The sequence below is a fragment of the Pseudoalteromonas sp. OF7H-1 genome (genome assembly GCF_022347825.1).
Taxonomy (GTDB): Bacteria; Pseudomonadota; Gammaproteobacteria; order Enterobacterales; family Alteromonadaceae; genus Pseudoalteromonas; species Pseudoalteromonas maricaloris.
In genome coordinates, this window is record NZ_JAKRFX010000023.1 from 1 (window position 1) to 57,671 (window position 57,671).

Annotated in this window: 50 protein-coding genes (1 of these 50 running past the window's edge); 25 read left to right on the plus strand and 25 right to left on the minus strand. The window is 41.9% G+C overall.

Annotated elements, in window-relative coordinates; genetic code table 11:
* The 3 genes from MHN30_RS21285 to MHN30_RS21295 all read left to right on the plus strand — a co-directional run.
* Window positions 1-2,822 (plus strand): amino acid adenylation domain-containing protein (locus tag MHN30_RS21285; RefSeq protein ID WP_239361055.1); only part of this gene is annotated, 2,822 nt, incomplete at its 5' end.
* Entirely contained in the window at window positions 2,806-4,344 is a 1,539-nt protein-coding gene (gene hpaB, locus MHN30_RS21290) for a 4-hydroxyphenylacetate 3-monooxygenase, oxygenase component (protein WP_239361056.1), read from the plus strand. The genes MHN30_RS21285 and hpaB, both read left to right, overlap by 17 nt.
* A gap of 774 nt (window positions 4,345-5,118) precedes the next feature.
* Window positions 5,119-5,301: a hypothetical protein gene (locus tag MHN30_RS21295; RefSeq protein ID WP_130165927.1), complete on the plus strand. Its 183-nt coding sequence runs from the start codon at window positions 5,119-5,121 to the stop codon at window positions 5,299-5,301.
* 191 nt (window positions 5,302-5,492) lie between these two features.
* On the opposite strand, the gene MHN30_RS21300 is transcribed toward MHN30_RS21295, so the two are convergent.
* The 3 genes from MHN30_RS21300 to MHN30_RS21310 all read right to left on the minus strand — a co-directional run bounded on the left by MHN30_RS21300 (window position 5,493) and on the right by MHN30_RS21310 (window position 10,347).
* Complete coding sequence (locus MHN30_RS21300; protein WP_239361057.1) at window positions 5,493-6,599, minus strand: ParB N-terminal domain-containing protein; 1,107 nt, start codon at window positions 6,597-6,599, stop codon at window positions 5,493-5,495.
* 407 nt (window positions 6,600-7,006) lie between these two features.
* Window positions 7,007-9,292, minus strand: coding sequence for an InlB B-repeat-containing protein (locus tag MHN30_RS21305; protein WP_239361058.1), 2,286 nt, complete (start codon window positions 9,290-9,292; stop codon window positions 7,007-7,009).
* Window positions 9,293-9,459: 167 nt separating this feature from the next.
* Window positions 9,460-10,347, minus strand: coding sequence for a LysR family transcriptional regulator (locus MHN30_RS21310; RefSeq protein WP_239361059.1), 888 nt, complete (start codon window positions 10,345-10,347; stop codon window positions 9,460-9,462).
* A 133-nt stretch (window positions 10,348-10,480) separates the two neighbouring features.
* Between MHN30_RS21310 and MHN30_RS21315 the strand changes: the two genes are divergently transcribed.
* The 4 genes from MHN30_RS21315 (at window position 10,481) to MHN30_RS21330 (ending at window position 13,367) form a co-directional block, all read left to right on the plus strand.
* On the plus strand, window positions 10,481-11,614 hold the full coding sequence (locus MHN30_RS21315) for an MFS transporter (protein ID WP_239361060.1): 1,134 nt from the start codon (window positions 10,481-10,483) through the stop codon (window positions 11,612-11,614).
* Between the two features lie 84 nt (window positions 11,615-11,698).
* Window positions 11,699-12,226 (plus strand): GNAT family N-acetyltransferase, encoded by a 528-nt coding sequence (locus tag MHN30_RS21320; protein ID WP_239361061.1) that lies wholly within the window; start codon window positions 11,699-11,701, stop codon window positions 12,224-12,226.
* A 142-nt stretch (window positions 12,227-12,368) separates the two neighbouring features.
* Window positions 12,369-12,839, plus strand: coding sequence for an energy transducer TonB (locus MHN30_RS21325; protein WP_039491296.1), 471 nt, complete (start codon window positions 12,369-12,371; stop codon window positions 12,837-12,839).
* Window positions 12,840-12,902: 63 nt separating this feature from the next.
* On the plus strand, window positions 12,903-13,367 hold the full coding sequence (locus tag MHN30_RS21330; RefSeq protein WP_239361062.1) for a GNAT family N-acetyltransferase: 465 nt from the start codon (window positions 12,903-12,905) through the stop codon (window positions 13,365-13,367).
* A gap of 1,016 nt (window positions 13,368-14,383) precedes the next feature.
* On the opposite strand, the gene MHN30_RS21335 is transcribed toward MHN30_RS21330, so the two are convergent.
* From MHN30_RS21335 to MHN30_RS21350, 4 genes are all read right to left on the minus strand, one after another.
* Window positions 14,384-16,090 carry a hypothetical protein gene (locus tag MHN30_RS21335; protein ID WP_239361064.1) on the minus strand — a complete coding sequence of 569 codons (1,707 nt, stop codon included), beginning with the start codon at window positions 16,088-16,090 and terminating at the stop codon, window positions 14,384-14,386.
* A 64-nt stretch (window positions 16,091-16,154) separates the two neighbouring features.
* Window positions 16,155-17,219 carry a hypothetical protein gene (locus MHN30_RS21340; protein ID WP_239361066.1) on the minus strand — a complete coding sequence of 355 codons (1,065 nt, stop codon included), beginning with the start codon at window positions 17,217-17,219 and terminating at the stop codon, window positions 16,155-16,157.
* A gap of 2 nt (window positions 17,220-17,221) precedes the next feature.
* Window positions 17,222-17,614, minus strand: a complete 393-nt coding sequence (locus tag MHN30_RS21345; protein WP_239361067.1) for a TerB family tellurite resistance protein — start codon at window positions 17,612-17,614, stop codon at window positions 17,222-17,224.
* Window positions 17,615-17,729: 115 nt separating this feature from the next.
* The gene (locus MHN30_RS21350) at window positions 17,730-18,101 is read right to left on the minus strand and encodes a hypothetical protein (protein WP_239361068.1); all 372 of its coding nucleotides are present in this window, start codon (window positions 18,099-18,101) and stop codon (window positions 17,730-17,732) included.
* Window positions 18,102-18,781: 680 nt separating this feature from the next.
* Between MHN30_RS21350 and MHN30_RS21355 the strand changes: the two genes are divergently transcribed.
* A complete protein-coding gene (locus tag MHN30_RS21355) occupies window positions 18,782-19,279 on the plus strand; it encodes a GrpB family protein (RefSeq protein WP_239361070.1) in 498 nt (165 codons plus the stop codon).
* A 363-nt stretch (window positions 19,280-19,642) separates the two neighbouring features.
* Here the strand turns inward: MHN30_RS21355 and MHN30_RS21360 are convergent, their stop codons facing one another.
* A complete protein-coding gene (locus MHN30_RS21360; RefSeq protein ID WP_239361072.1) occupies window positions 19,643-22,249 on the minus strand; it encodes an ExeM/NucH family extracellular endonuclease in 2,607 nt (868 codons plus the stop codon).
* Window positions 22,250-22,546: 297 nt separating this feature from the next.
* Here MHN30_RS21360 and MHN30_RS21365 point away from each other — a divergent pair, with 297 nt between their 5' ends.
* Window positions 22,547-23,281, plus strand: a complete 735-nt coding sequence (locus tag MHN30_RS21365; protein WP_021032516.1) for a transporter substrate-binding domain-containing protein — start codon at window positions 22,547-22,549, stop codon at window positions 23,279-23,281.
* A 102-nt stretch (window positions 23,282-23,383) separates the two neighbouring features.
* On the opposite strand, the gene MHN30_RS21370 is transcribed toward MHN30_RS21365, so the two are convergent.
* Together MHN30_RS21370 and MHN30_RS21375 are read right to left on the minus strand one after the other, a co-directional pair.
* Window positions 23,384-30,544: an Ig-like domain-containing protein gene (locus tag MHN30_RS21370; RefSeq protein WP_239361073.1), complete on the minus strand. Its 7,161-nt coding sequence runs from the start codon at window positions 30,542-30,544 to the stop codon at window positions 23,384-23,386.
* A 390-nt stretch (window positions 30,545-30,934) separates the two neighbouring features.
* Window positions 30,935-31,894, minus strand: coding sequence for an MBL fold metallo-hydrolase (locus MHN30_RS21375; protein WP_130165938.1), 960 nt, complete (start codon window positions 31,892-31,894; stop codon window positions 30,935-30,937).
* A gap of 265 nt (window positions 31,895-32,159) precedes the next feature.
* Here MHN30_RS21375 and MHN30_RS21380 point away from each other — a divergent pair, with 265 nt between their 5' ends.
* The 6 genes from MHN30_RS21380 to MHN30_RS21405 all read left to right on the plus strand — a co-directional run bounded on the left by MHN30_RS21380 (window position 32,160) and on the right by MHN30_RS21405 (window position 38,661).
* A complete protein-coding gene (locus tag MHN30_RS21380) occupies window positions 32,160-34,163 on the plus strand; it encodes an alpha-amylase family protein (protein WP_130165939.1) in 2,004 nt (667 codons plus the stop codon).
* Window positions 34,164-34,336: 173 nt separating this feature from the next.
* Window positions 34,337-34,891: a type 1 glutamine amidotransferase domain-containing protein gene (locus MHN30_RS21385; protein WP_045988043.1), complete on the plus strand. Its 555-nt coding sequence runs from the start codon at window positions 34,337-34,339 to the stop codon at window positions 34,889-34,891.
* A gap of 62 nt (window positions 34,892-34,953) precedes the next feature.
* A complete protein-coding gene (locus tag MHN30_RS21390) occupies window positions 34,954-35,418 on the plus strand; it encodes a pyridoxamine 5'-phosphate oxidase family protein (protein ID WP_039491276.1) in 465 nt (154 codons plus the stop codon).
* Between the two features lie 216 nt (window positions 35,419-35,634).
* Window positions 35,635-36,492 (plus strand): mechanosensitive ion channel domain-containing protein, encoded by an 858-nt coding sequence (locus MHN30_RS21395; RefSeq protein ID WP_130165940.1) that lies wholly within the window; start codon window positions 35,635-35,637, stop codon window positions 36,490-36,492.
* A gap of 9 nt (window positions 36,493-36,501) precedes the next feature.
* Window positions 36,502-37,323 (plus strand): CBS domain-containing protein, encoded by an 822-nt coding sequence (locus MHN30_RS21400; RefSeq protein ID WP_239361074.1) that lies wholly within the window; start codon window positions 36,502-36,504, stop codon window positions 37,321-37,323.
* Window positions 37,324-37,326: 3 nt separating this feature from the next.
* Entirely contained in the window at window positions 37,327-38,661 is a 1,335-nt protein-coding gene (locus MHN30_RS21405) for a magnesium transporter (RefSeq protein WP_222243909.1), read from the plus strand.
* 57 nt (window positions 38,662-38,718) lie between these two features.
* Here the strand turns inward: MHN30_RS21405 and MHN30_RS21410 are convergent, their stop codons facing one another.
* From MHN30_RS21410 to MHN30_RS21445, 8 genes are all read right to left on the minus strand, one after another.
* A complete protein-coding gene (locus MHN30_RS21410; RefSeq protein WP_010369631.1) occupies window positions 38,719-38,931 on the minus strand; it encodes a cold-shock protein in 213 nt (70 codons plus the stop codon).
* 358 nt (window positions 38,932-39,289) lie between these two features.
* Window positions 39,290-40,150: an MBL fold metallo-hydrolase gene (locus MHN30_RS21415; protein WP_239361075.1), complete on the minus strand. Its 861-nt coding sequence runs from the start codon at window positions 40,148-40,150 to the stop codon at window positions 39,290-39,292.
* A 78-nt stretch (window positions 40,151-40,228) separates the two neighbouring features.
* Window positions 40,229-41,026 carry a transporter substrate-binding domain-containing protein gene (locus tag MHN30_RS21420; RefSeq protein WP_239361076.1) on the minus strand — a complete coding sequence of 266 codons (798 nt, stop codon included), beginning with the start codon at window positions 41,024-41,026 and terminating at the stop codon, window positions 40,229-40,231.
* A 535-nt stretch (window positions 41,027-41,561) separates the two neighbouring features.
* Window positions 41,562-43,730, minus strand: a complete 2,169-nt coding sequence (locus MHN30_RS21425; protein WP_239361077.1) for a S9 family peptidase — start codon at window positions 43,728-43,730, stop codon at window positions 41,562-41,564.
* A 115-nt stretch (window positions 43,731-43,845) separates the two neighbouring features.
* Complete coding sequence (locus MHN30_RS21430) at window positions 43,846-45,798, minus strand: methyl-accepting chemotaxis protein (protein WP_239361079.1); 1,953 nt, start codon at window positions 45,796-45,798, stop codon at window positions 43,846-43,848.
* A 182-nt stretch (window positions 45,799-45,980) separates the two neighbouring features.
* Window positions 45,981-47,309: a sigma-54 dependent transcriptional regulator gene (locus MHN30_RS21435; protein WP_017217572.1), complete on the minus strand. Its 1,329-nt coding sequence runs from the start codon at window positions 47,307-47,309 to the stop codon at window positions 45,981-45,983.
* Window positions 47,306-47,842 (minus strand): hypothetical protein, encoded by a 537-nt coding sequence (locus tag MHN30_RS21440; RefSeq protein WP_239361080.1) that lies wholly within the window; start codon window positions 47,840-47,842, stop codon window positions 47,306-47,308. The genes MHN30_RS21435 and MHN30_RS21440 overlap by 4 nt, the downstream gene beginning before the upstream one ends.
* Window positions 47,839-49,209 carry a sensor histidine kinase gene (locus tag MHN30_RS21445; RefSeq protein ID WP_239361081.1) on the minus strand — a complete coding sequence of 457 codons (1,371 nt, stop codon included), beginning with the start codon at window positions 49,207-49,209 and terminating at the stop codon, window positions 47,839-47,841. Before MHN30_RS21445 ends, MHN30_RS21440 begins: the two co-directional genes overlap by 4 nt.
* Window positions 49,210-49,583: 374 nt before the next feature.
* On the opposite strand from MHN30_RS21445, the gene MHN30_RS21450 reads away from it, so the two are divergent.
* The 6 genes from MHN30_RS21450 (at window position 49,584) to MHN30_RS21475 (ending at window position 51,195) form a co-directional block, all read left to right on the plus strand.
* Window positions 49,584-49,805 (plus strand): EF-hand domain-containing protein, encoded by a 222-nt coding sequence (locus MHN30_RS21450; protein ID WP_239361082.1) that lies wholly within the window; start codon window positions 49,584-49,586, stop codon window positions 49,803-49,805.
* Window positions 49,806-49,848: 43 nt separating this feature from the next.
* Window positions 49,849-50,070 (plus strand): EF-hand domain-containing protein, encoded by a 222-nt coding sequence (locus MHN30_RS21455; RefSeq protein ID WP_239361083.1) that lies wholly within the window; start codon window positions 49,849-49,851, stop codon window positions 50,068-50,070.
* Window positions 50,071-50,135: 65 nt separating this feature from the next.
* Entirely contained in the window at window positions 50,136-50,357 is a 222-nt protein-coding gene (locus MHN30_RS21460; RefSeq protein WP_130165974.1) for an EF-hand domain-containing protein, read from the plus strand.
* A 57-nt stretch (window positions 50,358-50,414) separates the two neighbouring features.
* Entirely contained in the window at window positions 50,415-50,636 is a 222-nt protein-coding gene (locus tag MHN30_RS21465; RefSeq protein ID WP_130165975.1) for an EF-hand domain-containing protein, read from the plus strand.
* A gap of 58 nt (window positions 50,637-50,694) precedes the next feature.
* Entirely contained in the window at window positions 50,695-50,916 is a 222-nt protein-coding gene (locus tag MHN30_RS21470; protein ID WP_239361084.1) for an EF-hand domain-containing protein, read from the plus strand.
* Between the two features lie 57 nt (window positions 50,917-50,973).
* Window positions 50,974-51,195 (plus strand): EF-hand domain-containing protein, encoded by a 222-nt coding sequence (locus MHN30_RS21475; protein WP_119232709.1) that lies wholly within the window; start codon window positions 50,974-50,976, stop codon window positions 51,193-51,195.
* A 428-nt stretch (window positions 51,196-51,623) separates the two neighbouring features.
* Here MHN30_RS21475 and MHN30_RS21480 read toward each other — a convergent pair whose 3' ends face one another.
* Together MHN30_RS21480 and MHN30_RS21485 are read right to left on the minus strand one after the other, a co-directional pair.
* The gene (locus MHN30_RS21480; protein ID WP_239361086.1) at window positions 51,624-52,061 is read right to left on the minus strand and encodes a cupin domain-containing protein; all 438 of its coding nucleotides are present in this window, start codon (window positions 52,059-52,061) and stop codon (window positions 51,624-51,626) included.
* A 14-nt stretch (window positions 52,062-52,075) separates the two neighbouring features.
* Window positions 52,076-52,519, minus strand: a complete 444-nt coding sequence (locus MHN30_RS21485) for a DUF2798 domain-containing protein (RefSeq protein WP_239361087.1) — start codon at window positions 52,517-52,519, stop codon at window positions 52,076-52,078.
* Window positions 52,520-52,613: 94 nt separating this feature from the next.
* Between MHN30_RS21485 and MHN30_RS21490 the strand changes: the two genes are divergently transcribed.
* Window positions 52,614-53,042, plus strand: coding sequence for a MarR family transcriptional regulator (locus MHN30_RS21490; RefSeq protein ID WP_239361088.1), 429 nt, complete (start codon window positions 52,614-52,616; stop codon window positions 53,040-53,042).
* A gap of 338 nt (window positions 53,043-53,380) precedes the next feature.
* Here MHN30_RS21490 and MHN30_RS21495 read toward each other — a convergent pair whose 3' ends face one another.
* The 4 genes from MHN30_RS21495 to MHN30_RS21510 form a co-directional block, all read right to left on the minus strand.
* Complete coding sequence (locus MHN30_RS21495) at window positions 53,381-53,827, minus strand: Hsp20 family protein (RefSeq protein WP_010379331.1); 447 nt, start codon at window positions 53,825-53,827, stop codon at window positions 53,381-53,383.
* A gap of 256 nt (window positions 53,828-54,083) precedes the next feature.
* Entirely contained in the window at window positions 54,084-54,296 is a 213-nt protein-coding gene (locus MHN30_RS21500; protein WP_239361089.1) for a 4-oxalocrotonate tautomerase family protein, read from the minus strand.
* Between the two features lie 10 nt (window positions 54,297-54,306).
* A complete protein-coding gene (locus MHN30_RS21505) occupies window positions 54,307-54,675 on the minus strand; it encodes a nuclear transport factor 2 family protein (protein WP_239361090.1) in 369 nt (122 codons plus the stop codon).
* Window positions 54,676-54,682: 7 nt separating this feature from the next.
* Window positions 54,683-55,297 carry a glutathione S-transferase family protein gene (locus tag MHN30_RS21510; RefSeq protein WP_239361091.1) on the minus strand — a complete coding sequence of 205 codons (615 nt, stop codon included), beginning with the start codon at window positions 55,295-55,297 and terminating at the stop codon, window positions 54,683-54,685.
* Window positions 55,298-55,413: 116 nt separating this feature from the next.
* On the opposite strand from MHN30_RS21510, the gene MHN30_RS21515 reads away from it, so the two are divergent.
* The 3 genes from MHN30_RS21515 to MHN30_RS21525 all read left to right on the plus strand — a co-directional run bounded on the left by MHN30_RS21515 (window position 55,414) and on the right by MHN30_RS21525 (window position 56,844).
* Window positions 55,414-56,295: a LysR family transcriptional regulator gene (locus tag MHN30_RS21515; protein WP_130165957.1), complete on the plus strand. Its 882-nt coding sequence runs from the start codon at window positions 55,414-55,416 to the stop codon at window positions 56,293-56,295.
* Between the two features lie 78 nt (window positions 56,296-56,373).
* The gene (locus tag MHN30_RS21520; protein ID WP_019647622.1) at window positions 56,374-56,532 is read left to right on the plus strand and encodes a hypothetical protein; all 159 of its coding nucleotides are present in this window, start codon (window positions 56,374-56,376) and stop codon (window positions 56,530-56,532) included.
* 60 nt (window positions 56,533-56,592) lie between these two features.
* Window positions 56,593-56,844: a TIGR03643 family protein gene (locus tag MHN30_RS21525; protein WP_130165958.1), complete on the plus strand. Its 252-nt coding sequence runs from the start codon at window positions 56,593-56,595 to the stop codon at window positions 56,842-56,844.
* 44 nt (window positions 56,845-56,888) lie between these two features.
* Here the strand turns inward: MHN30_RS21525 and MHN30_RS21530 are convergent, their stop codons facing one another.
* On the minus strand, window positions 56,889-57,671 hold the 3' portion of the coding sequence (locus MHN30_RS21530) for an acetoacetate decarboxylase family protein (RefSeq protein WP_130165959.1). The gene runs 138 nt beyond the window's last position; 783 of the gene's 921 nt are visible here — the last part of the coding sequence; its start codon lies off the right edge, out of view; its stop codon occupies window positions 56,889-56,891.

Genomic DNA, 57,671 nt, shown 5'->3' on the forward strand with positions numbered 1-57,671 from the left:
GTTTATATGGAGAAGCTGAAGGGGCAAGTTTCCAGTTACCGGGAGTAGAAATCACAGAGTTTGATTCATCGCTTATCCAAGCGAAGTTTGATTTAAACGTAGAGCTAACTCTACATGAAGCGGGAGTTGGGTTGCGCTGGACCTATGATAAGGGACTGTTTACGGAGCGTCATATAGAGCAGCTAAATAGTCACTTATGCCGATTATTAGAAGCGTTAAGTGAGGTAGGCGAGAATACAGAGGTAGGGATATCCAACTTAGCGATGTTGTCGGAAAGAGAAGTAGAAGAGTTGGTGTATGAATTAAACGACACAGCGCAGCCTTACCCAGAGATGGCCTGTATTCATGATTTATTTGAGGAGCAGGTAGCGAATGCGCCAGAGCAGACGGCGGTGGTATTTGAAGGTCGTACACTAAGTTATAGAGCGTTGAATGAGAAAGCGAACCAAGTAGCGCATTACCTACGTTTGGAGCATGGCGTAGGGCCGGATACATTGGTTGGGTTGTGTATAGAGCGGTCACTGGAGATGGTGATAGGGATAATGGGTATCTTGAAGGCAGGGGGGGCGTATGTTCCTTTAGATCCGAATTATCCGGCAGAGCGACTGAGTTACTTATTAGCAGATACAGCGGTTGATATCGTGTTGAGCGGTACGAAAGAGCGGGATGTACTGGGAGAGTTTGCAGGTGCAGTCCTTTGCTTAGATGGGATGGCGGATACGACGGGATATGCATGTGCGGATTATAGTAAAGAGAACCTAGATAGGGAGGAGATAGGGCTTACCTCAAGTCATTTGGCATATGTAATTTATACATCGGGGTCAACGGGACAACCAAAAGGCGTGATGGTTGAGCACAAATCGGTCGTGAATTTGATACTCTCGCAAATCAATACGTTCCAGTTTGAATATAATGGAAAGGAAGTTGGTATATTACTTGCCAACTATGCATTTGATGCAGCGGTAGAGCAATTATTCTGTATGTTATTGACGTCTAATACCATTGTCATTCCTTCTTTTGCAGCGTTACTGTCCCCTGTAGAGATATCTAAGTTATTAGAGGAAAACAAAGTAACTCATATAGATAGTACACCCTCGCATTTACTGACCTTAGGTGAATGCCTGAATTCGAAGTATTTAAGAAGGGTAGTCTCCGGTGGAGAAAGTATAAGTTCAAAGCTATATGAGTTAGTATCACCGAAACTGGATTTATACAATGTGTACGGCCCGACAGAAGCTTCAGTCACAAGCAGTGTTTCTCAAGTTAAGTATTCAATAGGGCGGCCAATAGCTAATGTGGAATACTATATTTTGGGTGAGGGTCAAACATTAGTTCCTTCCGGAGCCATCGGAGAGTTATACATTGGAGGAGCAGGGGTAGCAAGGGGGTATCTCAATAAGGAAGAGTTAACTATGGAGCGTTTTATAGAGAATCCATTTAGAAATGGAGACTCAAACATTTCATCGCGATTGTATAGAACAGGTGATTTAGTTCGCTATCTACCAAGTGGATATGTCGAATCTCTGGGCCGAATAGACGACCAAGTAAAGATCCGAGGGTTTAGGATAGAGCTAGGTGAAATTGAGAATACGCTCTCACAGTTAAGTATGATTGACTCGACTATGGTTTTAGCACAAGAGCGTGATGGCAATACTCAGTTAGTCGCTTATGTTAAGTTAGATGATACTAGCAATGAAAGACTAGATATTGTTGATAAAATTAAAGAAAAACTAGCCCTGACATTACCAAGTTACATGATCCCTAGTGGCATAGCGATAGTTGAAACTTGGCCGAGCACTCCAAATGGTAAAATTAATAAACATGAATTATTGAATATAAGCCGCAATTTATTTATGGATAAACTGGAGTTTGAGGCGCCAAAAACTGATATTGAGCAAGTGTTGGTTTCTATATGGGCAGAAGTCTTAATGCGTGATTATCGAACTATTAGCATCAACACTGATTTCTTTCTTTTAGGTGGACACTCTCTGTTACTAGCAAAGCTAGCGGATTTGATATACAAGCGCTTGAATAAAAACCTGAGCCTTTCGATGCTCTTTGGTAACACCACAATAAAATCTCAAGTAGCTCTAATTGAAGCCAATACAGAAGATGATTCGGCACTCTTTACATGGTTAAGTTTTGATAAAAGTGTATCTGAAAACTATATATTCATACCTGGTGCGGCCAGTACATGTAGGGACTTTATCCATATTACGAGAGATCTAAAATCACAAGGGTTTAATGTTGGTGAATTTCGACATGTGGGTATGAATTCAGGCGAAGGCTTTTTTCAAACGATTGGTGAGAATGTAGAAGCATTTGGAGAGTATTTATTTAGTTTAGAAGATAAAAAGGTAACGCTAGTTGGCCACTCCTATGGGGGCGTATTGGCCCTTGAACTATCAACATATTTGCGTAAACTGAACGTTGAAGTGGAGCTAATATTGTTAGATACCTATTTTAATCAACCTAACCAAAAGAAGAGTGCTAAGTTTAAAAAGACAAAAGTACAAACTCCTTTAATTGAGAGGAGCTCAACGGTTGCACCTATATATTTACTAGAATTATACCAACATCAAGCCAATTTATTTGATGAGTATAAACCAGACGAAAGTGTGAAAGAGCCAGTGACATTTATTTTTGCTAATCAGAGCTCATTTTGTCAAAGATCTTACAAAGAGTACTTAGAGAAGCTCTTTTTTCAAACAGATTTAGACTATATGGCTGTAAGCGGAGATCATTTCTCAATGCTTGAAGGAGAGAATGCAGAAAGTATCACTAAAATAATAACTAGGAGTAGAAATGAACATGTGGCCTGAAAATATTAAAAAGGAAAGTAATAGACCCTTTACCGGTGAAGAATATTTAGCCAGCTTGAGAGATGATAGAGAAATTTACATAAATGGTGAGAGAGTAAAAGATGTAACCACCCATCCAGCATTTAGAAACTCGGCTAGGTCCATGGCTAAATTGTATGATGCATTGCATGATGAAGAGTTAAAGAGCAAGCTTTGCTGGAATACGGATACAGGTAATGGTGGCTATACACATAAGTTTTTTCGATTTGCCACGAGCTCCGATGAACTAAAAGAGCAGCAAGAAGCAATTGCTGAATGGTCTAAGCTTACTTTTGGGTGGATGGGAAGAACTCCTGATTATAAAGCTGCCTTTGGAAATGTGCTTGGCGCAAATACATCTTGGTATGGAGAGTATGAAGAAAATGCTAAGAATTGGTATAAACGTATTCAAGAATCATGTTTGTATCTTAATCACGCAATAGTCAATCCACCTATTGACCGTCATAAACCGCTAGATCAAGTAAAAGACGTATATGTGAGGGTCGAAAAGGAAACTAGTGAGGGGATTTGGGTTAGTGGGGCTAAGGTTGTGGCAACCAATTCGGCATTAACGCACTACACGTTCATTGGCCAAGGTTCTGCTCAAGTCATGGGTGAAAATCCTGAAATGGCACTCATGTTCATATGTAGTATGAATGCTCCGGGAATGAAGTTAATTTGCCGTAATTCATATGAGCTAGCAGCAAAGAATGGTGGTAATCCTTTTGACTTCCCTTTATCTAGCAGGTTTGATGAAAACGACGCAATCTTAATACTTGATAATGTATTCATACCAAAAAACAACATACTTATAAATCAAGATGTAGACACTTGTCGTCGATGGTTTGCTGAGGGGGGGTTCGGTAGGTTGTTTCCAATGCAAGGAGCAATACGGTTTGCAACAAAGCTAGATTTTCTTGTTGGGCTTTTAAATAAGTCTTTAGAGTGCACTGGTACACTGGAATACAGGGGAGTTCAAGCTCAATTAGGGCAGGTCGTAGCTTGGAGGAATATGTTTTGGTCTTGTATTAGAGCTATGAGTGCAAATACTGAGTCATGGCATTCTGGAGCTGTTCTGCCGAATGGAGATGCATTGCATGCGTATCGAGTTTTTGCGCCACAGGCATACAGTGAGATCGTAAACATTGTAAAATCGACAGTTGCAAGTGGCTTAATTTACCTTCCATCTGGACATATGGATATAAAAAATGATTACCTAAATCAATACTTAGAGCAGTATGTACGGGGCTCTAACGATATTAGCTCTTTAGAACGAATTAAGGTTTTAAAGCTTATGTGGGATGCAATTGGAACCGAATTTGGCGGGCGTCATGAGTTATATGAGATAAATTATGCGGGCAGTGCTGAAGAAGTAAAAATGCAATGTTTAAGGCATTCTAGAAACTCAAAAAATATGGACGGCATGGTTGCTTTGGTGGATAAATGTATGAGTAGCTATGATATCAATGGTTGGGAGTCTGGTTCTGGGTACGTTTCTTCATAATTATTGAGAGAAATAGTTTGGCTAGGCATGCTATGTTCAGGTAACAATCTTTTAATGTTGCATAATTTACTTATAGCATAGAGTAGCTTTACACACTCTGGGTAATCCCCATTGTTTGTGAGGCTACCAATTTTTTAACCTGTCATTAACTGCAATGGAGTGGGCAGTCTTTTAATCCGATTATTCAATAAGCATAACTTAGCCCAGATACAAATAAATCGCATGGGCTCTATACAAAAATAACTTAGTTACAAGCTGAAATAGTTTCATTCAGAAATTAAGACGCGATGGTGATTTTAAGAATGACAAATCTATCAAAACTCTAAGAATGGTAAATTCATATATTAAGACCAAGAGTAAGCTCTAACTACTCGAAAAAGCTCAAATCTGCGCATGCTATCGGGAGTTAGGAATTACAATTATCAATACTTCTGTTTTGCCCCTTACGTAGATAGTAATGGGGTATTTGGTACTTTATTTAATTTAATTTTATTCAACTGTGGTTCTTTTTTTGGGTACTTGTATTGGTTGGGATATGCTATGAAGTATCAATTGGCAAATAATAAAGACGAGTAAGATTGAACAGTTATTCGCTTTATTTGGTTAATTTTGGGTTAAAATTGCCTTTATTTTGTTATTTATGATGATTTTATATTTTTTGGCTGTTTTCTTTGTTTCTTTTTTTAAACAAAATGTCTTGTATATCTTTGGAGTCAATGTTACTTTTCATTACGTCCTATGCAACAATATGATGAAATAAAAGGATATTAAAAAATGGGTCGAGCTTACAATTTTTCCAAGGTAAATATACATAAAGCAATTGAAAATGCTTATGCTGCGGGCTACAGGTTGGGGATTTCTGATGGTAGGGAGGGAATAATGGTTAGCCCTAAGGAAGTTTCAAAAATATATGTAAAAGAAGAATTAAGAAACTCACAGAATGTTAGGCAGGCTTAGTTATGATTTATGAATAAGTTAGGAGACACATAGACCAAACTATCCATTTCATATGAATTGATACACTCCATGTTTTGAAAAACTGATTTTGTTTGGCTACTAGCTCAGTTCCAAACCTGCAGTTTCGCGAGAATAAGCCTGACTGCCAAAGAACTTTGAGCTAGGTTTGCCGTTTTAAAATATGCGTTAAGTTAGCCGGAAATTGGATTTTCATTTACGTTGTCAGAACTTTGTAGGAGCTCTACTACTTGGTTTATAGCTTTTTGTATTTGATTTCCGTCATTCCAATCTAATTCTAGCCAATTTATGCCTGTATCTAATTTAAAAATATTCAACTCTAGCAACTTTTTTATGGATGTTGGACTTAAACTAAAGTTTAATTTAACTTTCTCAGGTGCTTTTGGAAGAGACTGCTCAATTCCTGTTAGCTTTTTGGCTAACAAATTGTTGATTTCTTTTTTATCACCGATGTTTAGTTGCTTCTTTCCGTATTGGTGTCGATATTCCTTTTCTGTATCTAAAACAATTTTTTTTACGTTAATGAAAGTTTTTTTCAGCCCAGTTTTGTATGATTCAGCGACTGCTGAATAACGAGTCAGAACATTGTAGTTGTCAAATGCTCCCATGGAAATCCCCAATTTTGACGCGGATTGCTTAACTGTTAGTTTCTTCCCTCCAAGCTTTAACCTTGCGTTATTTAGAGCATCAAGTTCATGCATAGCTCCAGAAAATGCTTGTAGCTTTCCATATGGGCTCAAATCTTCACGGCTAGCATTTTCAACAAACTGTTTCGTTTTAAGTAAATATGGCTTGCTATCGTATACTTTAAATTGTGCCGCAGAACCTTTCCCGTTTGCATATAACAAGGCGAAAAACCGGCGGTGTCCAGTGACAATTTTATATCTACCGTCTGAATCAAGAGGGTATACCGTGGGAGCTTGAATTAGGTCTGATTCGATTATGTTTTCACCTAACTCTACTATTGAATCGATGGACTCGTTTGCCTTTTTCCAATCAGTAGTTCCATATGTTAAACAATTCAGTAAAACAGATTTACCTATAAGGATAAAGCCATCTGCACCATATTGCTTTGCAAGCTGACTTTTCGTAATTTTACGATTTATAAAAGCGTTCGCGTCTGTATCAGAGATAGCTATTGCGGGAAAAAACCTTGCATTCTCTGCATCGGGCAGAATACTATCCAAAAATATTGACTTAAATTCGAAATTTTCAGATGGCAGATCTGGACCATTGTTCAAAGCGTTCAATAGAAGTGTCTCATCGGAAAGCGCGTTCATTCTTTTTGCATCTCCTACTATAAGTTATTTGTTGGGGGAAAGTTACTACACGGTTTAGAACTGTATACTCGTCCGAGACGGCTAGTTAGAAATCCTTTCAGTATTCATGTTAGCATATAGTGTTCTATTCAAAAAGTCGCAAAAATCAGATTAGTATCATGGTATTCATGATTAATCCTAAGGAGTACTGTGGCTTTCGATGTTTGGTTATGTTTGATGGCTTTTAAATTCGATAAACTGAATTAGCTTGTACGAGTGTTCGGTAGATACATTATGTTCCGTAATTTACAGTGTATAATTATGTCGGTTAGCTATATCAAGGGATCCCTATTGAGTTCGGTTAAATCAGCGACAGGTCAGCGACATAAGAAACTTCTTGATACTGCTGACCTGATTTTAGGTTAGCGCTAGCGTAATATTCTGCGTCTAATTGCAACCATGACGCTACTCAATAGAATAAAGAAGTAGCCTAACGCACCACCTGAACTGCCTTTATCTCCCTTATCGGTCGTCGTTGGCGTTGAGTTCGCTTTGTACTGTGCTTTTACAACCAGCTCACTGGTGACTTGGTCAAAAGCTAGATCCCAACCGGTAAATGTATAACCATCTCGTTTTGGCTCAGTGGGCGGCGTTGCTGCTTGTCCATGAGCAACTTCTGCTGCTTTGATGACGGTGTCATTCCAATCCACAAACTTCACTTGATACTTGTTAATCTCAAATTGTGCCGTAATGGTAAGATCTTGATTGACATTATTAAAGCCGGTATTCCAGCCAGTAAATGTATAACCTTCCCGGGGCGGAACTTGAGGAGCCGTTGCAGCACTATTTTCTTCAATAGTTTGAGTAGAAAGCACGCTTCCATCCCAGTTCTTAAACACGACACTAAATTGCTGTGGTTCATAGCTTGTTACCTGAAATGCGACTTTGTTGTCTGTGTAGTCTAATTCAGGGGCTTCTGATGAAAAGCGAACAGTGGGTGCAAACACGCCAGCTTCGTTTGGCGTTACAGTAAATGAAACTTGAACAGATTTAATATCAGACGCGCCAGAAAAACTACAGAAGCGACTGTTACTCAGGTCGATGCAGTTAACTGTATATCCTTGATCTATAGAATGGAAATCAAATTTGACTGCGGCGTCAGCATCGGGGTAGAGATCAAATCGGCGCGGTAAACTGGACAGTGTGTTTTCAGATATTTCCAGTGTAACTCGATTGCTGGCTCCCGTTTTTACCTGTTTTGCTCCCGTTATATCTTTCACTGAGATTTTACTGATCTGTTCTTCATCAACAAAGATATAAGGTGTGGCGCCTAACGTTGTTAATTCTCGTGCTTTTGCACCTTGGCTATAAATGCCAGCAGAATCTATTTGAATGTTGGCATCTAACTGCCAAACACCTTGACCTTTTTGCAAGTCATCTTTGCTGAAATTTAGGCTTGTAGTGCCAACAAACGTATTCTGATCACTGCCTTGTTGCCACTGTTCTATGGTAAATAGTTTATCTTTTGCCTCGGAGCCGTCCGGTGCCCTGAGAGAGTAGTAGCCTTTGGCCATACCAGAAATATCTGAGGCAGTGACAGTTAAGGTAACGTTTTGCTCATTATTAGTTGAGGTCAATTGATGTGACGAAAAAGCGACATTGTCGATGCTTGGTGGGACAATATCTAGTTCAGTTTTATTTTTAACATTGATAGCGGAAGGCAAGCCTAGTTTATTAAAGTGGCCTCGATTGTAAGCACCAATATTTCCATTGCTATCAGTTAGCATCGCAGAGGCAACAAACCACTCACCTGGCAACGCTTTATCTGTAAAGGTAAATGAATAATTCGAACGATACACCCCTTCGACGTCGGTTTCTTGCCAATCAGATGACTCAGCCTGTTTTATCGCAAGTGATTTATACTGGCTAGGTGGTGAAACCCTTATTACACCTTTAGACATCGTTGAGTGGTCATAAGCTTCTATGGCTATATTTACCGTTTTATCACCTGTATTTACATCAACTTCAGTGTCAGAAATGGTAATAGATTTTATTTCAGGGTTAACGCCTTCTGAGACTTTATCATTCGCGACGATGATATGTGGGTTAAAGCCTGCTGCTTCAATTTCACTCTCGCGCAGCCAAAAGCGAACAGCGTTGTTTACATCAAGTATATGGCCTAGGGTTAAAAACCATTTTCCATTGATGTCAGCATCCGTGAAAGTGAAACTAACCTTACTTTCGTAAACCCCCGGTTCGTCCGTTTTCTGCCAATTAGCAGCGGCTGCAGATTTATTGCCACCCCAACTGAAGCCTGTTGGTGGTGATAAATAAACGCGTGAGGATTTTACACCGCTTTCATCATAAAACCTTAATGTAATATCAACGGTTTTGTCACCGTCGTTGACATTAACTGAGTTGGAGCTCAACTGGATTGATCTTAACTCTGGCGGGTTTCGTTCAGTTTCAGTTGTCGTTTTTTGTTCTTGGTAGCAGTGGGTATTGAGTACATCCAACATAGCTTCGGCGGGCAATAAATTGTCACTTGCGCCATTTTCAGCATTTGCCATTAGTAATTCAATTTTTGTATTACAATCTATTTTTGGGTTAGTGATGGTATCTAAACTAAGCGGGTGGCTTGCTTGTACATTCATTGCTGCTAGCCCAGAGACTAGCGTTGCCAGTGTGGTTTTCTTAAAGAGATTAAAACTCATTGTTAGTCCTTTAAAGTTATTGCGTATAGCACTATTTAGCGAAATACTCGGTTAGTACTGATTAGTAGTACAAAATTGAGTAAACACCCTAAATTACCATATGGCTCTAAATCTTTAGAGGTTTTTTTTGTACTTGAATTGTGAACAGATGTGAAAGTCAGTCTTCTCTACTCTTTTGAGTTAAGGTGATTTTTAAGGTGTTCGATAAAAAGTTGGGTTTTATAGGGGGTGTAGTTTGTCTTGGGATAATACGCCCATAATTGTTTTGTTTCGGATTTTACTTCAGGTAATACAGGTATGAGTAAACCTTGGTCGAGCTCCCTTTTCACATAGCTAGGCGCAATAAATACCAGTCCCAAACCTTGTACTGCTGCTGTCAGCATAGCGTCAAGTTGATCAGAGACGAAGTTATAGTTGTCAAATTGGAAGACGTCGCCATTTTCTAAAATAATCCCGCCTAGTTTGTGGTAATAACTGCTTAACAACATTTTATGTTGGCGCAGATCATCAAGGGACTTGATAGACTTATGCTGTTTGAGATAGTGAGGAGCACCAAAGATCTGCATTTGATAATCAATGAGTCTACTGCCTTTATGAGAGGCTGAGTCAAAAGCTTCATAGTAACGTGTGATCACTAAATCGTGAGTAAGATCTGGGTGCGCGCCAGGGGCGATGACATTAAGATGAATTTTTAATTTGGGATATTGGGCTAAAAATGAAGCTATATTTGGCATTAAAATGGTGCTGCCTACCGCGAGTGTTGAAGCGATTTTTAAGCTACCAGATGGCGCTTGATTCAGTGCTTGTCCGTGATCTGTTAAACATTCAAACTGGGCTAGCCACAGAGAAGCCTTCGGTAAAAAGTGCTCCCCAGCCTCAGTGAGATTGACTTGGCGAGTAGTACGAATAAATAGCGTTAAGCCAAGCTGCTGTTCTAACCAGTCAATTCGCTTGCTCATTGCAGATGCTGAAACACCTTCTTCATCTGCGGCACGAGTAAAACTGCCAAACTCTACAACTTTGCTAAAACTCCGCACTCCGGTTAGCCAATCCATTAATTGTTTCCTAGTAAGAATAAGTGTTTTTATTATTACCTTGTTTTTTGGATATTAAAAGCTCGATAAAATCATCCTCAGTAAATGCAAGGGGGTTGACGTGTTTCAAGTTGTGTTTTTAGCTGTTTTGCTGATGTCTTGTTCTCAAATCGCAAGCCAAATCTACATCCCTGTTTTGCCTAATATCACGGATTCCTTACAGCTTACGCCTAGTCAAGGACAAGCAGCAGTAATTAGCTATTTCACTACACTAGGAGCTGCGCAACTGCTGGTCGGGCCGCTACGAGATAAGTTTGGTGATAGACCTTTATTTTTTAGTGGGCTGGGTATTTTGCTGTTAGGGACGGTTTTTTGTTCGATTGCATCTAGCGCCGAGGTATTTTTTATCGGTCGAGTGTTGCAAGGCATTGGTGCTGCGTCGCCGGTGTTAATTGGTAGAACGCTTCTTGCTGCTAGATTATCAGGTAGTGAACTTAAAAGCGCGATGGCGACGCTATCAATGTCGGTGAGTGTTACTGCTATTTGTAGTCCATTCTTGGCTGGGGTGTTATCTGGCTGGGTAGGGTGGCAGGGGATGTCATGGTTTGCGTTTGCTTATTATATTTTGATACTGATTTATGGCTATAAAACTATGCAGCAGAGCAGTAAAATTACTATGTCATTACGGCCAAAAGCGCTCTTTAATGAATATCAAAGTCTATTGTTAAATCGCTCGTTTATTTCCCTCGCGTCGCTCAAGTGGTTGCCTACTTTTTTGTATCTTACCATTCAACTGTATCTACCGTTTTTATTAGCAAGGCAGTTTGGCTTGGAAGCCAACGCAATAGGTCAGGCGATGATGATCCCCATGTTTGGTTTACTCATAGGGTCAATATTAACTAAGGTATTGCAGCGTAAGCGCGCTTATTTAGATATCGTGATTTGGACTTGGCCTGCGCTCGTTGTCAGCGTGTTATTGCTGCTATTTGCAAGTGGTAGTGCGCTTGCTGTTTTGCTTGCTTATGCTGCGATTATGTTTGTATTTGGCGCTTATTTTCCAAGTTACATGCACCTTATTGGCGTTTTACATCCAGAGAAAGCAGGAACAGCAAATGCGCTAGTCGGCGCGGTCGAGCTGTTATTTTTTTCTTGCGTGGCTTGGTTAGTCAACCGATGGCTACTAAGTGGCGTTGAGTCACTTGCGGCACTCGTTTTTGGTTGTGCGCTGTTACTGTTTATGACCTGGCGGCATTTACGCACTGTCCTTATGCCGGTTTGTAAAGAGTAATAGAATGCAGAGCTTCTGCTACATAGCGTTTATCTATGAGACTGATGACTATGTATGTGATCTTATGTTTGGGGAAAAATAACAATGCAGTTTGAAACAGAACGTTTATCCATAAGACGAATGACAATGGATGACTTAGATGCGGTTTACAGTCATCGGAAAAACCCAAATACGTCAAAATATATCGGTGCGCCTGCCACGTTTGAATCGGCAAAAGAGAGGCTAATTCAAGCTTGCCAGCCTTGGAAAGGTGGGGTCGATGAGCGTTTGATCCTTGCGATCGTTAAAAAGCCAGAAGCTCAACTTATTGGTGAACTCGTTTTTAAATATGTCGATGCAGGAAAACGGGTCGGTGAGATTGGCTTCCGATTAGCTGAGGCCGAAATTGGCAAGGGGTATGGGGACGAAGCCGCAACAGCACTGATAAAGGAGGCTTTTCAAAGTCTCTCTGTAGATACCATTCAGGCCATATGCGCCGTTGAGAATCTGCAGTCGCAGCGGTTGATGCTGAAGTTAGGGATGAGACGCAAAACTCGTTTAAAAGCCTTTTTGGATATAGGCAGTGAAAAGCACGATATCTATATCTATCAATTAAATAACCTGAGTTGCTAGATAAGGAAATAATTTAAGGTGATTTTAAAACAATGAGTTAGCTCTAAACTTCCAGTTAAATAGAAATTAACTTGAGTTTATGAAGCTTGACCTATAAAAGGGAACTAATTACAGTGCTTGATTTTAAAGGATTAAATGTGACATGAAAAGAATAACCGTTCTGGCGTTGCTACTACTCTCTGGATGTCAAACTAGTAACACTTCTGTGCCGTTAACAGCTGAAGAGCTAAAACATATTCGCTATGTAGATATGCGACACTTACCCATCAAAACTCAAGCGGATGGTTATTGGATTCAAAAACGTCGGATAGAACCCATATATCCAATAGAGGCGGCCAAAGGTGGGATATCGGGATGTGTTTCTTTGACGTTAGGTATAACCCCTGATGGGAGAGTGGGAAGCTATAAAATTACCAGCAGTTATCCCGAGGGCGTTTTTGATATCAGCGCACTTCAGGCTGTAAGAAAGTGGCGTTGGAACCCCGATGATAATAACCCTGCGCGTCAGGCTATATTAATCGATGCGAAGCTTGATTATTTTGTAATTCAAGGGCAAAAAAATTTGGATGAAGCAAAGCGAAACTGTGAATTCACCTCCATTCCGGGGCGTTAAGCTTAGCGTTTTACTGCATAGCGCGCGAACGTATCCGCGCTTTTATGATTTGAGGCAATTAAAATGGAATTTGAACTTTTAGCGCAGCACAAAGCGCTGATATCAATTATTGCTAAGTGGTACTTTGACGAGTGGGGGAGCATAGTTGAAGAGGCTTCTGTAGAGCGTTTTGAGCAAAAGCTTTTAGACTACCTTAACGAGTCAGCCATTCCTTGTGTAATCGTTGCACTTGATGGCGACACAATCGCAGGAGTCGTGCAGCTTAAATTTCATGAAATGAGTATCTATACAGATAAAGAGCACTGGATTGGTGGTGTATATGTGGACAAGCCCTATCGTGGAAAGCAGTTGGCGTCACGCTTAGTGACAGAAGCGGAGCGGTTAGCCATTAAATTCGGTGTCAAAACGTTATATTTACAAACAGAACACCCAGAAGGTGGACTTTATCGGAAACTCGGCTGGCAACCGCTCGAAAACGTCAATTACCGAGGCGTTGATGTGGTAGTGATGAGTAAAACATTAGTTTAGTTGACCTCAGATCTGCATAAGAATTAAAGCCGAGTCACTTTTATGCCTCGGTTTTTTAGCTTGAAGGTATAGGCAATTAATCCAGCCATTAAATTAACCATAAATGAGATGTACTAGCTCAGACTTGACTGTCGCCTAGCAGTTTATTCCTAAGCAACATTGACCTGACAGTTACCTGTTTTTCAATCGGTGATTGTCAGCCTAGATTTGGGCTAAGTTCTTTTAAACTAAATTCTTTTAAACTAATTCACTTAAAGTGATAAGTATTAATTTGAATCAGTTTTAACTTGATTTGTTGAGTAGCATCTTCGGCTTAGCCAGTCTACCTTTTGACGTAGATCGGGATAAAGCGTGCAGCGCCACCATCTGACTAGAAGCAACCCGACTTAGCCTGTTAATGCTCCCTGAAACGTAAGCATGTTGTACTATTCATTAACGCTCGGCTCAGGCGTAACCAGCCTGAGTGGGATTTGTGCCACAATTGGCGCTCACGGCATTTACACAAATGACGCGGCTGTTGGTTATCGCTCGGAGCCGTTTGTTAGCTCTCTTTATTCTTTTGTCATTTGCGGACATTCAGCACTAACTCGCTTTTGCCCATTATGTTTTAGAGCAATAACCCTCCTATTTGATAGAGTGCTCACCTTACATTAGTTAAGCTTATCGTTACTTGCTAAACGCGTCTTCTACTAAAACGCTAGTGACTACGATGTAGGTGAATTGAGCCGGCAACTTTAGGGGCTATTCATTTAGTCTATCAGGTAACCTCTCACAGATTGAGAGGTTTATCTCAACAAACTCCTGCCATGTGTAGGCAGAAGAGTACTTTTTCCGATACTGTAGTTCCACTCGGCATATATCCGGTCTTGTATCATAGATGCTGCATTGTTTATTTTCGATATTGAGGTGACGGCAGGTGCCATCACCTCGATCCAAACTACTTGTTTCTTGTGATAAGTGTACATTCGAACAGCACTTTCCACATGAGTAACACGGGAAGGGGGCTAGATTCTTGTTCATAAGTTCATTAACCATGCTCTGGTGCTATTGAGGTTGTTTGACTCGAACGGTAGCTCTACCTCTCGTTTACTTATCTCAGCCGATAACAGAAGGCTTCTCTCATGTTCACAACTAATGGACTCCAAACTACTAGTAAAACTAGCCAGTTCTTCTGGCGAAAGATTGAATTCAACCTTGGAAAGCTCAAGTAGATATCGGTCGAGCTCAGCGTTTACCTTCTGAAAGTACTCTAATGTTTTCCTAGCTTCTGATTTAAACTGATCGAGGAATGCCCAGACTTTTTGCATTAATTTACTGTGATCTAAAAAGTAGGTGATACCTATTGTCATTAAACCTGTTGCAACTGCACTAATGAAAGCAGCAAGTTCAGTACCAAGAGGGAAAGTCATCAAAGACGCAAGTTGTTGGTTGAGTATAACCCCTGTGGCAACGGCGACACCTGTCGATAAGATACGTGTTACTTCACGTGCCAATGCGCCTGGGCCGAGGTTCTCGGGGTTAAAGAACAGGATCTTGGCAGCCGAGACTAGGCTAGACCAGGTTTCTCGCAAGAGCTTGCCAATCAACTTTTGAGTGGTGAAAAAGATGTTCATTATGGTTGTGCTTAAGCTAGACAAAGCGCCCGCCAATGCTCCACTTTTAAATTCGTCCAGGATATCTTTGAATCGAACTTTCACCCGGTTCCAAATGTTTTGAACGGTGGCTTTTAGCTTCTCAAGAAATTTATCCAGGGTAAAGTTACCGTTTGTATCTTTGAGAGCCTGAGGAATAGCATCTTTTAGTTCGAACCAGACCTCAGCAAAAACAAGCCCTAATGCCTGCCTTACCCCCATCTTCAATCCAGCTTTGCCAGATTCCATCGCTGTACTCTTAAAGAACTTACTGCTGGTGTAGTAGGTAAAATTAATCTGCTTATCGTACTCTTGTCTTGCCTTCTTGTCGGCTTCTCGCATTTTGTCTTCGTCAATACTCTCAAGAACCTCAATTTGCTCGTTCTGTTTGGCAATTTTGCTCTCTAACTGACGTTTTTGATGTCGTTGCTGTTTAGTCTCTGTTGGCATAGATTTTAAACGTTGCCTGTCTTTTTCTATGCTCTTGCGCTTGTTTTCGATTGTCTTTGGTACGATAGTGGTCAGGAATTCATCCATTGAGTGATCTGACTTGAGGTTGTTGATGTAATTGTGGGTCGATTGAAAGTTTGAGTCTTGGTTGGCAAGCTCTACGCCGCTAAGGCCAGCAAGCACCCTTCCTGCATCGTCATGGACTTCATGGGATGAGATGATATGGTCGAGTTGGCGCTGTTCATTACTAGACATCGTTTTGCCACGGTACTCATCAACCAACTCACCACCTTGTTGCAGTTTTTTGTCTTCTTTGCCCTTGACCTTATAATTCGGGTGTGAATGGTAAAGATCTTCCTTTTTGGGTTTGCCGTTTCCGTCGGTCATGATGTTGCCATTAGCATCACGTTTGACAGGTTTGTAGTCACCTCTATTAGCATAGTCTTGTTGAACGCTATCGGACATGTAAATATCCGTGTCGCCTTTTTGGTGCTGACGAGCGTTATGGATCGTCGCGATATCACCGCCTTTTTTGTCTTCGAAAAGTAAAAAATCCAGGCCGAATGTGGTTACTAAGCTATTAGTGACGGTTTTGTTTAGCTCGTCGACTAATCGGAAATTTTGTGTATTAGTTCCTGACATGTCATACAGTTCCGTAGAGGAGGGAGGCGTACCTCCCTTACATTATATTTCAATGAGGGCAATGCTATTTTTGTGTGTTACTCGATTCCGCAAGTACAGTATTGATTGCTGCTTCGTTGATCACTTGCATCCCTTCACTGTCAGTTTCTATTTCAACGATACTCTCATTACTTAGCACTACGTTACCTTGCTCGTCCTGCTTAGGTTTAAATAACGGTGTCGTGATGATATCGGTGAGAATGGCTGCAATTTGGTAGCCATTATGAATCAAACGGATAACATCATCTTCAAATTTAGAAATGTCAGCTTTTGCTGCAATGAGCTGGTCAAAGGCTTTGAGGTTATCAAAGTATTCTTTGAATACCGCATACAGACGTTCTGTTTCGGCGTAGATCCTATCGACGTAGAGCTTAGTTTTGCTCAGTTGCTTGCGCCCTTTTGCCATCTTGCCAACGGCTTCATTGACTTCTGTTCGGGTTTTTTTCGCATCGCTTAATGCTTCTTCTGCGTGTGACGCAAAGGCCCACCCTGCAATTGCCATAATGGGAGCGGCAACGACGCCACCTAGTACCATCGCGCCTCCGGCCATTCCAAATCCGCCTGCGGCAATGGAGCCGCCACCGATTGCTGCCATCGTGGCGTTATAGGCAGCCGCACCCGATAAAGCAGCAATAGGTGTACCTGTTGAAGCGGCAGCGACAGCCATTACGCCGCCATATACGGCATATGCAGCTGCTGCACCTGTCGCGCTAGCACCTGCAATCTTGCCCATGTAGGCGGTGGTTGATAGTGCGAGGCCATCGATCTCGTCTAGTTTATACTGTGGAAAGTCGATCTTAAGGTCTTTGGAGCTTGCTTGGTTCAGCTTTTCTAGGAGCTTTTCTGCAATGGCTCTGAACTCCTTAAAATCATTACCGATCTTTAATTGAAGCTCACCAAGCTTGGTTAAGCTTTGGTTTGTCAACTCATTCTGCTCGTCGAAGACTGATTTTTCGTCGTCGTACTTTCTTTTAGAAGCCTTAATAATATCGTCTGCTTCAGATTTGTCTTGGTAGCCATCATAGCCTTTTTTGGCGCCGTAACCTGCCGCTGCTAACGCCGCACCTGCTAAAATAAATGGTAGTGGCATGTCTATACTCCCAATAACTTCTGTGCTTCTGCTACTAGCGCTATTTGGCGCTTAACCCAGTCTTTTAGCTCTTCCAATCGAGACAGTTCAACACCGATTGTTTCTGCGATATGCTTGATGAAATTATCTTCGCTTTCTTTCAAAATTTGATCCGCATACCCCACACCAATGAGCTCAATAAGGAAAGATATTTTTTCAGAGTTCTCCGAAAACAGCGGCGGTAGTTCAGCTAAGTCAAACGTCTTATCAAAATCAACACTTTCCTCACATTGAGCTACGATGGTCTCTAGTAATAAAGTTTCACGTTCATCAATGTGACCATCGGTTGCAATGAGTTGTTTGGAGAGATGATATAAGGCTGATTGTTGATCGAGGTTAAGGTTTTGAATAAACATAATTATTTCCTTTTTTCAATGTTATAAACATGAGAGCCAAAGCTCTTTAGCCACTTATCGAGTAGTAATGAATCGATTACCGTAGCTGAAATCCTATAGGTATTTTTTAATTCTTCTACAACTTAATCTTCTGATAATGTGCAGAAGAAGGCACCCTCCCATAACATAGATGCAAATTATGATGGGTTTCTGTGTTAGCCGCTCTATCTAGAACCCCCGCAGGTTTAGGTTGCCAGATTAAGTTGTGGTCTTTAGGTGCTTCCGGCTCACCTATGGCATCAAAAGTCTTGGCCTCGACAAACTCCCGTTGATAAGTTTTAGGGGCTGGCACCAGTTCAAATTTTGGAAATCCAATCGGCTCATTGGTTACAGTGCTCGACCAAATTAAGAGCAGACACATCCAGCTCAAAGTTATCGGCATACCAGTTAGTGGTTCGAATATACTGATGGCTCTTTTGCCATGCCAATGCCATGAGAAGCGGATCACCTAAATACTCATATATAAGCGATATTTCCTCATATTTTTTTATCAATCACTGGCATAGATATTCTTTATAGTTTAAACAATCTCACAGAATGTCGAACGCCACTCCTGCAGAACAGGCAATTCCATTTCTTCATTCTTTGTAACCGCAAAACTTACTAAAACACAGGAGCTTTCAAGGCGTCTAACAATCTTGTTCAACGAGCGATAGTGTCGTTTTTCTACCCTAGACCGGCTATTTTTACCATTTATCCTTACTAGTTGCTATTACACTGCCTTACAGTCAAATGGAGATGTTATCTTAGAGTGAAAAATAAAGGACATTTACCACAATTATACCCAGAGGCAAAAGTGCGCTATTGTTAAGTGGGCATTGGTTTAATGCGTTTACAAACAGAGCTCAATAACCTGATGTAGTTAAAATGGATTTTATACTATTAGCGCAGCACAAAGCACTGATACCAATTATTGCTAAGTGGTACTTTGATGTGTGCAAATAGCAGACACCCACCATAACATAAATGCAAATTATGGTGGGTGTCTGTGTTAGCCCATATCTGTGTTAGCCCATACTTCAATAGTGCATTTATCGCGGCGTTTAAGTGGTAGTGATGATTAAAGCTTTGCTTTAGCTGTATACTGTTCCAAACCAAACTGAAAGCAATTACAGGACCTTCCTTCCAATGGCAGACCAAGCTATTTCACTTTCTAAATATAATCAAGATTGGCCACGGATGTTCCAAGATGAAAAGCTAAGGTTAGCGCCTTTGCTATGCCCTTGGATTGAAGGTGGTATTGAGCATGTGGGTAGTACAGCGGTGGTTGGTATGGTTGCTAAGCCGGTGATAGATATTATGGTGGGTGTTAAGTCACTCGAAGCGTCAAAAGAAGCCATTCAAGCTCTCACTCAATACGGTTATTGTTATTACCCTTATAAAGCTGACGTAATGCACTGGTTTTGCAAACCAACGCCTGAGTTTAGAACCCATCACTTACACCTTGTTCCTTTCAACAGCCGACTTTGGCAAGAGCGTATTTCTTTTAGGGAAAAACTAAGAGCATCATCAGATTTAAGCGCTGAGTACTGTGTGTTAAAGCAGAGGTTAGCACAAGAATACAAAGATGACCGCGAGCAATATACTCAACAAAAGTGGCCGTTTATTAGCCGGGTATTAGCTTAACGGTGGTTGAAATTCACCCCGTGTTACTTTACCAAGTATGAGTAAGCTGATAGCTTCAAAGTACCAGTCTCTTGAATGAGTTATTCAAGTCGATTGGCAAATCAAAAAATCATTGATAAGGAATATAAAAATGAAAATTAAGCTCAAGAAAAGTAAGCTTGTAGAACTTTCGGTAAATAGTAAGACACTTAATAACAAATATACACCGATGATTGCCGGTGGTGACACAACAATTCAGCCCCCATTGATCACTAACGCACAAGAATGCCCTATACGCACGCAGACCTGCACAAAAATAGGTTTATGCTAATTATTCTTAAAAGAAAGGGAAGCTAAATGCTTCCCTTTACCATGGTTATTACTTTAATTCGCTTTTGTCGCTTTATATTTGATAGTTACATTGTAGTAAGGGAATAGGCCGCGTAGGCGGAAATTCCATTTACCTTCTGCAGGCTCGTCAAATACACAGCTTTCTTCACTCCCCCAAAGGTATGGACGGCAGTCGTACTTGAAGAAGTTTGGCATTTTCTTATGGCGCACATATAGGTCTGCTTCGCCTTGACCTGTGATTGACACTTCTAGTTTATCAAAGCCCGCTGGTAGCTCGATTGAGCGATGTTGCCACCAGAACCAACCTGCAAGACCTGTAAACTCGCCTTCAATAATCGTCGGCTCTTTAGCAAGGTTAAGGTCGATAACTACTGGGTCATGATCCGATGCGCGATAAGCGTGCGCCGCATAAAGACTCGCTTTGTGAGTATCTGACTTGTACTCTGTGTTGTAATCTAGCGCGACGGGTTCATCAGCATTGATATGCCAATCTGTTACTGACTTTACTTTTTCCATCATTGTGTTTGAAGCAAAGGCGTGATCTAGGCTACCGATACGTCCTTGATACACGTATGAATAATCTAAGCTATTGCCATGAAGCGTTTGCTTGATGTTGGCATAACCATTCTCGACATAGGTGTTGATTGGATCTTCCTGAGCGTAAGCATTCATGTCACCCAGAATAATCACATCATCTTCTGCAACTCCTGTCGGATTTGTGCCAAGCCAAGTCGCTAGGGTATTAACCGCTGTGACTCGAGTTTGGTTCCAACAACCTTGACCATCATTTTGGTCTTGATCTAAGCCCTCTGCTTTTGAGCAACTGCCTTTAGAGCGTAAGTGAGCCATGACCACAGTGAAGATTTCTTCACCGTTTGCCTCTTTGAACGTTTGTACGACAGGAGGACGGTTACCGTAATCAAATGGTACTGCTTCGGTAAATGCTGGCGTGCCTACTTCAGCTACTTTGTTACTACGATAGATGATACCGGATGTAATTGCGTCCCCACCCACTTGATCAACATTTAGGTTTACAAATGCGTAAGTATTAGCAGAGTCTGCTGCATTTAAAGCGTTAACGAGATCGGCAATCGCACTAAACTCACCAAAGCCATCATTTTCTACTTCTAGCAGACCGATAATATCGGCATCGAGCGCCGATATTGCAGCAACCGTTTTTGCTTTTTGGCGTTCAAACTCTTCTAGATTGTCAGCTCCTCGTGACGTTGGGAAACCTGCACCTTGACCATCACCATTGAAGTAGTTTAATACGTTGAAGCTAGCAATACGTAAATCTCCACGGACTTCTACCTGAGGTGCTTCTGTACGTAGATTAGTATGAACAAAGTTTGGTGTTGTCGTTGGGTGAATACGGTATTGGCTATAACCATATCCCATTACACCCTCAAGGCCTGTCACAGAATCGCCCAGTCGTAAAGTGTTATAGGCATCTAGTGTGGGTGATGGGTAAGGAATAACGTCAGGGTTTTGTACTGATGAACCATCATCGAGTAAAATTTCTTTGCGCTTGTTCTCAGCTTCTAGCTGGTTTGCTGCATCACCAGGAGTAGCTACTTGAGTGCTTTGGTATAAACGTTCAGTACCTAAGCGTACTTCGCCGTAGCGTGCAAGTCCGTATGTATCGTTAACGACCAACTCATTTGAAATCGAAACCAACATGCCTTCGTAGGCTTCAAGACCATTCTCTGCAGGTAAAGTAACGGTAGTCGCTGAAGCCGTAGCAGAACCACATAACTCAATTGCGTCGACGTTAATAAGTTGAGTTTGACCATACTTCTCTTCAACTTTACCACGTAATTTAACCACATCTCCTGTACTTACTGGTGTTGCAGTATATACGACAAAAATACCTTCGGAAGTATTACTATCAGCATCATAGTCAGTGCTTTCTTCTTGAATGAAGAAGCCACCAAGCCCTGCATCTGATTGCATGCTTGCAGTGACAACAGCTTGAACTTCAACCGTTTCTCCAGCTAATGGACTTGCATCGCCTGCGCCCTGAATGGCACTGATCAAGGTATTATTTTCGCCACAGATAACAGGCTCTGGCTCAGGTACGTCACCGCCATTAATGTGGATACCTAGGTTGCTAAAATCGTCTTTAGCAAGTGCAAGCCATTGTCCAGCGCCAACAAATGCAGAAGTTGCATCGGTGCGGCCGGTTGTTATTGCAGGATCTCTGACAAGCGTTTTATCTTTTGTTCTAATATCGCCATCAATCCATTCACTACCTGGGTCGACACCAACCTGACCTAGGCTATCAACAACTGCACCATTGAGCGTAAGCGTAACGGCGTCATCACCATTAAACCAGCTACTTGTGTTTGTTAACTGTGCCTTTGCGATGATCTCTGCTGCGGAGTCAGCATGAGCAATAACATAAGTTGATTTAGCCGCAAGTTCACCACTTAGTTCTATATTCGTGCGAGCTTCTGTTGCGCCATTAAAGAAAAAATTGACTGAGTAACCAGTTAGATCGACAGCTTCGTCACTACCATTGTAGAGCTCAATGGCTTTGTTATAACTGCTACCTTCGACATACTCAGAGATAATCACCTCTGCTTGTGCATTTAGGCAAGCTAATGCAATAGCTGAAGCTAGGATAGATTTTTTAATCATTTTTTATTTTCCCGTGTATTAGAATTATCCGAATTTTTATTCGAACGCAGTATTTTAAGCGCTATTGATGACAATTCAATTAAACTTCACTGTTTGTTTACATTGGTTTACACTAAATTGTGTGTTGAAGGACAAAAGTCGTTGAATTTTATGCCATATTCAAACGTTGCCTGTGAGCAATTATGTGTATATTTCGAGATGCAACGGTTGCGCTATACTCAATTAGGATCGGAGCAAGTATTTGTAGCAAAGTTGCCAGTCAACTTAGTTTGAAAGTGAAGGCGGGAGTGCGTAAACATGGCGATAAAGAGTGTAAAACAGTCATGCCTTCTGTTTATTGCCCTGTCATGCACATCATCGGCAAATGATGCCATAGTGGGAGCACATAATGTTTGGCCTCCCTACGTCATTAACGAACATTCCGGTTTTACTGTTGATTTAGTTCGCGCGGCATTTAAGGCCGAGAATCAAGATTTTGAAATGCTCATTATGCCATTCAGTCGTGCCATGCGAATGGTTGAAAAAGGGCAGGTCGATATGATCCCCGCTTTATGGCGTTCTGAAAGTCGCGATGAACGCTTTATTTTTAGCAATGCTTATTACAGTAATAGGCTGGTACTTATTTCACGTACAGAGCCAACCATTCATTTTAAAGAGTTGGACGATCTTAAAGGACTAAGTGTATGTGCTATTCGGGGCTTTCGTTCTGAAATTGCACTCGCTCAGATCCCACAAATTCGCCTAGAAAAGCTCACAAACCTGACTTCCTGTTTGTCGCTTCTCAATAAAGCGCGAGTAGATGCTGTAGTTAGCGACGAGCTTGCTTTTGTGTATTTACAATCTCAACACGCTGAATTTCACAGCTTCAAAGTACATCAACCGACCATAGCACAATGGCCGCTCCATATTGGCGTTAGCAAATCTTATCCGAATGCAGTAGAAATAATTGAGTTGTTCAATAAAGGTTTGATACAACTTAAGACGAATGGTATTTATCAGGCAACACTTAAAAAGTATCATTTAGATGAGTGAATAAACTAGCATACTCGCTTCTGTTAGTACTGTGTTTTATCGCAAAAAGAAGGGGTGATGAAGCTTAACTTCATCACCCCTTATCGTGAGGTTGTTAACCTGTTAACGCACAGTAGCTTGCCAACGGCGAACTACAGCAAGTGCTAGACTGGCCCAAATCAACCATAATGGCATACTACCGCCATCACTCTTGTTCGTGACGGTATCAGTAGGTGCTTTGTTGACAGTAATATTCACACTACCTTGGACACTTGCCTCACCATCTGTGATTGTGTAGGTAACGGTTTCACTGCCAACAAACCCAGAATTTGACTGATAGGTTATGCTGTAATCAGCATTAACTGCGACACTACCGTGCTGTGCTGTTGCTTCAGTTACTTGCAGCGTATCGCCATCGCTATCACTGTCGTTTGCTAGCACATTAATGGTAATTGGCTTTCCTGAAACAACCGTTGCAACATCGGAAACCGTTATGGGAGCCGTATTGGCAACTACAGTAACTGTAACGCTCGCTCCCGCGGTTCCTCCATTACCATCAGTTATGGCGTAATTCAGAGTATCTACTCCTATATATCCTGCGTTTGGTGTGTAGTACAGGGTATTATCTGAATTGATCAGCACTTCACCAAAACTGGCTGACGCATTTGCTATGGTAAGCATATCTCCATCAGCATCAGTGTCATTCGCTAAAACGTCAATAGTAATATTGGTGTTCCACTTCATACTAATTGAATCGTCTAGGGCTACAGGCATCTGATTATTTGAGAGTAGTACACCCACACCACCTGGGTCCACGATACTGCCATTTGCTTCACCATCGTCATCATTGATACCACCATCTTCTATCTGAAGTTGCACACACCAATGACCTTCAGTCAGTCCTGACGACCAGTTTTCATCTCCTGGAGGAGGACAAATGCCAGGTTCACCTTCTGCACTAAAGACAAGGTTATTTGCGTCTTCCACAAAGTTCACCCAAAGGCCTGATGACGCTTTAAACTTACGGTAAACGGCATCTCTTGGGATTGGTAAGCGCTGTGGCATCACTAATTGATACACTTGACCTGCTTTAGGTAATCCATAAGCGATAAAGTCAAACAAGCCGCCAGTGATTTGTGCATCATCATCGCTGCCCAGTTGTGAGTTACCCTCGTCATCTGTCATGAGTAGGCCACCAGTTTCACCGCTCGCGGTAAACTCGCCTTTACGTAAACAGACTCCAGGGTTACCTTCGACTAAGAAGCCATCCTGTGTAACCACTTCTTGAGGCATAACATTACACTCGGTGATTGCATCTTGGTAATCAGGGATCCCGTCACCGTCGTCATCGGCATAACCTTCTTGGCTGTCAGGAATGAGATCGCCATCGGTATCTTCCGTATCAGATAATTGCTGCAATGATTGGGTCACTTGGATAAATACGCTATCACTATCTTGTGCACTACTTGAATCTGTCGCGGTGTGTGTCACCTTGTAAGTGCCTGGTTGTAGATCCTGAGGGTTAAAGCTCAGTTGCAGTGTATCTTCCGTATATTGGTCGGAAGTCATACCCGTTACTTTCCATGTGCTCGCCACAGTATCATCAACATTTGGATCACTTACCGTTGCAACGACAGACACAGCCCCTTCTTCTTGGCTAACGGTTAACCGATTTTGGTCATTCTGAGTCACAACTAGCGAGACTTCAGGCGCAATATTTTGTTCACTCACCGTAATAGTGGTTTCCCGTTTTGCACCAAGATTAACACCGCTATTCAAGCTGACAGTGATTGTCTCATCACCCTCAAACTCCCCATCTGCAACAGTTTGAATTGAAATATTGGCTTTTGTACCTGAGCTTATCGTTACCGAGCCACTATTCAAGTCATGATCCACACCAGATGTTGCACTGCCTGTCACCGTGTAGTCGACAGTTACTGGATATTGTGGAGCAGGGCCATTTAGCAGCACTTGAATATCTATCCTAGTGCCTTCAGCAATGGTTTTATCTTTACTCAACGACACTAGCGGATTAACTCTCAACAACTGTTGATCTGTTCCTAAATTACCGTTTGCATCTGTTGCTTGCCAGTAGACGTTATGTACTCCCGGTGCAAAAATGGTTTTACCTTCTGTTAGCGTAACGGGTAAAGGCTCTCCGCTGCTATTGAGTGCTGTCGCAGTACCCAAGTTCACTTTGGTGAATAGACCCGTAGCATTAACCTCTAAATCTTCAGGGGCGGTGACAACAGGAGGTTCACCATTGACTGCACCACCTATTTCTAACAGCGCACTCGCTTTAGCTCGACCACCATGACCATCACGAATGGCATAGTTCAGAGTAACAGAACCCGCGAAGTTACTTGGAGCGGTGTACTGTAGAGCATTGTCGACTATGCTGGCGCTGCCTAAACTTGCCTTGACGCCTTCAATAATGAGGGTATCACCATCTACATCGGTATCATTCGCTAGCACATCAAGGGTGAATGTATTATTGGTTGAACCATCAAGCTGGAAGCTATCGTTATTTGCAATGGGTAAGTCATTTACAGGTGTGATAGTTAATGTAACGGTATAGCTATCACTTTGCAGTTCTCCATCGCTTACTGAATACGTAAAGCTATCGTCTCCATTGAAATCAGCTTCTGGTTGATATACCCAGCCTGTACTACTGCTGGTTAATGAACCATTTGCTGGCTGACTACCAACTGTCAGCGTTAAAGTATCATCTTCAGCATCTTGTAATGTCGGCAGAATAGTCAAAGAGGTATCTTCTTTAACAGTGAGCGAGAGGTTTTCACCAGTTGGTGCCGTATTATCAGCAACCACTTCAAGGTTAAATGCTGGTAAACTCGCATTGTCAGTGCCATCACTGACGCTGATTTGAATACCGCTAGTTGTACCAATATCTGTCTCTGATGGTGTACCAGATAGTTCACCGGTTGATGCTGAGAATAATGCCCAGCTTGGCTTATTCGAGATCGTAAAGTTTAGCGTGTCCTCATCTTCATCTGTTGCTGCAGGTATAAAACTATAGTTTTCCCCGACAGTGACTTTCATGCCAGGTGTACCACTGATAGTTGGCAAGCGATTGATGTTGACCACACTTAGCGTGAAGTTAAGGTTTGCGCTTTCACTACCATCACTAACACTGATTGTGATGTTGTATTGCTCACCACCATCATTAAAGGTAGGAGTACCTGTTAGTGTACCCGTTGTACTACTGAATGTTGCCCAATCAGGCGCGTTGGTAATGTTAAAAGTAAGATTGTCATTATCCTCATCAGAAGCACTTGGGGTAAAGCTATAACTTACTCCTTCATTTACCGTGGGGGGAGGTGTTCCACTTATTGTAGGAGCCCGATTCACATCGTTTACAGTGATAGAAAATGTCAGGTTTTGAGTGGCACTACCATCACTTACCGTGATCACTATACCGCTATAAGTACCTGATTGATTGAAGTCAGGAGTTCCTGTTAGCGCTCCTGTCGTCGAGCTAAATGATGCCCAACCTGGTTTATTGCTAATAGAAAAACTCAGGTTGTCATTATCAGGGTCGCTTGCCGTTGGTATGAAATTATAAACACCACCTTCAAGTACCGAAGTAGACGGAGTACCACTGATAGATGGTGCCCGATTCACATTTACAACACTAATAGTAAAGTTCAGTGTCTGTGTAGCACTACCATCGCTGGCCGTTATTACAATACCGTTGTAGTCCCCAGCATCAGTAAAACTTGGCGTGCCGCTCAAAGCTCCTGTGCTGGTACTGAAGGTAGCCCAACTTGGTTTATTGGTGATACTGAAAGTAAGCGTATCTCCATCAGGATCAGAGGCCGTTGGAGTAAAGCTATAACTACTATTTTCATTAACGCTGGTCGCTGGTGTTCCACTAATACTTGGTGTACGGTTTACATTGACGACAGTAATATCAAAATTTAAGGTATCGCTGGCTGTACCATCACTCACTGTAATAACAATACCATTGTATGCACCAGCATCGGTATAACTAGGTGTTCCCGTTAAACTACCAGTTGAGGTACTAAAAGTTGCCCAGCTTGGTTTATTTGTGATGCTAAATGTTAAGGTGTCGTTATCTTCGTCAGTCGCAGTAGGTGTAAAGCTATATGCAACATTTTCGTTAACGGTCGCCGCTGGGGTACCGCTGATAACCGGTGCTTTATTTAGCTCAACTACAAAGCTAAAGGTTTGATTGGTTATAGCGGTAACACCGTCTTCTAAGCCATCCTCTAGTGAAAAGACAAAACTGTCACTCGCATTTTGAGAGTCGTCGTGGGTATAAAAGAGATTACCACTCTCAATATCAGCTTGTGTGAATGTACCATTGCTGCCGAGTGCTTCACCGCTGTCTAAGCTGTCATTACTGTTGGCATCTACAAAGAGGCTTCCGTGGCTTGGTAAGGTAGTTACCGTATACGTCAAACCTGTACCGCTATCATCTACGTCACTTGCAGACAGCGCAGAACTCGTGATGTTTATTGTTGTACCACCATCTAAGGTTAAACCCGTATTCGTTGCGACAACGGGCGCATCATTAACGTTTGTCACCGTAATGGTGAAGCATTGCTCACTAGTCTCAGTACCGTCGGAAACAATTAAACAAATATAGTGATCGCCAACATCGTCGTTGGTCGGTGTACCTGTTAAGGTCGTTTCAGCAGGTGATATCTTTCGAATACGATGGTTACCTGTATCTGCAACGTACACAACGTCATTACTGTCAACCGCAATACCATAGGGTTGACTAAAGCGTGCCACACTTACTAGCCCGTCGGTATTTCCTGAAGCCCCTGCGCTTCCTGCATAGGTTGTTACCACTCCAGTACTGGTGATTTTACGAATGGTGTGTGCAGCTTGCTCGGTTACATAAAGGTTATCAGCGCTATCTGCGGCCACATCATAAGGTTTATTAAAGCTAGCTTGCGTTCCTGTACCATTTGTTGAACCTGCAGAGCCTGTGCCTGCAAAAGTGGTTACAACGCTTGCCGAAGTTATTTTACGAATAGCGTGATTGTTGCGGTCAGCAATAAATAGGTCGTTATTGCTATTGCTACCACCATTATAAGGGAAGTTAAATGTTGCAGATGTTCCCGTTGCGTCCGTAAATCCCGACGAATTTTTACTACCTGCAAATGTGGTTACGACGCCTGCAGGTGTAATTTTACGAACAATATGAGGGTTTGTCTCTACGACATAAAGATTCCCGTTGCTGTCAATAGTAATCCCAGTTGGTGCTGCGAAGGTTGCAGCTGTACCCGTTCCATCATCGCTACCGTAGGTGCCGCTACCAGCAAAGGTCGTTACTACACCTGCTGGCGTAACTTTACGAATAGTATTGTTAGAAGAATCTGCAACGTAAACATTACCAGATGAATCTAGCGTAACGGCTTTGGGGAAGTTAAACGAAGCTGCGCTTCCTGTTCCGTCGTCAGAGCCTGCACTTCCAGAACCAGCTAGTGTCGTTACTACCCCTTCAGGGGTTATTTTACGGATAACATGGTTACCATAGTCAGCGACGTACACGTTACCGTTACTGTCGGTTACCAAGTCATACGGCGATTTAAACGAGGCGGCAGTGCCTGTACCATCTGCATAGCCCGAACTTTGACCTGCAAGGGTCGACACCGTTGCCTCTGTGCTTGTGTTTAAGCTTAACCAGCTAGGAAGCGGAGTACTAGCCGAGATGGAAACGGTGACTGCGTCTTTGTCTGGGTCGCTAGTTGTCACTGAATATTTGTATACTGAATCCTCAGTTGATGCAGTGACCGCTGTGGAAGTAAAGGTTGGCTTATCGTTGACTGCCGTGACGTTTACGGTGCTGGTTGCGGCACTACCATCAACGGTACCATCATTCGGCGTAACCGTAAGCGTCATTGCTGTTGTAGCGTCTGCTGCTGTGGTAATGTTGAGTTTAGTCGTCACATCTAGGTAGGTATTAAGCGCAGCCGCCGACCCACTTAATGTCATACTTTCGGTACCACTTCCTGCTATTGTGACGCTGCTCACTGTACCATTACCATCAGTGCTTGCGATGGTGCCGCTGTCCAGCGCTAAGGTGACTGTTAAGTTGTCATCTTCTCCATCAGCTAACGTTACTGCAGAGAGATCAATCGTTGTCGCGACATCTTCTGTCACAGTAAAACTTGTTGGTAAATTGCTAATTGTAGGAGCTGTGTTGGAGATATTAGCGTCTAGATAGGCTGACTCATGCCATGCAACACAGATAAAGTTGATAGCGTTATTACAGGGGATACTACCAATTAATGCATACCAGCTGCCATTTTGATTGACTATTCCTTTGACACTACTTGAGGATGAAGTACCTCCTGAGCAGTTGCTTGCGGTACTTAGAGTGCCATTGGATTCTGAAAAGCTCCAAAAGTATTTTACGTTTCCCGAATTTTCTAGTATGTCGGATGGAGTGCTGAACACATTACTATTAAGAGCGCTAAGTGTGCCGTTAACAAAGTCATCCCAGTTGGCGTCAGCAAGCTTAACGCCTCCGCTATTATAGACATTGACATTAGGCATACTGTAATTGGTGTCAAGACTGGCGATATCATCCGATGCAGTGAATGACATAACCGCGTGTGCCTTCACAGGTCCATTACTTACAGCGGTTGTTGCTGAACTATCAATTTTATTGTTTAAGCGGCTATGCTTGCGGATAAATTTACTTTTGCACATTGCATCAGCATTCGCTCTGGCTTCTGCTGCAGTTGCACCAAAGTTACCGTTACTCAATTCGCTTGTTTGGTCGGCGTAGTCAAATACCATGAGTTTATCTGAAGCAGGCAACGTTGTGCCATTACTAACATAGTAGGCCTCAAACACTTCAGGCTTAATACGGTTACTCGCCGGTAACAATGAGACAACACCATTGTAGCTGGCAAGGTCGCCTCCAGAGAGCGTAACATGGTAAATCGAGCTGTTACCCGAGTCGACGGTGACTTGTGTGACTGATGCGGTTGTTTTACTACCTGTGTCAACAGTTGTGTTGTTGTCGGCGTCTTGTTTATCTTCATCGCCTAGAATCGTAAAGTCACTGGCAGTTGGTGCAACGGTATGTGCATTAACAAACGTGACTTTAAAGACCAGTTCATCAGCATTTGTCACTTCATCTGATGGCGTGAGTCGTTCGACTTTCTTCCAATTTTCGAGTGCAAATGCGGATGAGGTTAAGGCGAAAAATATACTGCCAGCTATGCAGCTGTTAGAGACAATCTTACGAACACGGCTTAAAAGTGAGCGCTGTGTAATCATAGTGACCCCTGAGAGTTTCAGTTTCTAGGTTGATAACATTAATAGAACTGCTTTGGATGACGTCTTTGTGGATTGATTTTACAAAGATGTCATTTGAGTGTAGTTGATATTTTAAAACCTAGTATCGACAGTTATTAAAAACCGTCACCTAAAACAGGGACTTATAGGGTTTTTGTTCTTATTTTTGCAATTGTTTTTTCGTAAAAATTTAATGGAACAAATTTATTAACAATATTTCAATATAATTTGATGAATAAAGTTATTAATTGGTCTGGTTTAATATCGTTCGTTTTGTTAATGTCAATTATTGGGTTGGCATTCATTTTTGACTAGAGGAGGCTGGCTGTGTTGTTACTTTCAAAGCTACATCAACTTCCTCTGTTGTTATATTTATGTTGTTGGAGAAAACTGAAGCCGTTGTTTATCAATCATCATTTCCAATAGGTACGAAATACTGGTATCAAAATCTTGATACGCTTTACCGAACTTTGTACGCAATGTAGCTTGTAATGATTCTTGTATCTTTGCTGGCGTTGTACCTTTTACTAGTGCTTCATGTACTGCATTCGAGGCATAAGTTAAAAATTGAATATCTCTAGAAACTGATTTCACCGAGGTATTTTCCCCGTGTCCGGTTAGTACGAGGAGAGGGCTTAATTGCTCCACTTCTTTGAGTACCGAAATGAGCTGGGTAATGTTACCTCTAGGTGTCATGATGGGCATAAAGTTGGAGTTTACTACGTCACCTCCAATTAGAATGCGTTGTTTGGGTAGCCAAAGCATAACATCACCTGGCGAATGGCCATCGTTGGCGAACACAAATTCAACTTCAGTATCACCAAACGTACGGGCTTGTTGATGTAAAATGATTGAGGTAGGGATGGCGAGTGTGCTCTCACCAGTTGCGCCTTTAGTCATATTAAAAAACGCCTTAACATCAACCGGCCCATCGCTTTTCATCGTCTCAGCGGACAAAGAGGTGGAGATAAGCTCTGCCCCGAGTTTTGCAAAAGCGGCATTACCAAGCCAATGATCGGCATGGCTATGAGAGTTGACTACCCAGCGAATTGGCTGTTCAGTTACACGTTTAACTGCTGAGATAATAGCGTTACCAATGTGCTCGGATGAACCAGAATCGAACACTAACACACCTTGATTCGTAATAATAAAATGACTGTTTGAATTCCACCCTTTATTTTCAACTGTTGGTCTGCCATAAAAAGGAGATATTACGCTATAGACATTCTTTGAGACCGAAACGGCTTCTAACTCAAGTGATTGAGATTGTGCACTGACGTGAGCACAGAAGAGCCCAACAATCATGAGCCCTGATTTGATTCGATTTAGCATCGTTTATCCATATTGTTATTATTTATATCTGTACTTGAAGCTGTCTACTTCAAAGACCAATTGAAACTACATTTTCTCCAAAATGAGTTCAAGCGCTTACGCTGCTTAAAGTGTAAGCAAGCGTGTCACCTTATTAAACTCGCTTTTTAAAGCCTCAAATTATCGTTCAGTAGTCGAACATCGATGATCTTATGCATACGTATTCAATAGATTGTTTAGCTAGGAATTCTATATTGTTAATCTTGTGTGAATAAGAGGCGCAATAATGAAAAATATAAAACTAAACCAAATTGCAGCGGGAGTGTTGTTAGCATCCAGTTGCGTTACACCTACACATGCCGCTGAAGGCGACCCAACAACATTCGTTCATTTATTCGAATGGTCTTGGGCTGATGTTGCTACAGAGTGTGAAACGTTTTTGGGGCCAAATGGCTACGCGGCAGTGCAAGTATCACCACCCAATGAGCATATTACAGGGGACCAATGGTGGACTCGTTATCAGCCAGTGAGCTATGAGATTGCGAGTCGTAGTGGTAGTCGAGCCGAATTTGCCGATATGGTCGCGAGGTGTAAATCTGCCGGAGTAGACATCTATGTTGATGCCGTTATAAATCACATGGCTCATGGCAGCGGCACCGGAGTTGCGGGTAACACTTTTGGCAACAAACAATATCCTATCTATAGTCCACAAGATTTTCATGAGACCTGTGCAATAAACCCTGAAGACTACGGTAATAATGCATGGCGAGTACAGCACTGCGAACTCGTAGGGCTTCATGATTTAGACACCGATGCGAGCTACGTACAAAATACCCTAGCGGGCTTTTTGAACGATTTACAGTCTCTGGGCGTGGCAGGGTTTAGGTTAGATGCAAGCAAGCACATGCCCGCAAGTGATATTGGTGATGTGTTAGCCAAGCTAAATCAACCCGCGGTCGTTTTCCAAGAGGTAATTGATCAAGGAGGCGAGGCGGTTTCTGCTTCTGAATATCATCAAAATGGTTTAGTCACCGAGTTTAAATACAGCATTAAACTGAGCGAGACATTTAAGCAAGGCAAATTGGCTTGGTTAAAAAGCTTTGGCGAAGCTTGGGGTATGATGCCAAGTTATAAAGCCGTGGTATTTACAGACAACCATGACAACCAACGCGGGCACGGTGGTGCAGGCTCTATCGTTACCTTTCATGATGGTAAACTGTATGATTTAGCGAATGTATTTATGCTGGCATACCCTTATGGTTATCCTAAAGTGATGTCTAGTTATGAATTTAATGGCGACACTGATGCTGGTGGCCCATCGGTCCCTGTTCATCAAAGTGGTAACCTCAATTGTTCCAGTCAATTATGGCAGTGTGAGCATCGTCGCCCAATGATTGCAGGTGCAATGCAGTTTAGAAATCATACTAATGGCAATTGGACGGTGGCAAATTGGTGGGACAATGGTAATAACCAAATTGCATTTTCTCGAGGTGATTTAGGCTTTGTCGCCATTAACCGCGAATCTTCTAGCATGGTCCAAAGCCTGCAAACGGGGCTTTCTGCCGGAACCTATTGTGATGTGCTAAGTGGAGGTATCGGCCAAGAAAACTGCGCGGGTAGAAGCATCGAAGTTGATACCAATGGTTACGCACAAATTAATTTAGCTGCTATGGATGCCATAGCCATTCATCATCAAAGTAAACTGGCTACGCCACCAGAGACCGGTGAATGGCAACGCACATTAGTTTTTATTAAAGCCGAAACTCAATCTGGTCAGGATATGTTCGTTCGAGGTGGTCTTGATCATGCCGCAGCATTGCAGCGTGGGATTGATTGCGGCGCCGATCCTACTCTTTGCTCTTTACCTATCAAGCATTTGAATATGCGAAGCATGACAACTTCGGCTTGGAAAGTGGCTGATACTAGATTGGATTGGCTAGCGGCTGAAACTGGGCAGTCTAGTGATGCCCAAGGGAGTCCGCTGGATTGGACAACCAATATTTGGCCAGCTAACTGGGGCGCGGAAAAGCGTTACGATAGCGATGGTTTTGGCGTCATGTCACTCAATCAATGGGGAGCACATTACTGGTTGCTGGAAGTAGAAATGGACTGTAGCAAGACATTCAACGGTTGGTTTGAAGTAAAAGCATTCGTTAAAAATGGTCAAGGTTGGGAAGGGGATATTAACCAACAAGACACGCCATATACGAGCAATAATCACTTTGCTCAATGCGGAAAGTTGAACGTGTTTGAGTTTGGCACAAACTCAACCTCTATCTCTTCATTATAGTAAAGATGGACTAGGGCTAACCTAGTCCAGATTTACACTCCTCAGTTCTGTAAAGATTACACCCAATCAATACATTAATTTTGAATATTTATATATTTCATAAGCTTATGTAGTGGTATTGATTCTGCATGTGCTTCTATCTCTACATCAGCAACGTATTGAAGGAGAGAATGATGACGGAGTCAGACAATATTTCAGTCGCGATCTTAGCCACTGACGGGTTCGAACAAAGTGAGCTGATTAAACCTAAGCAGGCGCTTGAAAGCGCTGGATTTAATGTTGATGTCATTTCATTAAACAAGGGTGATATTACCGCTTGGAATGAAGACCGTTGGGGTGAGAAAGTCGCCGTTGATTTAACCTTGGATGAAGCCATACCCAGTAAATATGCGGGGCTCGTTTTACCAGGCGGGTTGTTTAACCCCGACAAACTAAGGCAGGAAAAATCTGCGGTTAAATTTATTCAGGCCTTTTCACAGTTTGGGAATAAGCGTCCAATCGCGGCGATATGCCACGGTCCTTGGCTGCTAATCGAAGCGCAGCTGGTAGAAGGTAAAACGCTTACCTCTTTCCCAAGTATCAAAACAGATCTTAAAAATGCAGGCGCAGACTGGATTGACCTTAAAGTTGCGGTAGACGACAACTTGATCACGAGTCGTAATCCAAATGATCTTGATGCTTTTAATGAAGCAATCATTGAGGCTCTGCAACAAGATACTATCAATTAATCGAAAGAGTGGGTTTGTGCCGTTTCAAACAGACGCGAATTGGTATACATAAGGAGAAGATAATGTCAGATATAAAGAAGACTTTTTGGGAAGCGCTAGACAGCAGCCCCAATGTGATGATTGGTTTGAGTGATGACAATAATCACCATGAGCCAATGCGCGCACAGTTGGATAAAGACGCCAATGGCGAGTTTTGGTTTTTTACCAGTAAAACAAATCGTATTGCCAAGTGTGGTAAAGCGACTGCTCAATTTTCCAGTAAAGGGCATAATGTATTCGCTTGCATTCGCGGACACTTAATTGAAGAAACGCGACAAGACGTACTTGATGCCCATTGGTCAAGACAAGCCGAGAGCTGGTTTGAAAAGGGTAAAGATGACCCCGAGCTTATCATGCTCCGTTTTGAACTGGATGATGCTGAAATTTGGCATGTTAGCCCTGACTTGAGCGGCTTATTAAAACTAGCCGTGGGCAAAAATGTGGAACCGGAAGAGATGGGTGAGCGAGAAACGGTCCAGTTTAGATAATCACATTACTCAATTTGAAGAAGTCACTAGGGCGCAAAGACGGTACTTGTTTTTGCGCCTTCATTGCTTCCACTCACGTGAAAATGTTCCCAAATGTATTGTTAGTAGTGTAAATATTTAGGACTTTGGGGAATTCTCTGGACAACGGCTAACACTGTGATAACAATGAATGTATTGATTTAAAAGTAAGTTGTTTCAGCGAATTCAGGAGTGTACATGGCCACCGGGGATACCTTTGATAATTGGCAACAGGCCTTATCTGCCAGTTACGAGCAATTAATCAATCAACTTGTTACTCATACGCCGCAACTATTGGGCGCGGCACTCATGCTGCTTGTCGGTTGGGTGGTGGCTTGGCTATTGAGCAAGCTAACTATTTCGTTATTTAAGCTTTGCAATCGTGCATTGGTGGGTTTAAGTCAACGAGTGCAAACCGAACAAACGCTTCAGCTAAATCTAAAACACGCTCGATTAATAGGGAAAACCGTGTTTTGGGTCACGATGATGTTTTTTATCGCAGCAGCCACATCCAGCCTTGGCTTAAACTTCTTCAGTGATTGGATCTCTTCGTTACTTAGTTACCTACCAAACCTCCTCGCTGGGATATTTATTATTGTTGGTGGTTATTTGCTTGGCAATCTGGCCAGTGCCATGGCAAGAGCCGGTGCGCAGTCTGTAGGGTTTGCGCGAGTCGAAGTCGCGGGTAACATAGCCAAGCTCGCGATTCTATTTACTGCAACGGTAATAGGTATTGAGCAATTAGGGATCAATATTCAATTTGTGACCAATATGGTGGTGGTGCTGACAGGCGTATTGTGTGCAGGAGTTGCATTGGCCTTTGGCCTTGGGAGTCGAGAGTTAATCGCAAATACCGTCGCGGCAAAACAAGCGCTGCGTCACTGTCGAATTAACGATCAAATTGAAATTGCTGGCGTTTCAGGTACGCTCACCGAAATCACAGCAACGATGTTAGTGATTGAAACTCAAAAAGGGAGAACCCTAATACCGGCAAGGCAATTTTTAAAGGACTCGGCACATATTACCGCGACACACAGTCATTCAAGTAAGCAGTAGGGAGGCTCTATGTCAGCGTTAAACCTCAAAATTGCGCAACACTTTTTACAAGAGGAGCCTGCAGGTGCCGCGCGCTTACTTTCTTTGCAAACGCCAGATATCGCTGCCGAGTTACTAAAAACGTTACCAAATGAAGTTGCTTTAAACGTGCTTAAAGTCATGCAGCCCCGCAGTGCAGCGGAAATTCTGATAACGCAAACGGATGTGGATATTGCGAGATGGCTTGGCAAAATGAAGTTGGCTGATATTGCTGCTATCTTAAGGCATTTACAGGAGGAAGAACTTGCACGTTTTCTTAATCTCATTTCAGTAAGACGACAAACTCTCTGTAAGATGTTAATTAGCTACCCTGATTATACTGTGGGAGCGTGGGTTGAGACGGACGTATTAATTCTTGAAGAAACAATGACGGTTGAGGAGTCACTACTGCGCTTAAAAAAGCGTGACTATATCGGGTTTGCGCTAGTTTATGTGGTAAATCAGCATCGCCATGTGGTCGGTCAGTTGTCACTAACTCATTTGCTTCGAAAAGCGCCGCAACAGAAAATTGCAGATTTGATGGATACTCACGTCGCTTCTCTAAGTGGTTATACCGAGTTGCATAGTGCATTGAAATCGCCCGTTTGGGCGCAACAAGATCAGGTTGCAGTTGCCAATCGAAGTGGTGATTTTATTGGGGTATTGCCACATTACAGAGTGAGAAGTGCACTTGGCCGAATGGATGAAACACAAGACAAGCCAAGTGAATCTTTAGATTTATTAGATGCCTACACCAGTTCGTTTGCCAGTATGTTAGATACATTGGTACCAGTTAAGGTCAAGGGGAAATAAGCAATGAGCGCAGCAAAAGATACATTAGATTCAGCGGTAGAGCAGCTCAGTGATGAGTTTTTAAGTAAGTTTCCGCTAAAAAGTGCACAGCTCCTTGGCACTTTACCTCCAAACGAAGCCGCTGAATTATTACAACAGCAGGCACAACATATCATTTATCGGTTATGGAAATATTTGCCACCGGGAGCTGCAGAGCAAATTTTCCAGCAATTCCCTGTGGATTATCAAGCACAATTTATCGCGAGCCTAGATAGCCATATTGCGGTTGGGCTATTGAACAAACAGTCGCAGGAAGCGCTGCAGGTGCTACTTGCTCAATTAAAGGAACAGCATTCAACTATAGCGGATGAACTTAGTGAGTTGCTGGTTTTTCCTGAAAATACCGCTGCGAGAATGATGAACAAAAAGGTTCAAGCGTTTTACTCAGATACGACACTACGAGAAGTACTTGCACAGCTGAAGCGATTAGACGGTAAAGTGCCAGATGTCATCTATGTGTTAAACGAACAGCAGGATTTAGTGGGCGAGACTACACTCAATATTTTAGTGGGAAGCTCCTCAAGTAAAACTCTAATGCAGGTTGCGACACCGATCCGAGTCACGCTAAATGTAATGGATCATAAAGATCAGGTCGTGGAAGCGTTTGAAGGGCACAAAGTGCGAGCAATTCCGGTACTTGATGCGCAGCAACAGCTAGTTGGGCAGATCCGATTTTTTGACGCCTATCAGTCAACCAAAGAAGATTTAGCGAGTGATATGCAGACCATGGTAGGTGCGAGTAAAGACGAAAAAGCTCTATCAAGTAGTTGGTTTGCAGTAAAGAAACGGCTCCCGTGGTTACAAATTAACTTGTTAACCGCATTTGCAGCCGCAGCCGTCGTGGGGGCATTTGAGGGATTGATTGCTCAAGTTACCGCTTTAGCTATTTTGCTGCCAGTAGCTGCTGGACAGTCGGGTAACGCAGGGGCTCAAGCTTTGGCGGTAACAATGCGAGGCTTAACACTACGAGAAATTTCAACGCGACACTGGTATCAGGTGATGCTAAAAGAAATGATGGTTGGTCTGCTAAATGGCATAGCAATAGCCGTCACTTGTGGCATTGGCGTATATTTGTGGAGTCAATCACTCGGTCTTGCACTTGTTATTGCGCTTGCGATGATATCGTCTCTTGTCATTGCGGGAAGCTCAGGCGCTATTGTTCCAATAGCATTGAAAAAATTTGGACTCGATCCTGCGCAATCTTCATCAATTGTACTTACGACAATTACAGATATAGCGGGTTTTATGTCATTTTTGGGGATTGCGTTGTTACTGTCAGATATGTTGCCGAAAGGCTAAGTGAGGAGTGAGGAAATTCGTAGAGCTAGTGCAGGCACTAGCTCTGAGCAATACGTATTAGTTAACTACTACGTTGCTTGCTTGAGGACCTTTCTGGCCTTCTTCAACTGTGAAAGACACTGATTGGCCTTCAGTTAAAGTTTTGAAACCGTCAGAAACGATAGCACGGAAATGTACGAATACGTCTTTACCGCCGTTCTCTTGAGTGATGAAACCAAAACCTTTCTCTTCGTTGAACCACTTAACTGTGCCGTTTACTGTGTTAGACATAATTGAAACCTTTTTCAAAAAATTAAATATGTGGTGAAAATCACCGATAAAGCGATAGATAAAACTTAGCTAGTAACGCATTGGTATATCTATAAACGACTTTTTAAAAAAAAGAGTATCAAGAAAAAACAGTGCAGCAGTAGTAAGTGCTCTAAGTATCTAAAGCCTGCATATAGTATAGCGTTCTTAAGGCGCTGTCCAATGAAGTTTGCAACTTTTTTGTTTAAAAAGTGAGCGGAGTGAATTTTGAGCGGATTTATTAGTGTAACTTTGATTGGGATGGACGAATTTGAAACATGTGTTTTCTTCGCTTTATTATTACCAAACTGTCCATCGCATTCTGTGTTTTCCAGCTTGCTTATTTTAAACTTCGATAAAATAAAGTGGTAACGCGCTCTTCTGGTAGCCAATTAGCATAGTTAAGATTAAGTACTTGTAGTGGGCGAGCGGCTACAACTTCTTCCAAGCTTGTATTATTTTTCATTGCATCTAGCATAATCGTTTTAGCTTTTTGTAATAGTGCCAGATAATCTTGTAAATTTTGTTTATCTGTTACAGGGCCATGGCCAGGTATGACGGTGGTCTTGTCGTCTATTTTCTTTATCACATCTTGTACAGCTTTAATTACTCCATCTAAGGAACCGCCGCTGTCGACATCGACAAAAGGTAAGCTGCCTAAATTAAAATAGATATCGCCCATATGTACGGCATTTGCTCGGTCAAAAAAAATCACTGCGTCGCCATCGGTATGGGCGTGATGATAATGCCACAAGTGAGCATGTTCTTGGTTAAAGTGGAGTTTCATATCACTGCCAAATGTCAAGGTTGGCAAGTAGTCAGAACCGTCACCATGTTTTTGTTCTAACCGCTTGTATACATTGTGATGCGCGATAACATGGCTGCCTGCTTGTGCGAAATTTTCGTTGCCTCCTGTATGGTCGCCATGATGATGGGTATTAATCACAAACTCAGGTGCGTTGGGTTGGATAGTTTTGATTTTTGCTTTAATTTGTTCGCTGAGTTTCGCGAACTGATCATCGACAATGTAAACGCCATCTGAGCCTGAACTTATCGCAATATTACCGCCTTGCCCAAATAGCACGTGAAGGCCCTTTGCTACCTCTTGCAACTTAAATTCAATATCATCAGCTTGTGCGTTTGAAATGTTTATTAATCCAAACGCGATGGCAGCGAACGAATTTCTTGCTAATTTAATCATGATCCATCCATTTTTTATTCTATTTTTTGTTTATTTCTATAAAGCAGTGGCTTCAGGTGTTTTATCATGCGTGTCGATTCACTCTTCTGCCGCTGCTGCGTTGTCTATTACCTGCCTCAATGCCGCATCCATCTTTAGGATAAAATCTTGTTTAAATGGATATTTTTCTTCAAACCCTTTTAAGTACCCAATGTGGGCAGTACGACGCATTACTATTTTATCTTCAACAATATTACTGGTGCTTAGACTTGGTGTTATCTGCGACATTTTATTGATACCAAGTAAAGTGGAAAGGCGGTCATTGACGTAACAATCAATGCGCCCACGTGCGAGCTTTTCGATATTTGAACGTGTGCTTTTGTTTTCCCAAAGTTGAATAAGTCCTTGTTTTTGCGCTTCCATTAGGCTTTCATCTAAGATGATATAACCGGCATTAATACCAATATTAAGTACTCTGTCTGGTGTGACATGAGGCAAGTTCTTTAACGTGATCCCTTGATTGCAAAAGGCAACCACTACCTCTTCTTGAAGAGGAATTGAATACGGCCAGATATAGGGGCGTTTTTTGATATGAATATAAGGTGGCATTAACGCCATTGCATCACCGGATGCCATAGAGGAAACACCTCGCTTCCAAGGTACCGCTTGCAAATTAACTTGATATTCATGACTCAGCAAACGTGCAGCTTGCTTCACTATATCTACATAGATGCCATAAAGTTCGCCGTTAATTTGATAACTATAAGGCGGGTAAGCATCGTCGACCAAAATGGTTACTTTAATAGGTGCTGAGTATTCAGGTTTATGGGGAGCAGCGTTAGGTAAAAGCGGCAGAGAGATACAGCAGCAAATAAAAACAAAGCGAAATAAATTCATTTTTCACTTATGTAACGAGTAGTCATTTTTTAAATATAGCCAACAAATAGCGAGTTTGTTAGGAGAGGGTACTAAACTTGTGTTACGAAGAACTTGGGCTATAAATTCCCAATATTTACGTATTTGATATACTTCATCAATGCTTAGATTGAAGCACTTAGGTATTGACACTGCTAAAGTATATTTAACCTGAGCTGCGGATAATTAATGCCTTTCTAGCAGCCAGTTTTAGCGCTAACTGCGTTGAATTCACTTCCAATAGCAAGCTATTGGTGCGTAAATTCGCCTTGCCTACAGGATGTAGATACCTTAGCGAGAGCAGGACGCGGAAGCGGTGTTTTCCCTAAAACTCTCTGGCTAGACAAGGAAAAAACTAAGTTGTGCTTTAGCAACAATGAGTTGGAACATTCCTTATCCAAACCTCAGGTTATTTAGATCTTTTTAGGGCAGATGTGTACTAAAGAAAGTCAGTTGAATAGTTGGGCAAGAGCAATCAAAGGAGGCTGAAGCCTCCTCTGTATAATGTGAACGTTGACTACAGTTTATTCTCTGCGAGTGCGATAAAGAAACTATAGCTTAGTGCGACATCGTGAATACGCTTAAAGCGACCAGACGCACCACCGTGGCCTGCTTCCATATCGGTTTTTAACAGTAATAGATTATCATCTGTTTTATATTCTCGTAGCTTAGCGACCCATTTTGCTGGCTCGAAGTACTGCACCTGAGAATCATGCAAACCCGTGGTTACAAGCAGGTTTGGATAAGCTTGCGCTTTAACTTGATCATAAGGTGAGTAAGACAGCATGTAGTCAAAATATGTCTTCTCATTTGGATTACCCCATTCATCGTATTCATTTGTGGTCAGCGGTAGTGTTTCGTCTAGCATGGTATTGATCACGTCAACAAATGGTACAGCTGCATGTACACCATCGTACAACTCCGGCGCTTGGTTAATGACTGCACCCATTAATAGGCCACCCGCGCTGCCACCTCTGGCATAAATACGTGAAGCATCACCATATTTTTGCTCAACGAGTGCTTTTGTAACGTCAACAAAGTCGTTAAAGGTGTTCTTTTTATTTAACTTTTTGCCATCATCATACCAAGGGCGGCCAAGCGTTTCCGAACCACGAATGTGTGCAATCGCATAGACAAAACCACGGTCTAAAAGGCTTAAGCGGCTTATAGAGAAAGTAGGCTCAACATTAGAACCGTATGAACCATAACCGTATTGTAGTAACGGGTTAGAACCATCTTGCTTGAACTTATCTTTACGATAAACAATTGAAACCGGTACTTTTATGCCGTCACGTGCGGTAATAAAAATACGTTCAGATTGGTAGCTTTCAGGTGCAAAATCGCCCAATACTTTGTCTTGCTTTAATAGTGTTTTGTCTAAACTAGTAAGGTCGACATCATACACAGAAGCCGGGGTCGTCATACTCTGATAACCAATTCTTACCGCATTTGCATCTAGGTTTTCGTTACTCGTTAAATAAACAGCATAAGCCGGGTCATTAAAGGTCAAACGCTTGCTTTCGTTATTATCTAAATTTAATACGGTGATTTGGCTAAGGCCATTCTCGCGTGTTTCGAAAACTAGGTGCTGATTAAATAGCTCAAAGCTATCTAGTTTTGCATCGGCATTGTGCGGTACAACGGTTTGCCATTTTGAAATATCACTTGCATCACTGGCTTTAACGCGCATCAGCTTAAAGTTTACGGCATCTTTATTGGTGTGGATGTAATACCAATCGCCAAGTTTAGCAATGCTATATTCATGGCCACTTTCTCTAGGGATAAAGCGCTCAGGAGTTGCTTTTGCATTATCTGCGTCTAGTAAAGATACACCTGACGCCTCGGTACTTGAATGGTGAATGTATATTTTGCTTTTGTCTTTACTCTTTGAGATATAGGTGTAATAGCTGTTATCTTTTTCTTCGTAAATTAATTCATCTGTGCTTTGTGCTGTGCCTAGAGTATGGCGAAACACCTGATAACCAAGTAAAGTAACAGGATCTTTTTTGATGTAATAGATAGTTTTGTTGTCATTTGCCCAAACGATAGGACCTGAAGCGCCTTCAATCGTATCGTCTAATAACTTACCTGTCGTTAAATCTTTGATTCGAATCGTATAAATTCGACGACTTAATGTATCTTCAGCAAAAGCTAACAGGTTTTCGTTGGTTGAAATGGAAAGACCACCGACACCATAATAGTTTTGACCTTCAGCGCGGATATTCGCATCAAAGATAGCTTCTGCATTTTTACCATCTTGGTGTTCACTGCGGTAATAAGTGAAGTATTCTTTGTCACCCTTAGTGGCACTAAAATAATAATAACTGCCGTTTAATACTGGCACGCTGCGGTCATCTTTGACCACTTTGTTTTTAATTTCGTCAAATAAGGTTTGTTGTAGTTGCTCTGTATTTACGAGCTTACTGTCGGTATAGGCATTTTCTTTGTTTAAGTGTGACAACACCTTTTCGTCACTTCTAGTATCGTCACGTAGCCAGTGATAATTATCGACAAGTTCTTGACCGTGAATGGTCGTCTTGTGTGGGATCTTTTCAGCTATAGGTGCCGTTACCGCTGTGGTTTTCTCAGCGTTAGCTTCAGACTTTGTGTGTTGTGACGGCGCTTCTTGACAACCGAGTACAGCAATCAAAGATGCTGCTACTAATGTAAATTTAAATTTCTTCATTTTTATTTTTCTGTAATAAATCAATTCATCGAGTCTAACTAGTTCTTATTATGAGGACAACTAATTGAGACGATATTTTGTAACAATTGCGAAAAACAAGATATTAGTTTTCTATTCAGTCAATATCAAAGCGGCCAACCAAACGCTCTAAGTCTTTAGCTAAGCTAACTAATTGGTCAGCGCCTGCATTTAATGCGGCTGTTTCTTCTCCAACTTGTCGTACAGAAACATCCACCGAGTCAATCAAACGTCTAGTGTGGCCTGCATTTTCTCCTTGTAATGAGGCCTGTGACGCTATATTTGAAACCGATGTTTTAATCCTTGATACAGCCTGAGCGATGTCAGTAAATGCTTGCTGCGCGCTTTGTGATTGTTTGATTGTCGTCTCAGATTCGCTTACGCTTGATGTCATTTGGGCTGATACCATCCTCGTTTGAGCGATGAGGTTGGTTAACACTTGCTCTATTTCCTGTGTAGCGTCATGTGAGCGCTGTGCAAGCGTTCTTACTTCATCAGCAACCACCGCAAAGCCCCTACCTTGTTCACCTGCACGGGCAGCCTCAATCGCTGCATTTAATGCTAAAAGATTGGTTTGCTCTGCGATAGAACGGATCACGCCTAAAATATTAGTGATATCTTGGCTTTCACTTTCGAGCTGGTTCATGGCGTTGGCGGACTCAGCCAACGAGTGATTAAGCCTCGCAACCTGCGATACTGTACTTTCTATTGTGCTGTTACCACGCTGTGCGTGTCCGTCCGCAGTGACAACATCCTCCAAAGTATGACCGCAGCTTTCACTTATTTCAGTGGCAAGTTGCTCTACGGTTTCAGTGGTCGTGGTAGCACTGGCAGAGTCTTCAGCCTGCGTATGGCATTGATTACGGATATCGTTGATACTCTTTTGTGATCCTAATGCAGCATCATTCAATGTTGAGGCATTACTTTGAATATCTTTTACGAGCGAATTAATTGAGTCCAAGAATTTATTGAACCACGTGGCCAGCTCTCCAATTTCATCGTTGGTGACGACTTTTAAACGTTTGGAAAGGTTGCCTTCACCTTGTGCTATTTCTTTTAAACCATCAGACACCATTTCAATAGGTTCAACTATTTTATTGGCAAGTGTTATTGCAATAATAATAAATAAAATCACCATGATGACTGCGATAATAGTAATACTAATCGTCATATCGTAAGCTGAAGCTAAGATTTCATCTTCATCGATCACTGCGATAAATTGCCAACCGAGTGTGTCAGAGCGATAAATCTTAGCATCATAGGTTTTATTATCAGTTTCAATAGTGAGGTAGGGTTCGTTTGTGGCGCTGCGAATGGCCTTGTAAAGTGGGCTGGTGAGATCTTTAATGTGTTTAAAGTTATGATTTTTATTTTTAGGATCGGCAAGTACAGTGCCTTCGGCATCAAGAAGGATTAAATATCCTGACTCCCCGAGTCGAATATTGCTAACGATATCGGTCAGTGTAGCAAGTGTTACATCTAATGATTGCACGCCAATCACTTTGCCGTCACGTTTTATACCTGTGGCAACAGAAACCATAGCTTGTCCCGTTACTCCTTGATAAGGTTCGGTAAGGATAACTTTGCTGGGATCTTTAGAGGCATTTTGATACCAAGGGCGTTTTCTTGGGTCGTAATCGCCAAGGGGCTCCGCAGGATACTGAATAAAACCACCGGATCCGGTGCCAAGATATACAAACAATAATTCTTCGTGGGTTTGCCCAAATGCCCGATAAAGCTCAAAAATATTGCTTTCGGTTTGGCCGTTCTGTAGCGGAGTCATCGGTTTTTCTGCACCAAAATAAGTGGTAGTGTCTTGACCCACTTGTTGCACAGCCTTGGACTCGGCGAGGAAGCGCGCATTTTTCTTCATCTGCTCAAAAAACAGTACAAAAGACTGCTCGGCTTGCCTTATTTCATTGCCAGAAGCATCAAGGAATTTATCAAGAGAGTCGCTTTTGGTCTGAGAAATGCTGACCACAGAAATCGCTAAAATAGGAATGATCACAGTGAGAACAAAGCTAATAATGAGCTTTTTGCGCATTTTCATACAGACAACCCTTAACTATCCGAGTGTTTTTATTATGCTCCTAGCAGGAGCGCATATTCTCAGGGCAAATCTGAGCCACGGGCGTGGCTCGTTAAAGTCCGTATTACAAGCACTTTGCAATGGTAAATTTGACCAAGCAACGTACATTAGAAATTAAAGCTAATGTTACCCCTCTAATAGGTTTAGCATTGGATCTCATGTTTTTTAAGTAATTTGTAAAAATCAGAGCGATTACGTTGTGCAAGTTTTGCAGCTTCCGACACATTCCCTTCGCAAAGTGCCAGTACTTTTTGGATGTAGTCATACTCAAACTGGCGTTTCGCTTCATTTAATCCCGTAAACGCATTCTGTTCTTTATCCTTAGGCAGGGCTTTTTGTACGATATCTTCAGTGATCATTTTACCTGGCGTAATAGCAACACAGTGCTCCACAATATTATGGAGCTGACGGATGTTGCCCGGCCAATGGTAATTCAACAAATGCGTAATACTTTGTTGGTTAAATTGCTTTTCGCCATCGCTAAGTGCACTTAAGAAGCGTGATGCAAGTAGTGGAATATCTTCCAATCGCTCTCTTAAGCTTGGGATTTCAACAGACACTACGTTTAAGCGATAGTATAAATCTTCACGAAATTGCTTTTCCGCAACGGCGCTTTGAATGTTCTTATGGCTTGCAGAGACAAAACGAACATTGACCTTGTGCTCGGTTTGGCCGCCCACAGGACGAACGGTTCGCTCTTGTAAAACACGCAGTAGCTTAACTTGCAAATCAAGCGGCATATCACCAATTTCGTCGAGGAATAGGGTGCCACCATCTGCTGCTTGTACTAAGCCTTCTTTGTCACTCACGGCGCCAGTAAACGCGCCTTTTTTATGACCGAATAGTTCAGACTCCAACAGGTGGGCGGGCATTGCGCCACAGTTAATCGCAATAAATGGGCCTTGCGCTTGGTTACTGGCCAAATGGATTGCTTTTGCCGTTACTTCTTTACCGGTACCGCTCTCGCCTTGGATGAGGATGTTTGCGTTACTGCTGGCAAGTGCTTGAATTTGTTGTACCAATTGACGCATTGCGGCACTTTGGAATAACAATCCATGGAAGTTATTTGGATCCGAAGTTTGTGCGGTTCTCACTTTTCCTGCAAGCGCCTCATTGATGACATCGAGCATTTGTTGAGAGTCAATGGGCTTGGTTAAAAAGCTCACAAAGCCTTGCTGCATGGCGTCAACAGCGTCAGGAATAGAGCCGTGAGCGGTCATCATCACAACGGGCATGCCGGTATAATACTTCTTTATTTGCTCATTAAGTTCAAAGCCGTTCATGTGTGCCATCTTCAAATCGGTGATGACCAAGTCGATAGGCATTTGCTTGAGGATATTTAACGCTTGCGTACCGCGGTGCGCAACTTCAACTTCGTAGCCGTGACTTTCTAAACGCATGGCCAGTAGCTCAGTTAAAGACGTATCGTCATCCACTAAAAGTAACTTTGCGCCTTGTTGTGTTTGACTCATAGTGAATCCTCCTCAAGTGATGGGTTTTCAGAAAGATCGGTTTCTAAACGTTGTTTTTCTATGTCGGCAAGCTTTTGTTTTAGCTCGGCAAGCTGCTTTTGGGTTTGTAACAATTGCTCTTGGTGCTGTTGCGCCTTATTGTCAGAGTAATAATTACTGATTTTTTGCTCACGAAGGCTTTGAGTGTGCCAAGCTAGCGATTCAAACCAAATGTTGTAATCGTCTGGCCAATAATCTTGTAGTTTTACTTCTTCAATGGCTTTAAGTTGCTTGGTGGTTGAGTCGGTACCGCAATAGGTGTGAATAAAGCCTTGTAAGTGCAGCGCACCTTTATAGTAATCGTTAAATGTCACGTTATGTTTTTTAGCGCACTGGCTGACTAAGGCTTTGATCAACTCAGCTAAAGGCACAAACTTAGCGCTGGTTTCTGTTTTTACAGGGCCAATAAACTGCTTTGTTTGCTCGACGTTTTGCTCTGTTGTGGCACAACCACTGAGCAAAAATAGCGTGATACTTAATGCGATGTATTTCATTTTGGATCCCTTTTTGGAAAGGCGACTTGAATACTGGCGCCAGATTCTACTGATAGCCATTTCACATAGCCTTTTAATTGCTTCACACACTCAGAGACAATGGCTAAACCTAAGCCACTGCCATTATTATTTTTATTTTTCTCACCACGAACAAATGGCTGGAATAATGAATCGGCTTCATTGATGTCGATGCCATCACCGTCGTCACGGACTATCAACAATACTTCGCCATTTTGTTCTTCAATTGAAATAGTGACATTGCTTTTAGCGTGATCAATGGCATTGCTCACTAACTGAGTTAACACTAATTTGCACGGAAGATAAGGTACTTTTAGCTCATCATGATTTTGCCAGTTCACTATCACATCAGTCTTTCCTAGCTTATCGCTAAGATGTTTTGAGACTTCTTCTTGGATAAGATTCATTTCGGCGTCGTGATGTAGGCTATCAGGGTGACTGGCCGCGCTATAGCTGAGCAAATCATCGATCAATGATCCAAGCTTTGCAACAGAGTTTTCCATAATGATGAGAATACGTTGTTGTTTTGGGTTAACATCTCCAAGCAATCCACTATTTAATAAGCTGCTTCCTTCGTTTAGCGATGCCAAAGGGGTTTTAAGTTCATGAGTAACATGGCGCAAGAAGGTTTCTTTTTGTTGTTGAATACGCTTAAGTTCGAGTCTTAGCCAATTTAACCTGTCACCCAACTGCTGCAATTCATGGCTGCCAGAGAGTTCTACCGACTTATCAAAATTACCTTTACCTACTTCAGATACCGCAGATTCTACCTGATTAAGCTGCTGACAAATCCGGTTGATCAAAAAGATGCTGATCACGATAAGGGTGGGTAGCAAGATAACGAGACCGAACATAAACCATGTTTGCAGTTGCACGAAATGAGCTTCTTGATCAGATAAGCGCTTATTAAGTGTTTGCTGAAAGCTTTCCTCGAATTGATTAAGCACCTTAACCAATTGTTGGAACTCTTCAGCTTTTGAAGTGGCATTGATCTCATCGGGAGCGAATTGTCGCCATTTAGCAACAAACAGCGAATCGGGTAGGTTTATTTTTAATAATTGAATGCGTTTTTTGGTGTTTTGCCACTTCTGCTCGATGCTTTCTTGCAGTGTTTCACTTTGCAACAGCTGGTTATTTTGCAGTGCTTTTTCAAGCGCACTGATATCCGCTTTTACAAAATTGTATTCAAGAATAAGCTTTTGATTTTTATTATAAATATCCTGTGTTTTTTGTTGGTTTTTGGATAGTGCTTGGGCGTACCACAAAGTCAGTGTGAGTATTGGTAGCACACCAATAAACATGGCAATAAGTGCCTGTTTTTGTAATGACTGAGAAAAAATTTTTTTCACGATGCTAAATCCTTTAAAAGGGTGCACAAATTTCAATCAAATGGCGTTGCGAGATTTGCAAAATTTTCTATCCAAAAATTTACCTGTTGCAAAGCTGCGACAATCTAACTTTAAGAAAAATAAAGACTTTTTATTTTTCGCTTTTTTAACTGTTGCCATTTAGCAACAGCTTGCCTTAATCCAACCTTAATCTTTTCATGTGGTTTTCCTTAACTCGTTGATAAACCGTGTTTTTTCAATTTTGGCATCAAAGTTGGAATAGTTATCTCGAAAGCGAAAAACGAAACGCAAAAACAAATGCAAAATCAGTTTTTAGCTTTAATAGCAAAACGTTTAACACAGAATTTAGTTTTTAATCTTATGAGGAAAGCACGATGAAAAATCTAGCAATCGCAGTATCAGCAGCAGTAATGACTTTGGCATCAGTAGGTGCACATGCAAACACTGATTTCGACAAACTAGACATGAATGGTGACGGTTACATCTCTATTGAAGAAGCAAAAGTAGATGAAGGCCTTCTTGCTCAATTTAAGGAGCTAGATACTGACCAAGATGGTCAACTAAGCCAAGCAGAATTTGATAACTACGAAGGGTAATTTGCCGAGTTATCACATCACTTTAATCGTTAAGGAGAAGATCATGAACAATTTACTAGCAGCACTATCAATCACAGGTATGACATTGGTTTCAGCATCGGCAATGGCGATGGACGACTTCGAAAAGTACGACACTGATGGCAGCGGCACAATCAGCATGGCTGAAGCAGAGGTTAATCCTAAGTTAGCTGAGCAATTCAAGACTCTTGATGTTGACGGTAACGGCGAGCTGAGCGAGTCAGAGTACGAGCACTTTGAAGGCTAATTTAAAAGCTCGATATCGGTGAGTCTTCGGACTCTCCGTCAAGACTGAACTTTAAGGAGAATATGATGAAAAATCTACTAGTAGCAGTATCCCTTGCTGGCCTGTCAATGGCATCAGTTAATGTAATGGCTGGTGACGACTTTGCCAAGTACGATGCCGATGGTAGTGGCACAATTAGCATGAGCGAAGCGAAAGTAAATCCAAATCTTGTTGAGCAATTCACTCAGCTAGACGGTAACGCTGACGGCGAGTTAAGTGAATCAGAATTCGCAAATTTTAAAGGCTAAGTAATAGCCCTCTAATTTCATGAAACGAACAGTATTTAAATTTTTGAGGAATAAATGATGAAAAACGTACTAATTGCACTATCAATCACAGGTTTATCTTTCGCGTCTGTTAATGCAATGGCGGGTGAAGACTTTGCGGCGCTAGACACAGATCAAAGCGGCACAATCAGCATGAGCGAAGCACAAGCACACTCGGCGCTTGCAGAGCAATTTAAAGAATTAGACGCTGATGCAAATGGCGAGCTAAGCGAAACAGAATTCGCAAATTTTAAAGGCTAAGTAATAGCCCTCCAATTTCATAAAACGAACAGAGTTTAAAATTTTTGAGGAATAGATGATGAAAAACGTACTAATTGCACTATCAATCACAGGTTTATCTTTTGCGTCTGTTAATGCTATGGCGAGTGAAGACTTCGCAGCGCTAGATACAGATCAAAGCGGCACAATCAGCATGAGCGAAGCACAAGCACACACTGCACTTGCAGAGCAATTTAAAGCGCTAGACGTTGATGCAAACGGCGAGCTAAGCGAAACAGAATTCGCAAATTTTAAAGGCTAAGTAATAGCCCTCTAATTTCATGAAACGAACAGTATTTAAATTTTTGAGGAATAAATGATGAAAAACGTACTAATTGCACTATCAATCACAGGTTTATCTTTCGCGTCTGTTAATGTAATGGCGGGTGAAGACTTCGCGGCGCTAGATACAGATCAAAGCGGCACAATCAGCATGAGTGAAGCACAAGCGCATACTGCACTTGCAGAGCAATTTAAAGCGCTAGACGTTGATGCAAATGGCGAGCTAAGTGAATCAGAACTCGCAAATTTTAAAGGCTAATTAGAGCTGGAAAAGTAAATTTACCTGCGCAAAGGAGTGACAGAGGAAAAGGAACTGATGTCAGGGAGCAGGGAATAGAGTTCAAAGATTATGATTATTGTTGAGTAACTGGCAACACTACTGATTTGTTCAACTAAGCGCTTTTTTCGGGCACGTTTAAACAAACTGGTATAAAGGAATACTTACAGCGAGGCATCGCTATCAGAATCTTTGAGCTCCAAATTGAGAATTTGGATGTCATTAGGGAAGTAAAGTGAAGGATCATAGTCGGTAAGAGTAAGGCGGTTATTCGCACCGCACCCAAAGCTTGGCTTAATAGCCAAGCTTTTTTTGTTTTGAGTGTATTGATTTTTGTAAGGTGTTAAATGTAACTCTGTGGATAGCACTTAAAGTTGATATTTTTCAATCATTAGCTGTGGCAGCGCAAGCTAACAAAAATGAATTTTGTACTTTTTGGCAAACTTAAGTCTCTCTTGTTTACTCAAGGCTGTTCCATCTGACAACCTTGCGATATCTCGAATAAAATTTTCCGACGGTCCTGAAGGTAAATTTATGACAAGTAAATGGCTATCGGTCAACGCTTTAAAGCGCCTCTTAACATTAGGACCAGCCACAAGTAAGTCACCTTTACCTGCAGTAATAACCTCATTTTCAACACCAAATTCTATAGAGCCGTGGATGATATAGAAAATTTCATCATCTATTTCATGGTAGTGCCAAGGTGCGGCATTGCCTTGTGGTATCAGGCTATCAAATATTGAGACTCTATTGTTGGTATCTTCTCCCGTAACAAGTAGTGATGTTATTTCTCCACCAACAAGACGATGAGTTTCTGCGCTATTAGCTTTAATGTATTTGTATCTCATAACAAGCTTCTTTTTCAGCTAGCCATAAATCGTTCAAGGCGAGGCTTCACAGTCAATGTCATAAAAACTGAAATTAATAACCCGACAGGCAGCGCGATGGTAAATGCATGAAACCAAGTGTTGATAAATTCACTCATGGATCTGTAAGGGACATTATTAATAGTTGTAACCGCGGCCATAATTCCTTCCATGATATTGGCCATTGATATACCAATCACAGTATTTTTAATGATCTTTGCTGTGTTTGGCATCAGTGATTCAGCAACCTTTGAGATTACCATAACCATGACAAAGCCAATTGGAGCAATAGTTGTGGCAGACAATAAAGTAGAGGTCAGCCATTGCTCAACAAACCGGTTGGTAAACCCTATATTTTGATAGGTCATCACGAAAGTTAATATACCCACCAATGCGACTACCATAGGGGCCGCAACAAGTACCTTTTTAATTAAATTCATAATCGCCTCTCCATTAAAGTTGATATTATCAACTATTGATGCTGTAAAGGTTAGGTGTTATTGTTGATAATGTCAACCAATGAAGGAGTGGATTTTGAACAGAGAACTTCCAGATAGCTTTTTAGCATTAACCTTTAAGTTTAAATCTCTAGTTTTAAAAGCAGTTAGAGAGCAGGGGATTGATATGGTACCGATGGAAATTCAGTCGCTTCATCTAATTAATAGAACAGAAAACTGTACAGCTGCTCTGATGTCAGAACTAATGGATAGAGATAAAAGTCAATTAGCAAGATTGATTAAAGAGATGTCAAAGAAGGGGTTAATAGAAAAGACAAAAAATCCAAATGATACTCGAAGCCATTTTTTAGGTTTAACAAAGGATGGCAAAGCGATATTGAAACGAATGCTTGTCATAGAGGCTGAGTTGATACAAAAAATGTGTACTGGCCTATCTCACGAACAAGTAGAAGTATTTAACAATATTGCGGTGATCATGACTGCTAACTTGGCAAGAGAGCCATAGATGTTGGCGTAACTGTTGTTATCGGTGTTTTATTATGAATTGTATGTTGGATGTCTTGAGATGAACGCCAGTGGGAGCGACCCCAAATTATCTATAGATACCAGTTTGCTGTTCAGAACGCTTTGGAGATAACTGCGCTTCCTGCTCGCACTAAGGTGCCTACACTTTGTAGGCAAGTCGAATTGAGCTGGCGATTAGAACTGAGTTTAACGCTGCTAGTTTAAAACGTACTCAACGCTATAAAATGGGTAAACTAGCTACTCAAAACAAAAAAGTCGCCCGAGGGCGACTTGGAAACGTGACATCATGTAAAAACAGGGGGAAGTGACCTTAATCGATTATTTATTTTCGATGAGATTGCCTTTGCCAATTTCAATCTTTCTTGGCTTGAGTGCTTCTGGAATCTCGCGCTCAAGGTCAATGACTAACAGGCCGTTTTCAAGTCCTGCGCCAATCACCTTGACGTGATCGCCAAGTTGGAATTTACGCTCAAAGTTACGCTCTGCGATACCTTGATGGATAAATTTACGCTCAGCTTTGTCTTCTTTGTTTTGCTTTTCGCCTTTGACTGTCAGAGTATTGTTTTCTGACTCAAGGCTAAGCTCTTGCTCGGTAAATCCGGCAACAGCCATGGTAATTTGGTACTTGTCTTCACCGGTGGCTTCAATGTTATATGGTGGAAAGCTTGGTTGCTTTTCGTTGCGTGATGCTGCATCCATTAGCTGTGCTAAATGGTCAAAACCGATGAATGAACGATAAAGTGGAGATAGGTCTACTGTACGCATAATTTGTATCCTCATAAAGCGATAATTAAGCTATTTATTGCTTCAATTAAAGCCAATAAATAGCATATAAAACATTTACTTAGTTTAGGTTGGGACCCTGTCGGCGTCCTCACAATACTATCTATGGACGAGGCAAATACTTTTCAAGAAACTTTTTTAAAAAAGTTTTTATTTACCTGAATTTTATAAGATTCTTTTTCAAGAAAACTGTCTTTGCAGGTGAAGAAGCACCATTTGATGCCTCTTTTTTATTGCGTTATTTAGGATTTAAGTTTTGCTGTCTCAACATAGAGACTTGATCAAACCCTATTCCCCAGTCGTCAGTTTCAACTTCTTCTATAATGACAAAAGTAACTTGTGGCGCTTTATCAAGGACATCCACCATAAGCTGAGTTGCACCTTTTATTAAGGCTTGCTTCTGAGCAGGTGTAACGCCTTCCTTTGTGATTTTAATATTGACGATAGGCATTGATTATCTCCTACAGATCATCATACATTTTGTTGACGATACGCCATTGTTCATCTTCCTTAAGTAAACCGATAAAGTCGATATAGTGATGTTCAAATAGTGGGCAATACAGCTTGACCATTGCTTGATGGTTTACAACATCCACCGACAAAATACGGTAATTAAAAGCAGCGCTTTGGCTTTCGGGCGTTTGTCGAGATGAGACCAAATCTAGCCACTGTGATTTTGTGCGCCTCATCCCTGGAGCTTTGAGCACCGCGTCAGCGTGGAAAATCGCATCTAACTTTTTAATATCTCCTTGGTGTAGCCCTTCAAAATATTGTTGAATAACCGCAGTTACTTTGTCTAAATCCTGTAGTTTGAAAATAGGCTTAGTCATATTAAGCTCATACGTCTGTACTGTGTGCTTGTTCAGCTGCTATTGAGGCGATAAAGCTGGGCCTTGCCTCAACTGCAGCTAACAGTTTGCTGACTTTTTCTGGAATGACAATGTCAACTGGAAAATAGGCGCCCCAACGCGCATATACAGCCAGCATGATATCCGCAGCGGAAACCTGATCGCCGCCTAAAAATGCTTGCTGCGCTAACTTTTTCTCGACTAACACCCATAATTCGTTGATGGCAACCGCTGCCGCTTCTAAGAATGGCTGGCGTGCATGCTCGTCAGCAATCGCACCGGTGGCAAAAAACAGACGATTGTAAGCCGGGTGCATCGTAGCATTAGCAAACAGAATGTTTTCTATCGCTTGTTGCTTTTGAAAAACATCAGCTCGAGGAAGAAGGCTATTTTCGTGTTTATTGAGTAGATAAAGTAAGATTGCAGCTCCTTCTACTAAGCTGTTTTCGCCATCGTTAAGAACCGGGATTTTACCTGTTGGGTTAATGGCTAAAAAGTTATCAACACCGCGTTTGTCAACAAGTTCGAAGGGTTGTTTTAGTTCTCTTAATATGACTTGCGTTGCTAGCGCACAAGCACCTGGTAAGTAATATAACGTATACATAATGGTTTTCCTTATTGGCTAAAAGACAAGCTCAGTGTATAAACTAGATGTTGTTTGATATATAGCTACAATGAGAACCAAGAGTTCACATAGTGGAAACAATAATCAAGGAAAGTATGAACAAGCTACGAGCGATAGAAATGTTTGTAAAACTGGCTGAGGTACGCAGTTTTACTCGTGTTGCAGAGCAATATAATACGTCCAAATCCATGATCAGTAAGGAGATCAGCCGACTAGAAGCTGAGCTTGGTGCGCGGCTTATACATCGCACCACGCGCAATTTACAGCTCACGCATGTTGGAGAAGGCTATTTACAACGTGCTAGGGATATTCTCAATAAGTTAGAGGATGCAGATACCTTCATACAAGAGTCGCAGCAAGCACCAAAAGGCAAGCTAAAAGTGAATGTGCCAATGGTGCTTGGGATCACTGACTTGGCAGCAATGTTCGCCGACTTTATGCAAGCGTATCCTGATGTCGATCTTGAAATACATTTAGGGGATGAGGATATCGACTTAGTTGAACAGGGGTTCGATTTAGGTTTTCGGGCTTCCAGTCGCCCGTTCGACTCAAGTTATATAGGAAAAGAAATTACTCAATTTAGCTATCATGTATGCGCCTCACCACAATATTTAGCGAGTCACCCTGAAATCGATTCAGCACAAGATTTAATTCATCATAATTGTTTTGAATACAGCTATTCAAAACGCAAGAACTTATGGCCATTAGACGAAGGTGTGCGAATAAAAGGCTCCCTTAAAGTGAACAATGTCCTTTTTATGTTGCAGGCAATTAAAAGCCATTTGGGCATAGGGGTTTTACCTGAATTTGCCTGTAGAGAAGCACTTGAAAAGGGCGAGGTCGTTAGTATTTTACAGCATGCTGATAAACCTACACTCGCCTTATATGCACTATATCCAGCACGCCAATTTGTGCCAGCCGCGGTGCTTCAATGTATCGAGTTTTTACAGGCTTGGTTTAAGCGTGAAGGGTACTGATTGTTAAGCAAATAAGGTGGTTTACATTACTTCATTACTTTGCCACATTAACTACTGGTTTAGATGATGGAATAGTCAATGAAATGTGATAAACAAAATGCCAATCGAAAAATAGGTTTGGGGCTCGCTATCGGCGCGGGAATAGGCACAGCCGTGGGCGTTGCATCAGGGCAAATCATGTACACCTTGCCTATTGGCATTGCGATGGGAATATTGATTGGTCGTAAGTATTTTTAATCTATTTTGGCACTCGGTGCGTATGTGTGATTCTGATTAGAACACAACAAGATTAAGCAAGTGCAATTTAGTGACTCAGAAATTTCCAGGATCATTGAAATGGCGTGGGAAGATAGGACGCCATTTGAAGCTATCGAGCGACAGTTTGAGCTTAGCGAGCCTGACGTGATCAAGTTGATGCGTTGTAGCCTAAAATCCAGTAGTTTTAAGCTATGGCGGCAACGAGTAAATGGCCGTAATACAAAGCATAGTAAACTTAGAAGCAAAGCGGTAAATCGCGGATACTGCAAAACGCAATACAAGCAAAGGTAATTAAAATGCAGAGGCCGTTAAGCCTCTGCCTATACTAATGAAGGTTACCTATCGTAAAGTGGTAGCGCAACGCCTTCAACGTTAGTGAATTCTAATACCGCGATAGGAGTAAACTGCGTTTTGCGTAAAAATCGCGTGGTGACACTTTTTGGCGAGTGAATCGTAAACTTACCAACGAAAGGCAAGATCCAGCCGCTAGCTGAGGTCAATACACCACTTAGTTGAGGGATCTTAGACTCATCGGGAAGGTTAAAGCTGGGCACAACGTTGTCACCGACCGAGTATAGTGGTGTGTTTGTGCCAATTTTGCGCTGATATTCAGCACTGAGTAAAGGCTTACCATTTTTCTTGGCCAGCTCAAGACGATGTGTATTTTCACTTAGGGTGATGTCAACTTGGGCCAATTGTTTGGGGTAACCCCATATTTCACCGGCCTCAACCGCTTTTGCATTGTCCAACATCAAATGAAAGTTGAATGAGGCGTAGTCGTGAGGGAGCCCCATCGACTGCTTTTCAGCATTAGCAGTATTGATAGTTGTAAATGCAGCCATTGCATAGTTTACTTGTGCTTCAAGGGAGTTCAGGTCGCTTGGACAAGGTAAGTCGAGATCTGGCGTATTTCTGCGTTGAATAAAAAACGTTGCGACCGTTTCGTTGTATGCTCCTGCTGGACTTTCTGTGATTTTTTGAGTGTAAAAAGCCGCAATACCTTTTCCGGAGCTTTTGCCATCACATTTTGGCGTAACAACTTTCCAACCGTCATTCCATAAAAATCGTCTTGCTCGTTTTGCATTAATTAAACCCAGGACTGCACTGGTTGCTTCTCC

What these genes read in the sequence shown, in the direction of transcription:
- hpaB (WP_239361056.1), top strand. Translation starts at nt 2,806, where the DNA reads ATGAACATGTGGCCTGAAAATATTAAAAAGGAAAGTAATAGACCCTTT.
- MHN30_RS21295 (WP_130165927.1), top strand. Translation starts at nt 5,119, where the DNA reads ATGGGTCGAGCTTACAATTTTTCCAAGGTAAATATACATAAAGCAATT.
- MHN30_RS21300 (WP_239361057.1), bottom strand. Translation starts at nt 6,599, where the DNA reads ATGAACGCGCTTTCCGATGAGACACTTCTATTGAACGCTTTGAACAAT.
- MHN30_RS21305 (WP_239361058.1), bottom strand. Translation starts at nt 9,292, where the DNA reads ATGAGTTTTAATCTCTTTAAGAAAACCACACTGGCAACGCTAGTCTCT.
- MHN30_RS21310 (WP_239361059.1), bottom strand. Translation starts at nt 10,347, where the DNA reads ATGGATTGGCTAACCGGAGTGCGGAGTTTTAGCAAAGTTGTAGAGTTT.
- MHN30_RS21315 (WP_239361060.1), top strand. Translation starts at nt 10,481, where the DNA reads ATGTCTTGTTCTCAAATCGCAAGCCAAATCTACATCCCTGTTTTGCCT.
- MHN30_RS21320 (WP_239361061.1), top strand. Translation starts at nt 11,699, where the DNA reads ATGCAGTTTGAAACAGAACGTTTATCCATAAGACGAATGACAATGGAT.
- MHN30_RS21325 (WP_039491296.1), top strand. Translation starts at nt 12,369, where the DNA reads ATGAAAAGAATAACCGTTCTGGCGTTGCTACTACTCTCTGGATGTCAA.
- MHN30_RS21330 (WP_239361062.1), top strand. Translation starts at nt 12,903, where the DNA reads ATGGAATTTGAACTTTTAGCGCAGCACAAAGCGCTGATATCAATTATT.
- MHN30_RS21335 (WP_239361064.1), bottom strand. Translation starts at nt 16,090, where the DNA reads ATGTCAGGAACTAATACACAAAATTTCCGATTAGTCGACGAGCTAAAC.
- MHN30_RS21340 (WP_239361066.1), bottom strand. Translation starts at nt 17,219, where the DNA reads ATGCCACTACCATTTATTTTAGCAGGTGCGGCGTTAGCAGCGGCAGGT.
- MHN30_RS21345 (WP_239361067.1), bottom strand. Translation starts at nt 17,614, where the DNA reads ATGTTTATTCAAAACCTTAACCTCGATCAACAATCAGCCTTATATCAT.
- MHN30_RS21355 (WP_239361070.1), top strand. Translation starts at nt 18,782, where the DNA reads ATGGCAGACCAAGCTATTTCACTTTCTAAATATAATCAAGATTGGCCA.
- MHN30_RS21360 (WP_239361072.1), bottom strand. Translation starts at nt 22,249, where the DNA reads ATGATTAAAAAATCTATCCTAGCTTCAGCTATTGCATTAGCTTGCCTA.
- MHN30_RS21365 (WP_021032516.1), top strand. Translation starts at nt 22,547, where the DNA reads ATGGCGATAAAGAGTGTAAAACAGTCATGCCTTCTGTTTATTGCCCTG.
- MHN30_RS21370 (WP_239361073.1), bottom strand. Translation starts at nt 30,544, where the DNA reads ATGATTACACAGCGCTCACTTTTAAGCCGTGTTCGTAAGATTGTCTCT.
- MHN30_RS21375 (WP_130165938.1), bottom strand. Translation starts at nt 31,894, where the DNA reads ATGCTAAATCGAATCAAATCAGGGCTCATGATTGTTGGGCTCTTCTGT.
- MHN30_RS21380 (WP_130165939.1), top strand. Translation starts at nt 32,160, where the DNA reads ATGAAAAATATAAAACTAAACCAAATTGCAGCGGGAGTGTTGTTAGCA.
- MHN30_RS21385 (WP_045988043.1), top strand. Translation starts at nt 34,337, where the DNA reads ATGACGGAGTCAGACAATATTTCAGTCGCGATCTTAGCCACTGACGGG.
- MHN30_RS21390 (WP_039491276.1), top strand. Translation starts at nt 34,954, where the DNA reads ATGTCAGATATAAAGAAGACTTTTTGGGAAGCGCTAGACAGCAGCCCC.
- MHN30_RS21395 (WP_130165940.1), top strand. Translation starts at nt 35,635, where the DNA reads ATGGCCACCGGGGATACCTTTGATAATTGGCAACAGGCCTTATCTGCC.
- MHN30_RS21400 (WP_239361074.1), top strand. Translation starts at nt 36,502, where the DNA reads ATGTCAGCGTTAAACCTCAAAATTGCGCAACACTTTTTACAAGAGGAG.
- MHN30_RS21405 (WP_222243909.1), top strand. Translation starts at nt 37,327, where the DNA reads ATGAGCGCAGCAAAAGATACATTAGATTCAGCGGTAGAGCAGCTCAGT.
- MHN30_RS21410 (WP_010369631.1), bottom strand. Translation starts at nt 38,931, where the DNA reads ATGTCTAACACAGTAAACGGCACAGTTAAGTGGTTCAACGAAGAGAAA.
- MHN30_RS21415 (WP_239361075.1), bottom strand. Translation starts at nt 40,150, where the DNA reads ATGATTAAATTAGCAAGAAATTCGTTCGCTGCCATCGCGTTTGGATTA.
- MHN30_RS21420 (WP_239361076.1), bottom strand. Translation starts at nt 41,026, where the DNA reads ATGAATTTATTTCGCTTTGTTTTTATTTGCTGCTGTATCTCTCTGCCG.
- MHN30_RS21425 (WP_239361077.1), bottom strand. Translation starts at nt 43,730, where the DNA reads ATGAAGAAATTTAAATTTACATTAGTAGCAGCATCTTTGATTGCTGTA.
- MHN30_RS21430 (WP_239361079.1), bottom strand. Translation starts at nt 45,798, where the DNA reads ATGAAAATGCGCAAAAAGCTCATTATTAGCTTTGTTCTCACTGTGATC.
- MHN30_RS21435 (WP_017217572.1), bottom strand. Translation starts at nt 47,309, where the DNA reads ATGAGTCAAACACAACAAGGCGCAAAGTTACTTTTAGTGGATGACGAT.
- MHN30_RS21440 (WP_239361080.1), bottom strand. Translation starts at nt 47,842, where the DNA reads ATGAAATACATCGCATTAAGTATCACGCTATTTTTGCTCAGTGGTTGT.
- MHN30_RS21450 (WP_239361082.1), top strand. Translation starts at nt 49,584, where the DNA reads ATGAAAAATCTAGCAATCGCAGTATCAGCAGCAGTAATGACTTTGGCA.
- MHN30_RS21455 (WP_239361083.1), top strand. Translation starts at nt 49,849, where the DNA reads ATGAACAATTTACTAGCAGCACTATCAATCACAGGTATGACATTGGTT.
- MHN30_RS21460 (WP_130165974.1), top strand. Translation starts at nt 50,136, where the DNA reads ATGAAAAATCTACTAGTAGCAGTATCCCTTGCTGGCCTGTCAATGGCA.
- MHN30_RS21465 (WP_130165975.1), top strand. Translation starts at nt 50,415, where the DNA reads ATGAAAAACGTACTAATTGCACTATCAATCACAGGTTTATCTTTCGCG.
- MHN30_RS21470 (WP_239361084.1), top strand. Translation starts at nt 50,695, where the DNA reads ATGAAAAACGTACTAATTGCACTATCAATCACAGGTTTATCTTTTGCG.
- MHN30_RS21475 (WP_119232709.1), top strand. Translation starts at nt 50,974, where the DNA reads ATGAAAAACGTACTAATTGCACTATCAATCACAGGTTTATCTTTCGCG.
- MHN30_RS21480 (WP_239361086.1), bottom strand. Translation starts at nt 52,061, where the DNA reads ATGAGATACAAATACATTAAAGCTAATAGCGCAGAAACTCATCGTCTT.
- MHN30_RS21485 (WP_239361087.1), bottom strand. Translation starts at nt 52,519, where the DNA reads ATGAATTTAATTAAAAAGGTACTTGTTGCGGCCCCTATGGTAGTCGCA.
- MHN30_RS21495 (WP_010379331.1), bottom strand. Translation starts at nt 53,827, where the DNA reads ATGCGTACAGTAGACCTATCTCCACTTTATCGTTCATTCATCGGTTTT.
- MHN30_RS21500 (WP_239361089.1), bottom strand. Translation starts at nt 54,296, where the DNA reads ATGCCTATCGTCAATATTAAAATCACAAAGGAAGGCGTTACACCTGCT.
- MHN30_RS21505 (WP_239361090.1), bottom strand. Translation starts at nt 54,675, where the DNA reads ATGACTAAGCCTATTTTCAAACTACAGGATTTAGACAAAGTAACTGCG.
- MHN30_RS21510 (WP_239361091.1), bottom strand. Translation starts at nt 55,297, where the DNA reads ATGTATACGTTATATTACTTACCAGGTGCTTGTGCGCTAGCAACGCAA.
- MHN30_RS21515 (WP_130165957.1), top strand. Translation starts at nt 55,414, where the DNA reads ATGAACAAGCTACGAGCGATAGAAATGTTTGTAAAACTGGCTGAGGTA.
- MHN30_RS21520 (WP_019647622.1), top strand. Translation starts at nt 56,374, where the DNA reads ATGAAATGTGATAAACAAAATGCCAATCGAAAAATAGGTTTGGGGCTC.